The following is a 57671-nucleotide window of genomic DNA, read 5'->3' as shown; positions in this document are numbered from 1 at the left end:
CCATCGAAGGCGCCACGACTGGCAGCCAGCCCCGAGCCCAGCAGGATGGAAGAGCAGGCGAGCGGCAGTGTTCGCAAACGCGCCGCCAGCAACCAAACAGAGAAGGTATTTGTCATTTTGTGATGGCCAAACAATCGGATATTGATCGTGTTAAGGGTTATCGAACCGGATTTGGGTATACTTGGCCCCGGAGAGTGAAGCTCCCGCGGGCGATTTACATGGACGAATGGGCAGATAATATATAGGAAATCATCGCCCTTTGGCATAAACCTACGGCATCCAGCTACCGGATCGCTCGTTACTACCCGGCTCAGACAAGAATCCATGTTGGCTCAGACCCATATCAAGCAACAACTGGACGCCCTGCGTCACAGCAACGTCAGCGGCTTCGTACGGTTGCGAGTGGCGATCGAAATCCGCTCCTTTCTGGGCTGGCTCGCGGCGCAAACCCTCTATCCCCGCATCTACTGGCAGGCCCGTGGAGAAGCTCGTCCCGAGTATGTCGCGCTAGGCGCCATCCATGAACTGACCGAACCGCACGCCATCAAGCAGGTGTGCACTAACACAGCCAACCAGCATCATGACGACAGCCCTCGCTACTATGGCGGACTGGCGTTCGATCCGGCCCAATCCGGCTGGCAAGGATTTGGCCCCTGCCGTTTCGTGCTGCCCCGTATCGAGCTGGTGCGCCGTGGTGAGTGCGTCAGTCTCTGCCTCAACCTATGGCTGGATGAAAACAATCTCGAGGCCGAACTGCAGGCGGCCGAAGCCGCCCTCGATGCCCTGCGCCCGGAAGCCCCGCTGCCCGCCCTGCAAAAGCAGCCCTGGCAGCGACAGGATTGCCCCGGCCCCGCCCAGTGGCAGACGCTGGTGGAGCGCGTCACCGCCCCCGATTTTCAGGCCCACACTCCCAAGGTGGTGCTATCGCGGGAGAGCGTGCTGACCAGTCCGAACCATGATGCGGATATCAATCCCTGGGCCATGCTCGACCAGTGGGCCCGCCACGCCCAGGACTGCTTCCACTTCGGTTTCCAATTCTCTCCAGAGCAAGCCTTTATCGCCTGCTCCCCCGAGCGGCTCTACCGCCGCGAGGAGCGCCACCTTTTTACCGAGGCGCTGGCGGGCACCATTCGCCGCTCCGGCGACGAGGCGACCGATGAAGCGCTGGCCACCGAGCTGCTCACCGACAGCAAAAACCGGCTGGAGAACCGGCTGGTTCACGCCGACATCCTGAGCCGACTGGCGCCGCTGGCCCACGATGCCACCCTGACCGAGCCGCGCATTCTCAAACTGCGGCTGCTGCAACACCTCAAGTGCGATATCGAAGCCGAGCTAAAACCCGGCGTCTGTGACTGGCAACTGCTCGACGCCCTCCACCCGACTCCGGCGGTGGGCGGTGCGCCGCGCGAGGCGGCGCTCGCCTTTATCCGCGAGTTCGAACCCTACGAGCGCGGCTGGTACGCCGGCGCCTGCGGCATGCTGAGCCGGGAGACCTCGGAGTTTTCGGTCGCCATCCGCAGCGCCCGCATCCAGCCCGGCAGCGTCACCCTGTTTGCAGGTGCCGGCATCGTCGCCGGTTCCGAGCCTGCCGCAGAGTGGGCCGAGCTCGACAACAAGATCGCCAATGTGCTCTCCCTGCTGGGATAGTCATTCACCCTTTTCACGCTACGAGAGCCCCTATGCCCACCCGTAAAGAGCCTGCCAGCGAAGAGTTTGCCTGCCCCCCGTTTTCGAGCCAGCACGCCACCTTCAACCACGTCTGGTCCTCCCTCTTGCTGGAGGAGCTCTTTCGCCTCGGGGTGCGCGACATCGCGCTGGCCCCCGGCTCCCGCTCCGCGCCGCTGACCATGGCCGCCGCCGCCCATCAGGGCTTTCGTCGTCACTTGCACTTTGACGAGCGCGGCCTCGGCTTTATGGCGCTCGGGCTGGCCAAGGGGAGCAACCGGCCGGTGGCGGTGATCATGACCTCGGGCACCGCGGTAGCCAACCTCTGGCCCGCCGTGGCAGAGGCCCAGCTCACCGGCGTGCCGCTGATTATTCTCTCCGCCGATCGTCCTCACGAACTGATCGACAACGGCGCCAATCAGGCGATCGACCAGCAGGGGATCTTCGGCCACTACCCCGTCTATCAACAGAACCTGCCGAGCCCCACCCCGACCATTCCGGCGGCGTTTGTGCTGAGCTCGGTGGATCAGGCGCTGGCCAAACAGGCGCTCACCCCCGGGGTGGTGCACTTCAACTGCATGTACCCCGAGCCCCTCTACCCGGGCGAGCACTATCAGGATTTCTCCGACTATCTGGCCCCCCTCGGTGACTGGCTCGGCTCGCACAAGCCCTGGAGCCCGTGGCAGCAAAGCGCGCCGACCTGCCCACCCCAAGCGGAGTGGGAAACCTTTCGGCAACAGCGCGGCATTATTGTCGCCGGCAGGATCACTGACCCCGAACAGGCACAGGTGGTCGCCGAACTGGCAGAGCAACTCGGCTGGCCGCTGCTGGCGGACCTGCAGAGCCAGATCCGCTTCGATAGCCGCAACCTCATCCACATGGATCTGGCGCTCAACGACCCTGAATTCGTCGCTGAGCTGGGCCGCGCCGAGGTGCTGCTGCAATTTGGCGCGCGGCTTGTCTCCAAGCGGCTCGGCCAGTTCATCAAGCACCATTCATGGCAGGATTACTGGCTGGTGGATCCGCAACCGGCGCGGTTAGATCCCGACTACCGGCTGCGCAACCGGCTGCTCTGCAGTGCCAGCGCCTTTGCCGCGGCCCATCCGGTCACCACCGCTCAGTCCCCCTGGCACACATTGGCCGAGCTGCAACACAACGCCAGCCAGCAGATCGCCGCCGCCTGCGAGCACTTCTCCGAGCTTGGGGTCTGCCATCGCCTCAACCGCCTGATCGAAGGGCAACTGTTTGTCGGCAACAGCATGCCAGCCCGACTGATGGATATGCTCGGCGAAACGGGCAAGGGGCCGAGCCGGGTGATGACCAACCGTGGCGCCTCCGGCATCGATGGCCTCATCGCCACCGCCTACGGGTTTGCCCAATCGATAGAGCCGGGCAGTGATGAGCCCACCACCCTGCTGCTTGGGGATCTCAGCGCCCTGCACGATCTCAACAGCCTCGCCCTGCTCAGCAAGGCGAGCCGACCGCTGGTGGTGATCCTGCTCAACAACGATGGCGGCAGCATCTTTCGTATGTTGCCGGTGCCCACCGAAGGGGAGCTGCTGGAGAGCTACTACCGGCTGCCCCACGGCCTCAGCTTTGAACATGCTGCCGCCATGTTTGGCCTCGCCTATCGGGCGCCGACCACCCTGCCCGAGTTCGAACGCGATTACCGCGCCGCCCTCCAACATGGCGTTACCTTGATCGAGATCCGGGTACCGAGCGAGCAGGTAGCCGATGATCTCAAGGCGCTGGGGGCCGCCATCCGTGGCAAATAAAGATGCCAATGTGCCGCTGGTGTTGCTGCACGGCCTGCTGGGGGATAGCGGCGACTGGCAACCGGTGATCGACCGGCTGCCCGCCATCCGCTGCATCGCCCTCGATCTGCCGGGTCACGGCCAGTATCGCGATCTCAACGTCAGCGACTTTGAGCAGAACCACCAGTGGCTGGTAGCCGAGCTGGCAAGCCGCAACATTGAACGCTACCTGCTGGTCGGTTACTCGCTGGGCGGACGACTGGCCCTCTATCACGCCAGCCGCGAGCCCGCCGGGCTGCGGGGGCTGTTGCTGGAGAACTGCCACCCGGGGTTACCGGCCAGTGAACGGGCCGCCCGCATCCAGCACGATGAACAGTGGGCGCGGCGCTTTGAGCGTGAGCCCCTGGCTGACGTGCTGGCAGACTGGTATCGGCAAGGGGTGTTTGCCGATCTTGACGATGCGGCCCGGGCCCGCCAGATCGCCCGCCGCCTTGGCAACGACGGTCAGAGCATCGCCACCATGCTACGCGCCACTTCGCTAGGCAAGCAGCCGGATCTCGCCCCTTGGCTCATGGCGAGCCAGCTGCCGGTTACTTATGTGAGTGGCAAGCGGGATCACAAATTCCATCAGCTGGCTTGCCAGCTGGCGAACCAGGATCGCAGAATCAACCACTTGGTGCTGGATGGTGGCCATAATCTGCACGCCCATCAGCCTGATAACTTTGCCCGACTCCTCGCGGAGTGGGTCAACCAACAAGAAGAGACGAGTCATGATTGAAGCAATGACGGAAGCTGAACTGTATGCACCTGTTGAATGGCAAGATTGCTCCGCCGGTTACGAGGACATCCTCTATCACAAGTCCAACGATGGCATTGCCAAGATCACTATCAACCGTCCCCAGGTGCGCAACGCCTTCCGCCCCCGCACCGTCAAAGAGATGCTGCAGGCGCTGGCCGATGCCCGTTATGACGATCAGATCGGCACCATCATCCTGACCGGTTTTGGCGAGAAAGCCTTCTGCGCCGGTGGCGACCAGAAGATCCGTGGCGACTACGGTGGATACCGCGATGACGAGGGGACTCACCACCTCAACGTGCTCGACTTCCAGCGCGACATCCGCACCTGTCCGAAACCTGTGGTTGCCATGGTGGCCGGTTACGCGGTCGGTGGCGGCCACGTGCTGCACATGATGTGTGACCTGACCATTGCCGCCGACAACGCCCAGTTTGGCCAGACCGGCCCGAAAGTGGGCTCCTTCGACGGCGGTTGGGGGGCTTCCTACATGGCTCGTATCGTCGGCCAGAAGAAAGCCCGCGAGATCTGGTTCCTCTGCCGCATGTACGATGCCCAGCAAGCCCTCGACATGGGGCTGGTCAACACTGTCGTGCCATTGGCCGAACTGGAGCGAGAAACAGTGCGCTGGTGCCGCGAAATGCTGCAAAACAGCCCGATGGCGCTGCGCTGCCTGAAAGCCGCCCTCAACGCTGACTGTGATGGTCAGGCGGGCTTGCAGGAGCTGGCGGGCAATGCCACCATGCTGTTCTACATGACCGAAGAGGGTCAGGAAGGCCGCAACGCCTTCAACGAAAAGCGTCGCCCCGACTTCTCCAAATACAAGCGGAACCCCTGATGACACTAGCCCTGTATCGCTATCAACTGCCTTTTACCCAGCCACTGACCTTTCACGGCAAGGTGGAGGTGGCGCGAGAGGGGCTGTTGGTGCGCATCAACGACGGCTGGGGGGAAATCGCCCCCCTACCCGGCTTCTCGAAAGAGAGCCTGCAACAGGCAGAGGCAGAAGCCCTTGCCACGCTGGCGGCCTTGGCCGCCGGTGACACCCCGAACCCCGTGCTGCCGTCGGTGCAATTTGGCCTCGACTGCGCGCGCCGGACATGGCCCGAACAGAGCAACCCGCTGCCGGAGCCCTATCCCCTCATTCAAGGCTCCCCCCAAGAGCTGCTGCGCAACTGGAAAGAGTGGCTGCACCGCACGCCCGGCAAGGCCAAGCTGAAGGTGGCACGCTACCCGATGCGTGACGAGCTGGCGCTGATCCGCCTGCTGTGCGACCGCCTCCCCTCCCTCAAGCTGGTGCTGGACGCCAACCAGGGCTGGACTCGCGAGGAGGCGTGGACCTTCTGCGGCCACCTCGACCCGAATCGCATCGAGTATCTGGAAGACCCCTGCGCCGACTTTGCCGACATCGCCTTTGTCGCCAACCGCACCGGCATGCCGGTGGCGCTGGACGAACTGCTGGCACAAGGCAAGCCGTGGGAGCCGATCCCGCAACTGCGCGCGCTGGTGCTCAAGCCTACCCTGCTCGGTTCACTCGCCAACTGCGAAGCGCTGATCGCCCGCGCCCGCGAACTGCGGCTCAAGGTGATCATCTCCTCCTGCTTCGAATCGGATCTGGGCCTGAACCAGCTCTTTCATCTGGCGGGCGAATGGGCTCCCGAACAGGCTCCGGGGCTGGATACCCGCCGCTGGATGGCGGGCAATCTGCTGGGGGAAGATGGCAAACCGGATCTGAGTCGACTGGAGCAACTGTATTAACGTGATTGACCCCTCCCGTTCACCCGCACAGACACCTTGCCCGGTACGCCACCGGGCAATCTCAGCCCCGAACCGCATTGCCATCCACACCGCCTCGCCTCTCAGTTACCGCCAGCTCGATGCCCGCCTCAACAGCCTGTGCCAACAGCTGGAACAAGCCGGAGTGCATCGTGGCGATCATCTGGCTGCGGTGGTGCGCGGTGCGCTGGAAGATGTGCTGCTGGCGTGGGCCTGCGTGCGCAGCAGCGTGGTGTTCTGCCCGCTCAACCCCGCCTTTCCTCTCGAAAAGCAGCGCGAGCTGGCGTTACAACTCGATGCCGATGCCTTCTGGTCGGCAGGGGAGATCCCGGCAGGCAACTGGCAGCCCTTGTGCCTCGACTTCGCGCGCGAACTGCCAGCAAGCGAGGAAGCGTGGCCGCTGGAATCGACCCAGCTCAATAACATGATCCTCACCTCCGGTTCCAGCGGCACGCCGAAAGCGGTGGTGCACCGGCTCTGCAACCACCTGGCCTCTGCGCGCGGCTCTGCCACCCTCATCCCCCTCGATGAGGCCTGCGGCTGGCTGCTCTCCCTGCCGCTGTTCCATGTGGGCGGCTACGCCATCCTGTTTCGGGTCTTTCTGGCGGGTGCGACTCTGGTACTGGATCAACGTGAACGCCCCCTCAAGGAGCGGCTGGAGTGCCAACCCATCACTCACTTGTCTCTGGTGCCTACCCAACTCTGGCGCCTGCTGGCAGAGGGCTTTGATCCCACCCGTACCCGCCTGCGCGAGTTGCTGCTCGGCGGTGCCGCCATCCCGCAGCCGCTGGTGAGCCGCCTCTGCGCCATGGGGCTCGAACCCAAGGTGAGTTATGGTCTCTCCGAGATGGGGAGCCAGGTCTGTACCGCTATCCCCGGCGATGCAGGCGTAGTTGGCAAACCGCTACCGGGACGGGAAGTGTGCATCAGGGAGCAGGAGATCTGCGTGCGCGGCGCCACCCTGTTTGCCGGTTACTACCGGGCTAGCGAGCTGGATCTGCCCCTCGATGGCGAAGGCTGGTTTCATACTCGCGACAAGGGGAGGTTCACTGCGGCAGGGGAGCTGCTGGTAGAGGGACGGCTCGATAACCTCTTTATCTCGGGTGGCGAAAACATCCAGCCCGAAACCATAGAGCAGCGACTGGTAGATCATCCCGCTGTCGCCCAGGCGCTGGTGGTGCCGGTACCGAGCGACGAGTGGGGGCAACGCCCCGCCGCCTTTATCGACTGGCACGGCGAGCCGGTTCCCGACTCCGAACTGGCTGCCTGGATCCGCAGCACCCTGCCCGGCTTTATGGTGCCCGACCACTGGCTCCCCTGGCCCGATCTTGGCGGTAATCTCAAGCCACAGCGGAAACAATTTCAGAATATCATTAGGTCGCAATAATTATTCATGCGACAAAAAGTGACGCCACGGGGCCATCCAAATACACATATGGCTCAAAATAAAATGCTGGTGGTATCAAAATCCTCCTCCTCAGTCTGAATAAGTGAGAACGATTACATAAACGGCCTTTTTTTGCACATTTTTTGAACCAAATTAATTGGCTGTAGTACCATACCCTCCACCATGCATTTAGTAGGAAAGCTAACCATATGATAATAAAAGAAATTGACGATTTATCATTATTTGAACAAAGACTGCGTGGTGGTAAAATGCTCTCCTTGGCAGTAAGACGAGTCACACATGAGTAACAGAATTTATAAAATTGCAGAGGATATCTTTTTCTCCGCTGCAATATTCCGAATCTCGAAAGGGGACAAGGACATCAAGCTCAGCAACAAGGAAGCCGAGCTACTCGAAATGCTGTGTGATGAGGCAGGCACTGTCATTCCAAGAAGCAAACTGCAGGATGCCTTGTGGCCAAATCAGGACAATACCGATACCAATTTGAACCGGCAGATACTCTCGTTGAGAAGAAAGCTGGAATCCTTCGGCTTAATGGATGCGATCGATACCATTCCACGGGTTGGCTATATGTTTTGTGCTCCGATTGAGCTCGCTGGGGAAAGTGAAGAGCCAGCACCAGCGGAAGAAATTCAAGCGTCGACGCCTTCCCCTGCACCTCAAGCCAGGCGGCAATATACTCGCCGCAAATATGACCGATATTTCAGCCCAAAGCGTATTTTGCTGTTTGCATTGCTGCTGGTCTCGCTGACTTCACTAGCCCTCGTCATTTATAACTATGCGACAGCAAATACACTACGCACTATCAATTTAGGTCAGATTTCTCTCTATATGACCAGCGAGACGGAAAAAGCTCTGAATGTGAAAATAGATTCACTGACGCCCTTGATAAAACCTGTTTCACGTAAAGCTGATGAGCAGATTTCAATTCTGGTTGGAAAAGAAGCCATCAGCTATTTTTCCATCAACAATAGCAGCAGGAAATTATCCGAAAATATCTTCCTGTTGCGTAGCGGTCACCCGGTGGCCGAAGAAGTTCAATGCGTTATCACAACCATGAACCAGCAGGGAAATAATGTTTCCAACAACTATTACAATAATCAAGAAACCACAGTCAGATATCACAGAGATTGTCAGGCACCAGACAACTGGGTAGAAATGACCAGAAAGAGTAAATATATTGTGACCATGAACAGAGAGATAGTGGTGGCCACTGTGATAGCCACTGACAATCAGGGAAAGACGCTGTTCAATCTGGATTCTGTTGGGGATCTGGAGCGGGATAATGGCGATATTTCGGTCGAGATAAAAAATACCATTGTCAATTTCATTGACCAGCAGGCGCTGACCAATAACGCTATGGTCGCCACTCTGGTCGCGGCGCTAACGCCCCCCAAACAAAAAGCCAAGTTCATTCAATTGCCCGGGGGTATTTACCTTTCCAGTTATCTAGGTGGCGTCATCACCTGGCCCAGCCATGGCAATACAAAAGTCATCCAGCGCAACGACTTCTGAGTTTATTCATAAGCAACGATGAAATTGGCGACAGCAGAATAGTCGCCAGGCTGGATGTTCTTGGCGGTCAATGCCGCCGGATGTCCTTCGACTCTGGCAAAAAATTGCAGCTCATTATCTGCCGCACCACCTAGCAGATAGCCGCGGGAGGCACTACCCAAATTCAGAGGTGATTGAGCCACGTCATACAGGCGGATGCCTGCCCCCTTGGCAATCCCGGCCGTGAATGCCAATCCGCCGCTGAGTTCGGTATCCTGCGAGCCAGTAAAGGTCACCTTGGCCATGCGGAAAATACCCGGCTTGCAATTGGTCAGACGAATGAAAAACGGCACTAGCTGCCCGACTCCGTTGGCATAGAGTTCCTTCACGTCAACTACCCCCATCTCGACCTCCTGATCAAGGGATTCAGGAGAGACCACACATGGCTGATCGATGATCCTGCCATGGAGATGGACCGTATTGCCAAGCAATTCCAGATCATTGCTGGCACGGGGGGCTGCCGTTACCCCCAACAACGGGTACAGCACCAAGCCTATCCACAATGTCCGTAGCATAAAACATCTCCTCATTGGAACTCGGCAACGATGGTGGCTGTCGCATAGAAATCGCCCGCCGGAATATCTGCACCTGTCGGGGTTACCGGTGCAGCGATAAAGCCCCAATCACCGATATTTCCCTGCATGGAAACCGGATAGAAGGTATTCAATTTCAGCTGAGAACCATCCAGCTGTTTGAATTTTATCCCTAAATCGGAAATAACATTTCCACCTTGATAGCCATCCCGAGTTGTCCGCAGATAGTCTTGACTGAAAGAGGTTGGTTTTCCAGAAATACCAAGATTGATCTTCAAAGCATCCCCTTCGAAAACACCACCACGGCATTGAAATGTCAGAGGAACCGTCTTTTCAAAGTTATTTCCATCCAATCCCGACCCCGGCAAATCACCAAACTCTACTTCAATGGTCTGCCCACCATTGATCACGCACTCTTCTGGTACATATAAAATTGCAGATGTAATCGTAATTCTAGACATTGGCAAATTATTAAAGTCTGTCGTTGTAGCCCCTAGACGGCCATACATCTCTACAACTTGACGATCTGATATTTGCACACCATTAATTATTTGTTTTCTCACGCGAAAAGTTACCTTTCCACGGCTACCGCTTTCGAAATTATTTATTCTTGTCTCTTTCCCTTTAGTACAAGAGTAATTTGGGTAATCGTTACTTTCATTCGGGAATGGGGCTGTAACAAATTTTTTCTTCCAACCGGCTATCCAAATTTCGACTTTCATATCCAAAAAGTCATTCAGTTTTACAAAACCATCACCAACTTGAGGCAAGCCATCCGTCATTGTTGCTTTATAGTACACTGGAGATTGTGGAATGCTTCTATCTGGGCAGGTAACGATACCTGAGTATTGCCCTCCCAAATTCCACTCAAATGCCTTGGTAGTAAAACCAGGTCTGTTTTGAATGTCAGCCTTGTCCAACGATATATAGTAATCATGGGTTGGGTTAGGCGTCACATAGCCATTTGCCAATGCCGTTCCTGCAAACAACATAAGACTTGAACAGAAGATAGAACGTAGCATAAGGCTTACTCGCTCTTCACGGCTTTACAGGCATTGCCTGTGCACTGGTATTTGATATCCATATATCCGCCGTAGTCATTGACGTAACTGATCACAAATTCATTACCCAGTGCTTCCGGGATGGTGACTGTCTGCTCTGACTTGGGGGCAACCATAAAGGCGGAGAAACCCTTGATGATGGTCCGCTCCTTGCCCTGTGGATGACCTAGGCCCACGTAGGTGATGTAGTAAGGGGTCGGATTGTTGACCTTGAGGGCTTTGCCCTGCTTGGTGATCAGCACCTGATCCTGCCAGACGGCTCCACGCTCCGGCAGAATAGCCTCGGGGCGGTAGAACAGCTTGATCTTGGACTGCACGGCAATCTGCATCACGTTGCTCTTCTCGCTCTTGGGCGGGATCTCGCGCAGGTTGAAGTAGTAGATGGACTCGCGATCCTTGGGCAAGCTATCGATGGCCGGCACACTGGCGATGCGCACGATGGACTTCTGGTTGGCATCCACCCGCTGTACCGGCGGCAGCACCACGAAGGGAGAAGAGATCTTCTGGCCTTGGGCATCTTCAATCCAGGCCTGCGCCAGGTAGGGCAGCTTCTGGTTCTCGTTCTTGATGTTGAGGCTGATGGACTTTGCGCCGCCCGGATAAACGGCACGAGTACGATCCAGCACAATGGCGGCACTGACGTTGAGTGAGGTCATGCCAAGCGCAGCCAGACAGATATAAGAGAGCAGCTTTTTCATCGGTATCCCATTACTTGCAAGTGAGAGTCTTCATCGACAGATCGGTTACTTGTTGCGGCGCCACTATCTGCACTGGCGGGCCCCGCCCCAGGAGAGTTCAAACGCTTCATTCGGTTTCACCCCGGTCAGATAGACCAGGCCATCTTCATCCACCACCGAGAGCACACGGCCGGAATCCTTGACGACGGTGGCACCAAACGGCGGCACTGAGCCATCGGGTAGTCTGACATTGGCCAGCAGCTTGAACCCTTCGGCAATTTCGAAGGCATTATACCCAATTGCGCCCTCGGTCAGGGTCCCCTGCTTGATGGCATTCATCGCATCGATGTCGTCGCTCAGCTGATCCACATCGACCCGGGTGTCGCTCTTGCGATAGTCGGTCATGTCGCTGATCACCGCGACGCCAAAGCGGTTGGTCACGGCGCGGCCATTGTTGAAAGAGACGCCGGAGGTATTGTCGGTATCCACCATCATACGGGTACCGCCACGACGAGTCGCCTGGTGCAGGGCTGCACCGTGCTGGGTCGCCGTCAGACCGCCACGCAGGCTGGCACCAACCGAGGTGTATTCGCTCTGCACGCTGTAGGCATTGAGACTGACCGCTCCGATGTCGCTGTTGTGGTTGTAGTAACCCCGCGCCACGGCGTGGCCATTGCTCTGCACGCCCGCCCCCAACTGATAGGTATCATCCGGTCGACTATAGTCCTGATAGGTAGCCAAGTGAGTCACCTTGCCGTTGGAGGACTGTACGCTGTATCCCGCGCTCTTTCTGTCCCCTATTGGCACGCTGAGGGTCAACATGACGCTCTTGTCATCTTCGTAGTTCTCGGTCTTGGTCTTGTAGGCCGACACATAGACGGAAACATCCTTGAAGCTGCCGATGTTCACGTTCTTGTTGATAGTGAGGCCGTAGCGATCCTCTGCCTCGTGATCCCAGTAGGTTCTGTGGGTGTAGTCCAGATAAACAGTCAGCGCCTTGGCTGCATCCTCCGCCCAGAAGGTCTTGTTGGCGGTGATGGTGTAGAGCTCCTTGTCACCCCAGGTATTGTAATCATCGCTCGAGGTCGTAGTGTTGTTCTCCAACCGATCCTTGTTATTGAGGAACTGCGACATGGTCATGAAGTCATGTTGGGAGAAGCGATAACCCGCGAAGGTGATCGAGCTGTTGTATTCATCAAACTGCTTGGCGTAGTTCACCCGTACCGACTGGCCAATCTTGGTCGACAGGCCCGGCAACTTGGCGATGGACTGGGTCAGGTCGGCGGAAATAGCGCCGAAGGCATAGAGGTCACGACCGATACCCAATCCCATGGAGTTGTATTCACCCGCAATCAGGCTGCCGCCGTACAGCGACCAGGAGTTCGCCACCCCCCAGGAGAAATCACCGGTCACAAAGGCAGGGCCGTGCACATCGTGCACCGAATCCGTCTGTTCGGAAGGTGCACCAACCGCCAGGTTGTATCGGACATAGCCAGGGCGAGTCAGGTAGGGAACGGTTGCCGTGTCTACCTGGAACGAATTGACACTGCCATCTTGCTCCTCTACCCGCACATCAAGGCGGCCGCGCACCGAGCTGTCCAGCCCCTGGATGCGAAACGGGCCCGCCGGCACGTTGGTTTCATAGATGATCCGGCCGGACTGGGAGATAGTGACCTTGGCGTTGGTCTTGGCAATACCGCTCACTTCCGGCGCATAACCCTGCAGACTAGGCGGCAGCATGCGCTCGTCATTGGCCAGGTTGACGCCGGTATAGCGGAAACCATCGATTAACTGGGAGTTGAGCTGCTGCTCACCTACTGTCAGCTTGGCGGCCATGTTCGGCAGCGGACGATAGGCATAGATACGGTTCAGCTCGGTCGACGTCCGCTCATTATCACCCCAGTAAGAGCTGGCCTGATAGTCACCCCGCAGACGCCAGGCGCCGTAGTTGAACCCCAGCGTACCATAGCTGCTGATGTTGTGATTGGAGTAACCATCGCCTTCGTTGACCTGGGCATTGATGTTGTAATCCAGCATCATCCCCGGGATCCCTTCATCCCATTGCTCGGGCGGAATCCAGTTGGGATCGCTGTACTTCATCCACGCCTGAGGGATGGCAATGCGCAGCAAGCCGTTACCGATATCGTTCGAGATCACTACGCCGTCCAGCGCCAACAGGTTGGCACACTGACCATCGTGCCAAGTATCGATCTTGGCGATGGCCTCGTCGGTCAGCGCCAGCTTGGGGATCACATCTTGCGGCAGGCAGGCTACCCCACCCTTTCCCTTGCCAGTATCGCTCTCGTAGAAAGGGATTTTCTGCAGGGGCAGCTTGTTCTTGTTGACCTCGATCTCGAGGTAGTAGTCGCCGGGCAGGATGTAGCCTTCGTCGGCAAACTGGGAGAGGTCGATCTTGGTCCGCTCATCCAGATCGAGCGCATCAATATTAAACTCCGTTTCTGCCCATGCGTGATTTGCCACCGCCATCAGGCCGGGCACGCATAGCATAAAAGCCATTTTTGAATAATGTTTTTTTCTCACAGAGTCTGATGTTGAAACGCTCATATTTTCACTCTAGGAATTGCATAAAGGTCTCACGTAATGAGGTATCTACACTAAGCAATTGGTTTGCTTACATATAATTGAGTTCTAACAGCGTCGTACTGTCCGGAAAAAACAGCTGACTGCTGATGAGCCCCAAATTGAATTCCAGATCACTGTTGACGATATCCGAGACAATAAAGCGCTCACCGGATACCTTGTGATATTGGCCGTTATTGAGAATGCCCAGCTCATCGCTCATGGCACCACGCACGGACATGGAAATAAAAGGCAGTGATGCCACCGTCGCCCCGTCAACCTGACAACCGCTGATTTTCAACGTACCCGGTTGCTGAGCCTGCAGCGGAATGCTGCGCAGCACCTTCAGCGTACAGCCCGATTCGGCTAGTCCATCCGTGAGTTCGTTGGCGTGGACTGATCCCGCCATCATCACCAGCTGCAGCACCATGGCCGCCATCATTGAAGTTTTCATGATTAGGGTTCGATGTGAGGAAACAGAATGTGTGAAGTTGTGGTGGCTCGCACCACCACAACCCTTGTCACACGTTAAGGCACTCTATTACTCGTAGGAGAGAGTAAAGTTGGTCACTGCAGTGAAAGCACCGGCTTTCAGCGGGTTGGTGTCTTGTTTTGCATAGCCTTTCAGCACGGCGCTGAACGGCAGTTCGTTATCACCATTAACCAGGGTAAAGGCTGAAGTCGGAGTACCCAGCACGATCGGAGCACCACCCGGAGCGGTCATCTTGATACCGGCACCAGCGGCGTCACCACCACCGATCACCAGCAGGCTGGAATCTACCGGGTCTTTGGCACCGCTGAAAGTCACCTTGACAGCATCTTCGGCGTCGGAGATTTCACAGTTCAGCAGCTTGATGCTGAACGGCTTGGAGTTGGACTCACCACCGTTGGCCAGCTCTTTGGTGCTGATCTGGCCCATTTCAACTACCTGGTCAACAGACTCAGGGGCTACAGAGCAAGGAGCGTTGATGATTTCACCGTTAAAAGTGACTTTACCGGAACCGGCACCACCAGCAGCAAAAGCGGAGCCGCACAGCAGCATGGAACCAACACCCATAGCAACCAGAATCTTATTAGCTTTCATTCGTTTATACCTACATTAACGTGTGTTGTACTGCATCACTCCAATCATGCTGGAGTCACGATATTAAGTGATGCCGCGATATACTGCACAGCAACTGTTGGCGCTCGTCTCTCATTAAGCCGATGAGAAGTCATGCCAATAATAAACTGTGCCTCTTCAGGTTTATTTAAATAAGCAAAAGCAGCACACCGCATCAGGGGTAGTTCCCGCTACACCTCAACTGCACAACTACATACGTCCTTGTCATACGTCCTTGTAGTCTGTGCAGAAAGCCGCATTCCGCTTTTGCTTGACGAATAAACTAACGACTCGTTTGATGCACATCAAATACATTTTGATTTATATAAATTTTTTTATAAACACTTAAAAAACATTAACTTACAAAACACCAACAACACTTTCAGATATCATCAAACAAATAAACATCATATAAAATACATCTATTTCAATATGGTCAGGCTGTGAATTTAAAATTATCATCAGCAACATAACAAAAACACAACAAAGATAACCTCTGCAGTTTCAATAATAGTTATCAACCACTTCATAAACCGCCCCCTAAAGAGGCAATCAGGCAATCAGGCAATCAGGCAATCAGGCAATCAGGCAATCAGGCAATCAGGCAATCAGGCAATCAGGCAATCAGGCAATCAGGCAATCAGGCAATCAGGCAATCAGGCAATCAAATTATTGGCAGTCCACACATAAATATACATCTACTACATTACATATTAATCATAGATATGACGCGCTAATATAGAGGCTTGCCCGCAATATTCACAGGCAAGGTTTGAGATAAAAAAATAAATATACGTTATTAATTATGCAGACTAACTGTGAGCCATCTCTCATGATTTTTAAGCCGATTGATTTCTCAAAGTGGAGTGTTATCATCTAGACATAGAGTAAAGGGCAAACCGATCGAAAGGTCGGGACGCAAAGCCACCGGTCTAAGGGTTTTGATACCTAAGACAGCGGAGCTGCCATCTGAGAAGAGTGATGTTATTGTCGATTTATGGCATTACTCTTTGATTGCGTTGCCCTTTTCGTACAACACCTGTGACGAAAAGGACATTGATATGAAAGCTCAACACACCGCCTCCCGTTTAGTTCGCAAGACAGTTTTCTCTGTATGCACCTCCTTGCTGCTTGGTACCGCCTTGTTGCCATCCACCGCTTCTGCGGCTGATGGCTCAGTGACGTTTACTGGCACTATCTATGAATCTCCATGTGATTTTTCTGACAGCAGCGTGACCTGCTATTCAGGCATGAACAAGCAAACCATGCCTTTGGCTCACTTGCAGCAAGCCGGTCAAATCAGCTCAATTAGCAGCACTATCAGCTACAAAGTGACCAATGCCAGCAACATGGCGATCGTGACTGTCAGCTATCTCTGATGACTCATCTGTAGTGACGGTGAAATTGGCGCGAAACAGATGAGCAGGTGGTGTTGAAAGCAACTCTTATCAGGTCGCCTGTGCTACCCATACAGGCGGCCAATATCTTTTCATCCCGCCTCCTCACGAACAAATAGCTGGCTTTGCTGATTGAGTCACCAGTCATCATCCGCCCAGATAATGTGCCTTAAGCCATAGGGACATCTCGCTTTTCCTGGTCATTTGCTGCATGTCTCGTGTTAATTAAATGAGATCTGACAAGCACTTTACACAACTAACAACTTCTTCAATAAAGTCGCATGTGAGCCCTCACTACGGCAGCAGGAGTTCAAAAACAGCAAGCATATAAATCAACGCCATATCATTGATTTATATGTCATTTAAAAAATCATTGATATTCTTTTGAGTCTCTGTAAATTGCCTTGCGATTACTCGCAAGACAATACACAAACAAGAACAAAGGGATAAAAATGAACCGTTCAGGTACCGGGTGGCTGCTGCTGGCAGGCCACCTGCTTTTGGCTACACCCTCGGCGCAAGCCAACTACTCCCCCAATGACTGGCGACAGTATCAGCTGACTGGCGAATCGAGCCGGCAACTGGCCGCTCGCATCACCGAGATCACCTACGAGCTCAAGGCGCGCAGCAGCAATGCACCCTATCAGCAGCTCAGGGTCTACCGCCGCTTCGACTGGCAGAGCAGCGATCTCGCCGCACTGGCCGAGCAACAGTGTGGCGAGCCGCAGCTCAAGGTAGATGCGGGCTGGCAGATCCGCTTCGTACGCTGTGAAGATCGGATTCCGGCGGGCAAGCTGATTCCCGCCAGCAGTTATGACTTTGGTTATGGCCTCAAGCAGGGTCGCTGGGAGCAACTGGCGGGCACGCCGACCGCCCAGCGGCAGGATCGTCTGCCACTGCCACAAGCCATCATCCTGGGCCAGAGCGAAAGGGAGCTGGATCGCTGCGAACTCAACGCACAAGGCCGCTGCGCAGAGCCGGAGTGGCACTATCAGCCGCAGGATTGGCAGCAGTTGCAGGTACTTGAAGAGACCCCGAGTGAACGGGATGGCCGGTTGGAGCAGATCTTCTTCCGTCTGCAACCGGTGGCAGGCAGTCAGGCTGCCGCTCAGGTCAGCGAGATCCATGTCTGGCGCCGCTATCAGTGGCAGCTGGATCAGCTCACGCCTCAGCAGGAGTGTGATGAGCCGCAGGAACGCAAGGAGGGGAGCAACACCATCCGCTATCGCATCTGCCGTCAGGTGATCCCCGCTGGCAGCGAGGTTCAGGTAACGCTGCAAGATAGCGGCTACCAATACCCGGTCGCTGGCGGCGAGTGGCAACCCCTGCCGGAGAGCAAAGCGTGGCAGGAGAGCCGGGTGCTCAATCGCCCCATCGTGCTGGCCAGCAAGGAGGAGCTGCTGGAGTGTCGCCGCGCCAACGGTCGTCTCTGCTCCGAGCCAGAGCAACCCGATGTGGCTCTGCTCGACAGCGATGCAGCCAAACTGGTGGCCGACGTGAGCGGCCAGAACAGCCCTGCCTGGCAGGCGGATTACGGCCACGATGACGCCAAGCTGATGGCGGTGGTGCGCGGCATGCGTGCCCTGCTGGCGGCCAACCAGCCGACCCATCCGGCAATGGACAAGCTGCTCTACTATGTGCGCGCCCACAACTACCACGGCGGCGTTGGCAAGGAGAGTGATCAGGCCGCCCGGGCACTGGCCGGGGTGATGATTGATCTGCTCAACCACCCCTTGCTGCTGGGTGCCGAACCACAGGATCAGGCTGGCACAGTGCTGGAAGCCTGGAGCGTAGCGGCGCAGGGACAGCTTGGCCAAGCCGCCTTCCGCCAGAGTGCCGCCCCCATGCTGGCCCAGCTCAACCAGGCGCTCGGCTATGCGGTGCAACATGCGGCACAGATCAATGGCCACAAACCCTGGGCCGATGGCCTGTTCGAGCTGCTCAATCTGGTCGATCAGAGCGCCTCTTACGGTCAGCAGGCAGACTTCAGCGCAGCTGTGCTGCAGCAGGAGGCGGCATTGCGCCAGAGCCTGCTGCAACTGGGCCTGAGCGAGCTAGCCCTCTGGAAACAGCGCGATGGCTCACGGGATCTGTTTATCTTCAACAACATCCTCGATGCCCATAGCCGTCTCTACCAGATGATGCGCTACCTCCATCACACCCGCCCGGATAAGGCGATCGCCTATCGCCAACAGCTGGATCGCGATGTCATCGCCATCATGCGCCAGCAGGGGCTGATCCCGGGTGGCCAGCATCCGGCTGCCATGCTGGAAGAGGTCTCCCTGACCCTCTCCAGCTACTACCTCACCTACACGGATCGCACCAGCGAAGCCTGTGTCAGCGGCGAGTTTGCCGGGCTTTGTACCCCGATCCGCATGGAAGATATTCTGCCGTTCGAGCACACCTGCTCGCCCACCCTGCGTCTGCGCGCCCAGGATCTGACCTTGGCTCAGGCCGAAGGGATCTGCCGCGAGCTGGGTGATGAAGAGCAGCGCTTCCACCAGCAGATGGAGACTGGCTGGCAACCGGTGGCCGATGATCACAACGAGGCGCTGGAGCTGGTGATCTTCAACTCCTCCGCCGACTGGGGCCGCTACGGCAGCGCGCTGTTTGGCGTCTCCACCGACAATGGCGGCATCTATATCGAGGGGGATCCGGCTCGCCCCGGCAATCAGGCCCGCTTCTTCGCCTATGAGGCAGAGTGGAAACGCCCCGCCTTCCAGGTGTGGAACCTGCGCCACGAGTACGTTCACTATCTGGATGGCCGCTTCAACCAGTACGGCAGCTTCGGCCACTATCCGCTCAACCGCACTACCTGGTGGGCAGAGGGGATTGCAGAGTACATCGCCCACGGCCAGTGCTTTGCCCGGGGTCTGGATAACGTGGCAAACCGCCCCGCCAACCAGCGTCCGACACTGGCGGCTATCCTCCACCTTGACTACGACCAGGGTGGCGAGATGGTCTACTCCTGGTCCTATACCGTGCACCGCTTCCTCAACGATACCGGTCGCGGCGCCAGCTGGCTGGCGTTGGCACAGGCGCTGCGCAATCCGGATCGACAGCAGGCGATGAGCGACTTCGAAGGGGAGCTGGACCGGCTGATCGCCAACGACAGCGACGCCTATCAGGCGTGGCTCGCCCGGGATCTGCTGCCCTGGTGGCAAGCAAACAAGGAGTCAGACGCCTGCAAGGGCAATGACTCCGCCCACTGATAAACCTTCACCGACCAGAGGGGCTGCCACCGCAGCCCCTCTCTTTATCCTCCCGCTCTCCCGGCCTCTGCTGCGACAACCTCTGCCCGAATGAGGTGCCCGCCCGTTATCAAGCCTGACGCCAGCGGCCGAGTTGTAATAGAATGCCGATAGCCACTCCCAACTTCAGACCCTGACCGCACCGCGCATGAAGAAGTTTGCCAAGATCCTCCTCGCCTGCCTCGTTTTGCTGCTGGCCCTGATTGCCATGCTGCTGGGCTACAGCGAGTGGATCGTCTCGGATGCCCGTCACTACACCTACGATCAGGTAGACAAGGTGCCCTACAACCGGGTTGCGGTGGTGCTGGGTACCTCCAAATATCTCTCCGGTGGCGGCCCCAACCACTACTTCAAATACCGTATCAAGGCGGCGGCCGAGCTCTACAACAATGCCAAGGTGGACTTCATCATCGTCTCCGGTGACAACGCCACCGTGCAGTACAACGAGCCACGCCAGATGCGCCGCGCCCTGATCAAGGCGGGCATCCCCGCCTCCGCCATCTATATGGATTTCGCCGGATTCCGCACCCTCGACTCAGTGGTTCGCGCCAAGGAGGTGTTCGGCCAGGAGCGCTTTACCGTGGTCTCCCAGGGCTTTCATAACGAGCGGGCCATTTTCATCGCCCGCCATTTCGGTATCGATGCGGTCGGCTTCAATGCCGAGGATCCCAGCGCCTATCAGGGGATCCGCACCCGGGTGCGGGAAGTCTTTGCCCGCCTGATGGGGCTGCTCGACCTCTATGTTCTGGACAAGGGGCCAAGTTCCTCGGGGCACCGGTCCCCATCGGCCTGCCTGTGCCTTGCCAGTCACTGAGCACCATCGGCAGCCTGCAACCCTGCCTAAAACAACCCAAATCGGCGGTGGATGAGGCCAAGCCAGCGGCAGTTTCTGCCGCGGTTGCCACCGAGTCGGCTACTCCATCTACCTCGGCCGCGACTGAACAAGTCACTCCTGCTTTATCCGCTGCGGCAACCACTGAGCCTGTCACTCCCGCCCAACCCGCGATGGAAACCTCCGCCAAGACGCCCAGCACGGCCTTGCCCACATTGCCGGTTGCCCCTTCAGCCGCCAGCGCCAGCACAGCCGCACCATAAACAGATGACCCGCCAACTGGCGGGTCTTGTTATTGCAGCTCGGGTTGTGGCGGTGAGCCTGTACACCCATTCCCAGCGACCAGGTCAGCCTCTCGCCGCTTGATAGCGGCGCGCCACTTCGGGCCAATCCACCACCTGATAGAAGGCTGCGATATAGTCAGGACGCTTGTTCTGGTACTTGAGATAGTAGGCGTGCTCCCACACATCCAGCCCCAGGATCGGGGTATGGCCATGCATCAGGGGGCTATCCTGATTGGCACTGCTCTCCACCTGCAATCTGCCCGCCTTGTCCACCACCAACCAGGCCCAGCCGCTACCAAAACGGCTCAGGGCAGCCTGAGTGAAGGCCTGCTTGAAGGCATCGAATCCCCCCAATTCCCGCTCGATGGCCAGAGCCAGTTCACCGCCCGGCGCACCGCCCCCCTGCGGGCTCATCACCAGCCAGAACAGGGAGTGGTTGGCATGGCCGCCGCCATGGTTGCGGACCGCCCCCTGCAAGGTGGCAGGCAGAGTATCGAAGCGGCGCAGCAGAGCCTCTACCGGCATTGCGGCCAGCTCTGGCGCCCCTTCCAGCGCGGCGTTGAGGTTGTTGATATAGGTCTGGTGATGACGGCTGTGGTGGATCTCCATGGTCAGTGCATCGATATGGGGTTCCAGTGCGTCGTAGGCATAGTTCAGGGCTGGCAGGGTATGGCTCATGATGACCTCTGTTCGGATTAATGGAGCCGGGATGAGGGCTCGCTCTGACACAGGCAGTGACCGAGCGAACGCATGATCCCGGCGTGACTGCCGTGGCGCTGTACGAACGTCAGCAACTCGGCACGGGTTGTGCGGGTATGGCGCAACGCGGCCTCTCGCAGGCGAGAGGAGCAAGCGGGGGAGTGACAGGTCGCCAGCAGGCAGTCGTGCACATAGCAGAGCAGGTCGGCGGCGCGATCGGGCAGGGTCATGGCCACCAGCAGATCCGCCAGATTGTGGTGAGCCACGACCAGCGCCGCCACCGCCTCATCGGCGTCATGCCACTGCACCAATTGCTGACGAGCCAGCCAGAGCGCCTGCTGATAATGGGCCAACGCCTGATGATACTCGCCGCAATCAAACAGCCGGTTGCCCTCTCTGGTCTGCTGTTTCCAGTGACTCATGCTGCTGCCACCTTCGGTCGACTCGACCCACCCCTTCACCCAGGTTGCTGTCATATGCTTCACACCAACAAATGATAATAATTATCATTACATGAATCATATCCAGGAGACAAGGGGCGTCGGGATCGCAGTAAACAGCCAAAACAGCGCGGCCACTCCTTGGCAAGGAGTGGCCGCTTGAGGCAACCGGCCAGTGGATTCGACCGGCCAATGGCAAGTTAATGGCAGGTCAGATGTTGTTGGCTGGCGAAGGCGGGGCAATTCCCAGCAGCATATGGTCCATCATCCCCACCATGCGCCCAATCTCGGGCTTGGTGATGGTATCGTTGGCCCCCAGTTGCAGCGCTTTCTGACGGTTGTCATCGCTCATCAGGGAGGAGAACATCACGATGGGCATCTCCTTGTAGGAGGGGGTATCCCGCAGCCGCTTGAGCAGGTGCATGCCATCCATGCGCGGCATCTCCACATCAGTGATCACCGCGTTGACGAAGCCGGTCACCGGCATTCTCTCCTCCTGTGCCAGACGATCGAAATCCGTCATCATCTCCAACCCCTCGCCGCCGTCCTTGGCCGTGATCACGTTGTAGCCAGCGGTGCGCAGGGTGGTCTCGATCATCTTGCGGATAAAGGCCGAGTCGTCCACCACCAGAATGGTTTTGCCCTGGCGCAGCGCCATCATGCGATCGTCGATGAGCACCTTGCGGTCCTGGGTGACGTCGTACTTCTCCATGCTGAGCTCGGGGTTGATATCGGCGATGATCTTCTCGAAGTCGAGGATCATGATGAGGTTGCCATCGCGCCTGACCACGGCCACCACGCAGTCGTTCTCCCCCGCCTCCAGAAACTGGCTGGGTGACTCCACATCCTCCCAGGAGACCCGGTGGATCCTGCTGACGCTATCGATCAGAAAACCGTTGGCCATCTTGTTGAAGTCGGTGACGATCACCACCTTGTGGCTGGGGTCAGGGTTGGTCTTGATGCCGAGCCAGCCCGCCAGATCCACCAGCGGGATGAGGCGATCCCGCAGGGAGAAGACCCCCACCATATGGCGCTGGGCATTGGGGTAATCTGTGGTCTCCGGCACCCGGATCACCTCGCGCACCTTGGCGACGTTGATCCCGTAATAAGCGGTTTTTTCACGACCGTCCGGTAGCTGCTTCTTGAGGTGAAACTCGATGATCTCAAGCTCGTTGGTGCCACTTTCGGTCAGGATAGATTTACGCTCTTCCCCATCTTTGGACATCATGGTGACTCTCATTCTGGTTGCGCGGGCAGCAGACCGCTGCGGTTTTCCCTCAGTATAGGAATGGATTTCACCCAACGGCTCGGATCTCGGCAAGATTGCACCGTTAACCGCTTGATCCCGCAGGCTGGCGGGATCGTATCTGCCAATCAGGACAACATTGGCGGATGGTGAAATCCATCATGTACTCACAAGGAGCCTGAGATGAGTGAAGGCATAGTCGTGATTGGCGCTTCTGGCGGTATCGGGGCGGCTCTGGTGACACACTGGTTGGCGGCGGGTGTCGGGCCAGTGATTGCCATCAGCCGTCAGCCCGCACCAGCAGAAGCCTCTTCGCCAGCCCTGCACTGGCTATGTTGTGATTACAGCGATGAGCAGATGGCAACTGCGGTAGCCCGCATCGCGGAGTTGGCACCGAGACCCCATCGGGTGGTGATCTGCAACGGCATACTGCATCAGGGGGAGCTCCAGCCGGAGAAGCGGCTCGAAGCAATCAATCTCGATGCCATGACCCGCTTCTACCAGACCAATGCCTTGCTGCCGCTGCGCTGGATCAGCCAGTTGTTACCGCTGTTTGGCCGCGAGCCTTGCACTCTGGCCGTTCTCAGCGCCCGGGTCGGCAGCATTGGCGACAACCGAGCAGGCGGCTGGTATGGCTATCGCGCATCCAAGGCAGCCCTCAACATGCTGCTCAAGTGTGCCGCCATCGAGCTGGCCCGGCGGGCCCCCGGCGTCAAATTGCTGGCCTTCCATCCCGGCACAGTGGATACCCAACTCTCCCGCCCGTTTCACGCCAATGTACCGGCGGGAAATGTGCAGAGTCCCGAGCTGGTAGCCGACCATCTGATTAACCTGATGAACCGGCTGCAACCGGATGGCGAGCTGAGCTTTCTCGACTGGCAGGGCAAACCTATCGAGTGGTAGGGGAACTCAAGAGACGCGCCAGCAGCGCCCGCAACCTCTTGATCACGGCGGGCTTGCCAGCCAGTTGCAACCTCGCAGCCAGTCTTCCCCAGTCGGCATATTGCCAGATGGCTGCGATCAGCAGATAACGCTCTTCAGGGGTCAGTGAACCCAGCACAGCCAGATTGCGCGCCAGCCACAGCTGCAAGCTGGATTGGCTCAGTTCGAACGGCTTGTGATGCAGGGCAAAGCACTCAACCTCATCGCGCTCGAACTCGCCAAGCTCCGCTGCAGTGACGGTACTGCCTTGCAGGCATTGCCATACCAACTCGGGATCCAATCCTTTCAATTCACCCGCCAGCAAGATCGGCAGCTGGCGAATGAAACGCTGCTGCCATTGATTCAACTCGATCTCATGCTCGGGTTTCAGCGCTTTGAGCAGCAGGGCTGCGTGGCAGCCGCTGGCGGCATCCCGTTGCAGGCCGATGCGCAGCACCGTCAGTCCCGCCTTGCGCCAGAAGGGGAGCAGGTCGGCGCTGGCCGAAAAGGCCGAGCCGAGGTAGTCGATGCCAATCTGACGATAGTGCTCCTCAAGCTTGCCAAGCAGCAGCGAACCCAGTCCGTGCCGGTGCAGCTCGGGGTGGATGGCGATACGCATCACCCGGGCGTAGCTGCGCCCCCCCGCCGTTTTAAAACCGGCGTGGGCCAGCAGCGACTGGGGTAGCAGATGGCCGCGCGGACGGCGGCGACCGGCCCAGATCGCCTCGGCCAGCTCGGGCTCTATCTCCCCTTCCCGCGCCACCAGCGCCACTCCCAGCAGGCTCGCATCCTGCTCCAGCAGATGGATGTCGAGAGCCGGGCTCTCCAGCAGGGACCTGAGATCGCTCGGCGTGGTCTGGTAGTGAGCCAGCACCAGCAAGCCGAACAGCTGGTTGAGCAACGTCTCGTCGCTCGCCAGCACCTCCTGACTGACCAGACGCCAGCTCGGGCTGATCGGCGGCAAGGGCGTTGCCACTTCGGCATCAAGTCCCAGCAGGCGGAATATCAGCGGCTCCAGCGGATCGCGCTCACTCCAGCGAATGGGTTCAGAGAGGCGGATCTCCTGCCACTCCGGGGTCAGGCTATCGAGCACACGCTTGAAGCGCAGGTGAAAACCGCGCCCCGTCCCCTCGTAACCGTGCTCGGTGGTGGCAAACACGATGCGGCTGTAGCGGGCCAACATGGCTTCGAGCAGCGGGGTCGGAATGGCGGCCGCTTCATCCACCAGCAGCAGATCGGGATTCATCGCCTCGTGCACCAGCCGATCCGGCGAGCAGTAGCTCAGTCCGGTCAGCTGTTCAGGCGTGGTATCGAGCCCGCGAGCAGCGTGGGCAAACAGGGTCGCCACTGTTGCCTGCGATGGGGCCGTCACCACTATGTTCAGCGCGGGCTGCTGACGCAGCAGTTCGGCGGCGGCCAGCCCCAGCAGCGCACTCTTGCCACGGCCGCGGTCGGCGCTCAGCACCAGCGGCCGGCGGCGATGACCGTGCAATACCTTGTGGATGACGGGTAGTGCCCGTGTCTGATCGCAGCTCAGCCTGCGTTCGGGCCCAAGCGGTTGCCACAGTTGCGGGCAAACCGGCGGCTCCAGAGAGAGGGCTGGATCACCTTCCAGCAACCGCACCAGCCGGGCGATAAAGCCGTGACCGGCCCGACCCGCCTCTTCCGGCTGGGCCACCAGCCGGATCCGGTCAGGATCCGGCCATGCAGGCCACTCTACTCTTGGCGGCGTCAGCAGCAACAGCAAGCCACCGGCGCATAGAGTGCCTGCCAGCGCCCCGAAGGCATCGGGGTGAAAGCCGCTGAATGCATTGAATACCAGCGTGTCGCACTCCTGACCGAGCCGCTGCAGCGCCTTGGCAGCGGGTTGAGGGGCATAGCACTCGGGCCCGGCACCCAGCCAGAAGACGGTCTCGCCGAGCAGGGATTGGGCGCGGGCAATGCACTCGGCCTCCTCCCCCTCCAGCCAGATCAGTCGTCGCTCACCGGCGCGGGCCAGCGCCTCGCGCAGCAGGGTGACCTCTTGCTGTGTCATGAAGCTTGGCTGTCAGCCGGTTTGCGGGGCTCGAACATGCGATCTCCCATCTGATCGATAAAGGTGTGAGCCTTCTGCACCATGAAACGCTCGGCATCGGCCGGATTGGCAAACAGATCGGAGCGGATGAAACGGTGGGTTTGCAGCACGCCGTCCAACTCTTTGGTGATGCGCCCTGCCAGTCGGTACTGGCCACCTTCGGCCATGGGTTCCGGATAGATGAGATAGCCGGCATATTCGGTGGGAGTGACTTCCGGCGCCTTGGTCGGCTCGCCCCCGAACAGGGCGCTGAACAGTTTCTTGAGCATGGTGATCTCCTCTGGTTGCCAGCATTGTCCCCAAGGGGTTGCACAGTGGCAAGCAGGGGATGTTATTACCAATGGTTATTTGCACTACAAACCATTCTCATTTAGATTTCACTTCATTCCACAAGAGGTGACCATCATGTACGTCTGTTTGTGCCGCGGCATCACAGATACCCAGATCCGCAAAGCGGTGCAGTCAGGTAAAAGCGAATTCCGCCAGCTCAAGCAGTCGCTCGAGGTGGGCGCCCAATGTGGAAAATGCGTGCGCATGACCATGGAGATCATTGCCGCCGAGCTCGACAAGATGGAGCAGGATCAACCCGTGCTCTACTACGAAGTGGCCTGATCCGGACACCTCTTTTCTGATGCGACCCGCCAACAGGGTCACCCCTTTTCTCAGGCGAGCTGGCTCGCCAGACCTCTTGTTGTCACTTTTCTGGACTAAGCTCTAACGATCGAAGCCTCAGGCACGAACCAAGGAGCACTGTCGATGAAAGGAGATCCCAAGATCATTGCCCACCTCAACAAGGTGCTGGCCAATGAGCTGATAGCCATCAACCAATACTTCCTGCACGCCCGCATCTACGATGACTGGGGCCTCAAGGCGCTCGGGCACAAGGAGTATCACGAGTCTATCGATGAGATGAAACACGCCGACGAGCTGGTCAAGCGCGTGCTGTTTCTCGAAGGGCTGCCCAATTTGCAGGATCTGGGCAAGCTGCGCATCGGCGAGACCGTCGAAGAGATGTTGCGCTGCGACCTCTCGCTGGAGATGGATGCCATCCCCGACCTCAAGGTAGCCATCGCCTACGCCGAGTCGGTGCAGGACTACATCAGCCGCGACCTGTTCCAGGAGATCCTGGAGGATGAGGAGGAGCATGTGGACTGGCTGGAGACCCAGCTCGATCTTATCGATCGCATCGGGCTGGAGAACTACCAGCAGTCGCAACTGCACCATGGTTCATCCTGAATAGTTATGGCATGAAAAAACGGTTAAAAAACCCGCTCAGGCGGGTTTTTTAATGTCTGGCTGCATAGCTTTTCACGCCACTTATCAGCATGAAAAACAAGCGTATTTTTGCTATTCAGATCGCAAAAACAGACGCTTGGGAGTTGCACTATTGGGGCCCCTCACAGGGACATACAATAACAACATGTGAAAGGACTACATCATGCACTTCCTACCCAACAAGCTCGCGCTAGCCTGCGCCATTGCACTGTCTCTTACCGCCTGCAATGACAACAGCTCGAACGCACCTGCAGATCCCGCAGCCACCAAAGCATCCCTGATGCAGACCATGGATGAAGCCCTGCGCGAGAGCCAGTCGCTCGACCCCTACGGTTTTGCCATCGGTGCCACCAGCATCGCCAAGCGCAAAGCACTCGACAGTTCACTGATCCAACGACTGAATGCTCTGGATCCTACGGTGCTAAGTGAGCGGGATCGGCTGTTCTACGACATGATCCGCTGGGACTTGCAGATCAATCTTGAAGGATACGATTTACCCCAATCCCAGATCCCGATCCATCACTTCCGCAACCGCGTGGTGGATCTGGCAGATGACGTCGGCGCAGCCCCAGCCAGCGGCAAAGCGGCTCGCACCGTCAGCGGTGACTTCGACTATTTCGAGCACAGCTCGACCGACAGGGTCACGCCGGGTGATGGCGCATGGCGACGGGATCTCGACCGCACAGACACAGCTCCGGCACTTGCAATGGCAACTCGAGCAAAGACAACAATGACCCAGCTGGCCTGGTATCAGGAACACCTCACCTGGCTCAAGGCCTATGATGTCTATCTTGCCGAGGTGAAACACCAGTTCGAGCTGGCCAGTGTTCAGGGCAACACCTTGCCTGATGAGCTGGTAGACCGGCTGCTGGCCCAGCTCAACAGCAAGCTGGATGGGGAGGCGATCGCCGGCTCCTACCTCGGCTGGCAGCAGTTGCCGGGAGATGCCGATGCCACACTGCGAGCAGACTACAAAGCCGTGTTGGACAGCATCAACACCCGCTATCTGGCGCTGCGCGACTATCTGGATTACCAGCATGGCGGCGCCTATGCAGTGCGCTTGGGTAGTGGCGAGTGTGACGACGGTTTCTGTGGCATGACCAACGGGCGAGACTGGTATCGCTGGCTGCTGAAGAAGCACACCACCACCAACATGACACCGGAGCAGGTACATGAGCTGGGATTGAGCGAGGTAGAGCGGATCTTCGCTGCCATGGTCAAGGTATGCCATTCCGTCGGCAAATGTGACAGCGATGATGTGAGCCAAAGCAAGCAGAGCGGCCAGATCTACGCCTTCTTCCGCTATCTGAACGAGCCGGCCTTCTTCTATCAGAACCCGCTAGAGGTCTGGTCCGCCAGCCTCAACCCGGACAATGCAGCCGGGGCGACGTTGAGCGGGCCACAGCAGCAGGCGCTGGCCGAACACGAGCGGGCACTGCAGGAGTACAACGTCTTCAAGAGCAAAGCAGCACTGGTGCTGCCGGACTTTTTCGATGCCGAACGTACCATTCCCAAACTGGATTACGAGGTGGTGCCCGTCTCCTATGAAGATGCGCCATACGGCGGAGTAGCCTGGTATCAGGACGGCAACCCGCAGACCGGCCGCAAGGGGCAGTTCTTCCTCAACACATACTACCCCTATGGTCTGCAGAGCTGGAACATCAGCACCCTGCTGGCCCACGAGGCGGCGCCGGGTCACCACTTCCAGATCACCATCGCCCAGGAGCTGGCCGCCAAGGATCCCGACTTCCCGCAGTACGTGGCTAACGCCTCCTACACCTCCTATGCGGAGGGCTGGGCGCTCTACACCGAGTACCTGGCGGATCACGACATGGGGCTATATCAGGGACGGGGACTCTATGATCCGGCGGTGGGAGACGTGAAGGTCGAGGGATCATCCGCCTTCAACAACCAGTTGCAATACTTTGGCCGCCTCAACGAGGAGATGCTCAGGGCGATGCGGCTGGTAGTGGATACCGGTATCCACTGGTATGGCTGGAGCCACGATCAGGCTGTCAACTACATGAAGGAGAACTCGGCGCTGGGGGCGGGGGACATCAGCTCCGAGGTGCCGCGCTACATGGCCTACACCGGTCAGGCAACCTCCTACAAGGCGGGTCAGCTGGCGCTGATCCGGATGCGGGAGTCGGCCGAGCAGGCACTGGGCGGAGGCTTTGACCTCAAGGCATTCCACCACCATGTGCTGGAATACGGCATGTTGCCCATCTCGGTGCTGGAGCAGAAGAACAAGCAGTGGATTGAACAGTCGAAGTGATCACAGTTACGGCGCCCGGCAAGGTAACGGGCGCCGCTTTCGATTAGGATACGGCTCTCTTCCAATAACAATGCTACGGACGATTTCCATGGAACAGATTGCACGCGAGATGGCACCCCACAAACGGGTGGCACTGGTGGCTCACGACAACATGAAGACCCCTCTGCTGAACTGGGTGATGCGCCGCAAGGAGGAGCTCAAGCTCCACCATCTCTATGCGACCGGCACCACCGGCACCATGCTCGGCAAGCAGGCGCAACTGCCCATCACCTGCCTCTTCTCCGGCCCCATGGGGGGTGACCAGCAGCTCGGCGCCCTGATCGCCGAAGGGAAGATCGACGTACTGATCTTCTTCTGGGATCCCCTCAATGCGGTGCCCCACGATCCGGATGTGAAGGCGCTGCTGCGACTGGCCGCAGTGTGGAACATCCCGGTTGCCACCAACGAAGCGACCGCCGACTTCATCATGGACAGCCCCCATATGCGGCAAACGTTCAGCGTGCAGATCCCGGACTACGCCGGCTACCTCAAGGCGCGCACCGAGTAACAGATCAGCCAGATATAACAAGGGCCGCAGCAAGCGGCCCTTGTTATTGCTGGGGATGACCCCTGGTCAGCACGAATTGACCGGAAGATCGGCCAGCGGGATTTGCCAGCACTGATGAAACAAGCCGCTGGTGTGGTCGCGCGATTATTTCACCAGCGCAACAAAAAAATTTTATAGCCAGCTTTTATTGCAACAATCTTGTTTGGCGCAGACGCCTGCCACTCTGGCGGTCAGATGAGGGAGTGCCCCGATCCTCCCTTTGGCAATTCACAATGCCTGGGCGAGGATCCGCGCCACCTGATCCGGGTCGATATCCTGCTGCTCACCGAGCGCGGTGCGCCCCACCCGCTTGAGGTTGGAGCAGACCGCCGGAATGCAGCTTTCGCTGAGGCCATAGTCGGCAAGCCGGGTCCCCAGTCCCATCTTCTGGAAGAACTGCTCGGTGCGGATGATCGCCTCTTCGATGCGCAGGGCCTTGTCCTCGCGGGTCGAATGCCACACCCGCTCGGCAAACTGGGCCAGCTTGTCCTGCTTCTGGCTCGCCCGCTCACGCAGCAGTGAGGGGAGCACCACCGCCAGACTCTGGCCATGATCCAGCCCGTAGAGCGCCGTCAGCTGATGGCCGATAGCGTGAGAGGCCCAATCCTGCGGCACTCCGCAACCGATAAGCCCGTTGAGCGCCAGACTGGCCGCCCACATCAGATTGGCCCGCACCTGATAGTTGGTCGGCTCCGCCAGCGCCTTGGGGCCGTTCTCCACCAGCACCTGCAGCAAACCTTCCGCCAGCCGATCCTGTACCTCGCCGCCGACCGGAAAGGTTAGGTACTGCTCGGCAATATGGACGAAGGCATCCACCACTCCGTTACCGGTCTGGCGCGGCGGCAGACTGTAGGTGGTCGCCGGATCGAGCACCGCAAATTGCGGCTGCACCAGCGGGCTTCTGAAGGAGACCTTCACATCCCCCCGGCTCACCACCGAGGTGGGATTGCTCTCGGAGCCGGTGGCTGGCAGGGTCAGCACACAGCCCATCGGCAGCGCCTTGTGCACACTCGCCTGTTTACCGCAGATATCCCAGGGATCATCCCCCTCATAGCAGGCGGCCGCCGCAACAAACTTGGTGCCATCGACTACCGAGCCACCGCCGACCGCCAGCAGGAAGTCGATGCGCTCGCGCTTCACCAGCGCCACCGCCTCCATCAACAGCTCGAATCTGGGGTTGGCGCCGATGCCGGAAAACTCCTGCCACGTCACCCCTTCCAGCGCCCGGGTCAGCTGCTCATAGACGCCGTTTTGCTTGATGCTGCCACCGCCGTAGAGCACCAGCAGCCGGCTGCCGGGCGGGATCAGGTCGGGCAGGCTGGCGATCTGCCCCTCACCGAAACAGATGCGGGTCGGATTGGCATATTGGAAGTTGTACACGGCGGACTCCTCGACTGGCTCAATGCGCGGACATTGTGCGCCTGTGGGGAGGTGAGGTCAAAAGAGGTGGCAGAAGCTTGCCCATCGGCGGTCGACACTGGCCCATCGGTGCCGACCGGGTAGATCTCAGAACAGCGGCAGGATCATGCAGTTTTGGCCTCATCTTTGGATGAGCTCTTCTTACCGGTCAGGCGATCCATCGCCTCCTTGAGCATCGCCTCTCGCTGTTCGTTGAGCGGCTTGCTCTGCTCCGCCCGCTCTTCCGGCGTCAGCTTCTTGTTATCGGCGATGGTCTTGAGCTTCTCTTCGATCTCGTTGAACTTCTTGCGATCGAAACCAAGCGCCTTGTCCACCAGCTGCTGCACCACGCCCCCCTTGTCGGAGCTCATATCCAGCGCCGGCGGCAGCTTGTTGTTCTTGGCCAGATGTTCGTAGGTCAGCACCTGCTGGGCTTGGCCGGTCATGCGCTGGGTGGAGAGGCTGACCATCTCCTCCCAGCCACCACCCTGACCGCCGCTACTGGCACTGTTGAGGGTAGCGAGGGCGCGGTTGTTGGATGCGCTCTGGGCAAGCTGCTGGCTGTAGGGTTTGATATCCATGGGGGGCTCCAATTCAGTGCGCATCTGCGGCAATGGGCACAGGCTGATCCGATCACATGGGGCGTCAGGCCCCACCATTATCAATTAAACCAGCAAGTTACAGGCCAACTTGTCAGATAGTGCGAGATCCAGAGATATGGCGGATCTCACCACGCATCCCACGCAAGCAGGCGTCAGAATCATGACTCATCTGCTGCCAGCTCACGCTGTTTTGGCACATTTTGCCGTCCACGCGCCACGATGCCAGAGAAAAGTCAGGAACAGTCGTTCGATCACAAAATAAACAACCACTCGGGAATACAATTTTGGCGCACATCACAACCAGCCAGCCGTGTCATGGATGATCTGTTCGAAAAACTAATAACAGGCAGACCAATCTGTCGTGCTCACTCCGCTGCCAGTTCGGAGTTGCAGCCTCCCCACACCTCATCCCCTCGTCTGACTCTCACTCACCTCAACCTTTCGGGCATAACTATGAAAAAACACACCTTGAGTCTTCTCTCCGCCACCCTGCTCACCCTGCTTGGCACCAGTGCCGACGCCTGTACCGGTCTTATCGTCGGCAAGGGGGCCAGTGCCGATGGCAGCGTGATGATCGCCAGAAACGAGGATTTTGGCGTCAACAACTGGAACAAGTACCTCGCCTTCCGGCCCGCGCAGCAGAACGAGGGCAAACTCTGGATACTGGGCAACGGGCTGGAAGTGCCGATGCCCAAAGCATTTTTCGCCTACTCCGCCATCCACGACTGGGATGCCACCACCAGCGACCCGGCAGGCAAATATTATGAAGAGCGCGGCATCAACGAGTTCAACGTCGCCATCTCGGCCACCACCAGTGCCGAGGTCAACGACAAGGCCCAGAAAGCCGATCCGCTGATCGAGAAGGGAGTGATTGAAGCCATCATCCCGACCCTGATCCTGCCGCAGGCCAAGACGGCCAAAGAGGGGGTCGAGCTGCTCGGCCGCTATGTGGAGCAATATGGCGCCGGTGAGGGCAACAGCCTCTATCTGGCAGATGTGAACGAAGCCTGGCTGATGGAGATCGGCTCCGGCCACCACTGGATCGCGGTGCGGGTGCCGGACGACAGCTACGCCATGGTGGCCAACGGCCTGCGCATCCACGGCGTCAATCTCGACAGCGCCGATGTGCTGCACTCGCCCAAGCTGCTGGAGTTCGTGCGCGAGCACAAACTGCTGGATAACGCCGACCCGAAAGATTTCAACTTCGCCAAGGCATTCGGAGTGATTGCCGACCCCTACAACGTGGATCGGGAGTGGCTCGGCCAGAACATGCTGACGGCCTCCCACAAACAGGCGACCCGGCAGGCGCAATATCCACTGTTTATGAAGCCGGATGCCCCCATCGCCGTGCCGGACGTGGCCAGGGTGCTGAGCGCCACCTATGACGGTACGCCGCTCGCGGGCAAGGCGGAGCGGCCGATCCGCGTCGATCGCCAGCTGGAATCCCACGTCATCCAGCTGCGCAAGGAGATGCCCAAAGAGCTGCAGGGGCTCATCTGGCAGAGTTACGGCGTGCTGGCCGAATCTGTGATGGTGCCACTCTACAACACCCTGGAAAACTATCCCCAGCCCTATCGCACCGGCAGCGACAGCTACTCCGACGATTCCGCCTACTGGCAGTTCCGCAGCCTGACCGCGCTGGCCAGCACCGATCCGGACAAGTACCTGCCGCTGCTGCGCGGCGTCTGGAGCAAGGAGAGCAGCAAGCTTTACAAGGAGGTGGCATTGCTCGACAAGAGCCTCAAGCAGGCCTACGCCAGCGACAAGGCTACCGCCATCGGGCTGGCTGCCGACTACTCCTATGGCCAGTTGGAGCAGACCTATCAGATGGCCAAAGATCTGCGCTACAAGCTGATGACGGATCTCACCAAGCGCAGCGAGAAGAAGTATTCGCCGGAGGAGTTCAAGAAGATCATGAGCCTGTGACCGGCTCGCCAACGCAAAGAGGCTCCCACAGGAGCCTCTTTGTTTCAACCAATGCAGCGATCAGCGACGGCTGATATTGAGCGGGCCGAAGGTCTGGGCCACCGGCATGATCTCGATGCTGTTGATGTTGACGTGGGCCGGTTGCTGGCTAACCCAGAGCACGGTATTGGCGATATCTTCCGGCTGGATCGCCTCCACCCCCTGATAGACGGAGGCCGCCTTGGCATCGTCACCGTGGAAGCGCACGTTGGAAAACTCGGTGCCGCCGCACAGGCCCGGCTCCACGTTGGTGACGCGAATGGCGGTGCCCGCCAGATCGGCGCGCAGGTTGAGGCTGAACTGCTTCACAAACGCCTTGGTGGCGCCGTAGACGTTGCCGCCCGGATAGGGGTAGGTACCCGCGATGGAGCCGATGTTGATGACATGGCCGCGATTGCGCGCCACCATGCCCGGCAGCAGCAAGCGGGTGAGCAGGGTCAGGCCGCTGATGTTGGTGGCAATCATCTGCTCCCAATCTTCCAGATCCGCCTTGTGGGCCGGCTCCAGCCCCAGCGCCAGACCGGCGTTGTTGACCAGCAGATCCACCTCGCTCCAGGCGGCTGGCAGAGCAGCGATGGCAGCGCGGGTGGCCGCCTTGTCCTGCACGTCGAACGCCAGCGGCAGGAACTGCTCGCCCAGCTCGTCAGCCAGCGCAGCCAGCCGCTCGGCACGGCGACCGGTACCGATCACCTTGTAGCCCGCCTGCACCAGCTGGCGGCTGATGGACTCACCAAAACCGGACGAGGCGCCCGTTACCATTGCAATCATCTGAACCTCCATTATCTCAACCGATATTGTTATTTATGTTGTTGAAACCAATCTGATTTATTCATCGCTCAATTCACGTCCGGTCGCCTTGCGCCAGACAAATACCACCAGATGGAGCAGCAACAAGCCCGAGCCTCCCAGCGCAAACAACAGGCCGGTGAGGGCGTTGACCGAAGTATCGGCGCCGCACCACCACCAGACCAGCCAGCCACTCAGACCGATGACAAAGGTCTGGATGGCACAGACCGGGCAGCGCCCCAGCTTGGCCCTGATGGCGGTGGCGAGACAGTTGTCGCAGCTCATCCTGCTCCTCGATGTTGCTTGTTCAATACGGTCAGTTGGCCTGTGCAGAGGGCTTGCGCGCCTGAGAGCGAGCCACTCTGCGCCGCTCACGCTCATCGTCGCTCACCAGCGGCAGCACCAGTCGGTGGGCGTGCTGGTCGCGGCCATAGTAGTCCGCCAGCCGCTGCTGGGGACGAAATCCCAATCCCTGATAGAGCGCCAGCGCCTCTTCGTTGGCATCCCCCACTTCGAGGCGAATCGCCCCCCAGCCAGCGGCCTTGCCCTCGCGGATCACCTGCTCCAGCAGACGGCGGGCCCAGCCCAGACGACGCACCGTCCAGCGGATGGCAAGCGCCTGAATGACCAGCCGATCCCAGCCTCTGTGCTCAAGCAGGCAGAGATAGCCCATCAGCTGATGTTTCTCGTCCAGCAGCAACAGGGTGCGCCCCTTGGCGTGGGCCAGCAGATAGTGCCAGCGGCTGCGGCCAAAGGCGACTTCGGGAGGAAAACAGTAGCGTTCCAGATTAACGATGGCGCCCAGATCATCGGTTCGGGCCGCACGTACGGTCAACACGGGGAGTCCTTGTTCGGTTATTTATCCTCAGCACCAAAAATGCGACTTGTATCACAAGTTACCAAGGCGTCATATTAGGCACTGTAACCTCTTGTTTCCCCTCGCGCCATTGTCGTGCTTGTCGGTGCATCGAAGCCCACTGGGGATCCTGCCTGTTCAGGCAGTCTGATCTGTGGAGCCGAAAATATGAGTACCTATGTCATCGTCGAAGAGCTGGGCGACTGGCCTTGCCATGCCGATTATCTGCTGACCGCCCGCACCTATCTGCAACATGGCGTGCCGACCACCGGCGGCCGACCCCGCATCATCAACCTCTGCCGCAATCTGGAACACCTTAGCGCAGGCTACTACTGCTCGCTGCTGGCCCAGGCACGCGGCCACCACTGTCTGCCGGGTCTGCAGGCCATCAGCAGACTGCAACCCCAGCAGCCACCGGCCAAGCTGTGGCGCAAGGCACAAGGGTGGCTGGCCCAGCAGAGCGAGGACAGGATCCGGGTGCGCGCCATCTTCGGCCAGTGTGAACAGAGCGAGCTGGCGGGGCTGGCCCGCTACTACTATGGCCTGAGCCAGCTGCCGCTGCAGGAGCTGACCCTCAAGCGCGGCCGCCACGGCTGGTCGGTACGCCAGCAGCAGAGCCTGTCGCCGCTGGAGCTGAGCCCAAGCGAGAAAGAGTTGATGCTGCACCACGCTCAGGCACTGGTGGGGACCGGTGACGAGGAGCAGGCGGCGCCGCTCTATCAGCTCGCCATTCTGGTGGATCCCGATGACGGCCGCGCCAGCAGTGACGGGCTGGCGCTGGAGCGCTTTATCCGTGCTGCTGCCGCTCAAGGTATCCGTGCCGAGATCCTGCCACCGTCGGCCATCGAACGGCTACCGGAGTTCGACACCCTCTGGCTGCGGGCCGAAACCGCAGTCGGCCACTACACCTTCGAATTTGCCCATCGCGCCGAACAGCTCAAGATGCCGGTGATCGACAGCTCCCGCGCCATCTTGGCCTGCAGCAACAAGCTCTACCTCTACGAGCTGATGGTGCGCAGCGGCGTGCCCATGCCGCCCACCATGGTGGTGACCCGCCGCGGCCGCCACCATGTGGATGAGCTGGTGCAGCGGCTCGGCCTGCCGCTGATGGTGAAGGTGCCCGACGGGGCGCAGGGACGGGATCTGGCCATGGCCAGCGACGAGCAACAGCTGGCCCGCCTGCTGGACGAGGGGCTGGGCCGCTCCGCCCTGCTGCTGGTGCAGAGCCGGATCCCCGCCGAGTTTGACTGGCGCATCGGCTTTCTCGACGGCTCGCCGCTGTTCGCCTGTCGCCGCTACCGGCCCGAACCCGGCAACCGCATCCGCCGCCGCAAGCACCCCCTCGACATGAGCCGCATCGAGGCGCTGCCGCTTAACGAGGTGCCGGAGCGGGTACTGCAGACCGCTCGCCGCGCCGTCCATCAGCTCGGCAATGGCCTCTACGGGCTCGATTTGCGCCAGCAAGGGCGTGACTGCGTGCTGCTGGAGATCGTCGACAACCCCTGGATCCGCGGTGATATCGAAGACAAGGAGGCGCAGGATCTCTATGAGCGACTGGCCCGTGCCTTCCGCCAGCGGCTGGAAAACCGGGGCCAGACCACCGTATAACCACCATGACTTTGTCGCCCACAATGACAGAGAGGGCCCCGTAATGGGGCCCTCTCTCATATCAAAGCGTGCTGTGGCTGACTTATTGCAGACGCAGGAAACGCCCGCTCAAGGGCGGTATCTCCACCGTCACGCTGCTGCCGCCGATAGCCAGACTCTCGCCGCTCTGCAGATCCACCAGCGCACTGCCGCTGCGCAGTTTGCCCGCTGGCAGGCTGTAGCTGAGCGCCGTGGTGGAGAGGTTGAGCAGGTAGACTATCTGCTCCCCCGCCGTCTGCTTGATGTCACCATAGAGGCTGCCATCGGCCACCAGTTTGACTCGCTCTCCCTGATAGAGGGCGGGGTGGGCGGCGCGCATCGCCAGCAGCTGGGCCAGCCACTCTTTCAGCTCGGCTTGTTCGCTACCCGGCACAAAGCCGGTGACAGCGGGTACCTTGCCGTCGCTGCGGGCCACATGATCGTCGCACAAGCCCTGCGCCGCACAGTCACCACCAACCTTGGCAGCAAAGCCCGGCACCTCATCGCCAAACTCCTCGCCATAGTAGAAGGTGATGGGGCCGGAGCGAGCCGCCATAAAGCTGAAGGCCGCCTTGTGGCGCTGCCAGTACTCGGTCGACTTGAAGTTGCCACGCTCCAGCAGATCACCGAAACGCACCAGATCATGGTTGCCCAGCATCAGGTTCGGCATGGCGTGATTCGGGTAGTTCTCCACCTTGTTCCAGCTGGCGTCAAGCACGCTGGCCCCCTGCCCGCCCTTGCCGGACTCCTCGACCGCCAGCGCCTGCACGATGCCGTAGCGCAACGGGAAGTCAAAGGCCGAGGAGAGCGCCGGATTGTCGCTGCTGCCGTAAGCCTGGGCGCGAATATCGTCAGCCCCCTTCCACACCTCGCCCACCATGTAGCCAAGGGTGCCCCACTGCTGCCCTGCCGCCTTGCGCGTTGCGCTGGCCTGCTCCACCTCGCTGCGAATTGCGCGCCAATCATCCAGCCCAAGCTGATAGGCCTGATCGAGGCGCCAGCCGTCGATACCGTACTGCTCGACCCAGTAGCGGGCCACCTCCTTGAAGTAGGCGAGGCTCTCCGGCTTGCTGTAATCCACCAGCTGGCCGGGATAACCCGCACCGCCGCTGGTGAGGGCTGGCAGACGCCCCTCTGGCGAGGGTTTGCTCACCCCCACCTTGTTGACGTGGCCAAATACCCCGTCGAGGAAGACGTAGAGGCCGCGCTGATGCGCCCCGTCCACCAGTTTCTTGAGCTGGACGTTGCTGCCGAAGTTGGGGTCCACGGTGAAAAAGTCGCAGGCGAAGTAGCCGGTGGCATCGAGCTTGTTATCGCCGCCTTGCCCCGCGCAGGAGTCGAACACCGGGGTGAGCCAGATGGCGTTGACGTTGAGACTCTTGATGTGATCGAGGCTGTCGATGATCCCCTGCAGATCGCCGTTGTGCTGGGAGGGGCCATAGCCAACGCCGTAGTTGGCACTGCCGTCACCATCGGCAAACGACTCCACCATCACCTGATAGATCCGCAGGTTGCAGGCGGGTTGATCGTCGCCATAGCAGGCACGACTGGCCGTGGCGACCGGAGGATGGGTGACAGGCGGATTGACGACGGGGGGAGCGCTCTCCCCGCCTGAACTACCGCTGCCGCCGCAAGCCGCAAGTAACAGGGCGGCCCCGAGCAGGCCGCCATAGCGTAACGTTCCCTGTTTCATTGTTATGTTCCCGCTGTGAGAGCTGGCGTCTGATACGCCTGTTTTTCACCATGATAGCGATGCTCACACAGCGGTGTCTGTGACTGAAAACGTTATCTGACTCAACTGGTTAGAGCACACCGGCCGAGGCAAAGCGGTAGTTGACAGAGAGCCAGTAGGAACGACCCGGTTCGGGGATGCGGCCGCTCTGCTCGTAGCCCAGCCCGGCCTGACTGGCGTGCACCGACTTGGAGAGGTGCTCGTAGTAGAAGGTGTCGAACAGGTTGTCTACCCCGGCCGAGAGCTGCCACCCCTTGGCAAACTGCCAGGCGCCGCTCAGGTTCATGGTGAAGAAGCCCGGAGTCTCCCCCTGATCCTGACCCGCAACGGTGCCGGACCAGAGATCTACCCGATCCTGCGCCGCCACCGCACGCCCCAGCAGGGTAAAGCTCAGCGCTTCGTCCGGCTGCCAGCCCAGCGCCAACTTGCCATCGAGCGGTGGCATCTGGGCCAGCGGTTTGTTGTCGCTCTGGTTTTCGCCATAGACCACCGCCAGACCACCATCGAGACGCCACTGCTCGGCAAACTGCCAGCGCCCTTCCAACTCGCCACCCCGGGTCTGGGCATCGATATTGCGCACCTTGTTCGACTTGCTGTTGTAGAGCAGGTAGTCCTTGATGTCGGCGCTAAAGAGGGAGAGGGTCAGGTCCAGCTCGCGGCTGCGCAACGCCAGCCCCGCATCCCATTGGCGACTGCGCTCCGGGTTGAGGGTAAAGGGGGTAACGTCTTTGTTACGCTCCCAGTAATCCGGCGCCCGCTCCGCCTGCCCCCAGGCCAGATAGCTGGACCAGCGGGGCGACCACTGGTACTCGTAGCGGCCAAACCCGCTGTTCAGACTCAGTGTATCGCTGTAGAGGGTCTGATCCCCCGCGCCGTAACGGGTAGTCTCAACCCTATCCTGACGGTAACCCCCTTTGTAACTGTGAGCCCCCTGCTGACGACCCAGTTCGGCGAAGCCGCCCTGCTGCTCGAAACGCAGGGTGCGCTGGCGATCCTTGGTGGCATAGTCGACCCCACTCCGACTGCGGTGCTGATCCCGGTTGCTGTCGAGCCCGGCGGTCAGCAGCCAGTCTGCTGGCAAGGCGATGTCGTTGGCCCAGCGACCGCCGGTGTTGCGGCGATCCGGGTTGGAGAGCATCTTCATGCCGCTGTTTGGCCGCAGGCTGAAGTTGTCCATGATGTGGTCTATGTAGTTGTCCCACAGGGTCAGCTCGCTGCGCTGCCAGTGAGTGGTGACCTGCTCCTGCTTGAGCTTCAGCCCGAAGGATTCGCGATCAAACATGGGGCCATCCATGGTGCGGTCCGCATAGGCGGCGCGGGCGTTGCTGCGCTCGGCGGTCAGTTCCAGCCAGGTGTGCTCCCCCGGCGTCCAGCCCAGCTGGGCGGTGCCGTTCTCGCGGCGATAGAAAGATCGCACCTTGTTACCGTGACCATCGCGGTAATCGTCGCTATCGGAATGGGTGAACTGACCGCGCAGATAGCCGTCGGTCGAGCCCGCCGTCATATCCACCATCTGATCATCACGGCCAAAGCTGCCATAGAGGGCCGAGGCATCGGCCTTGAGGCCCGGTGCGGTGAACTCGGGTCTGTCCCGCTCGAACAGCACGGTTCCCGCCAGGGTGGCACCCTGCTCGAGGGATTGCGGCCCCTTCAGCACCCGGATCCGGTCAAAGGATTGGGGGAACACATAGGCGGTGGGCGGGTCCATCCGGCCGCCACAGCCACCGGCCAGCATGCCGCCATCCATCTGCACGTTGAGACGGGACATCCCCATCCCCCGCAGCACAGGGTCGCCACCGAGCCCCCCTTTGCGCACCATGCTCATGCCGGTGACATTCTTCAGATAACCGGCGCCGTCGGCAGCGGGCATGGGGGAACCGGGCTTCTTGGAATCCAGTGTCACTTCAAGTGTGCTGACCGAGCGGGTTGCCACCACCACCATGGGATCCAGCTGTTGCACTGGTTCCTGACCGGCGGCGCCGTGACAGGCGAGCCCACCAACCAGCAGGGCAAGGGGTGTGTGCATATGACAAGCCATACATTTTCCTTATGTATTTGTTTGTTTTGTTATTTTCATTCAACCAACCAAACCTTTCAGCAAGGGAAAGGTTTGCCATCTGGCCGCAAAAAAGGCCTGCGGCGCGAAAGCGGCAAGCCTCTGTCAGATGAAGCGAAGGCAAGTTGGCAAAATGTTGCGCAGGTTTTACCCAAGTTGGCTCAGAAAGGCAAACGGGCAAACATTCCAGTAACAGGAATCTGGCGTTGGCTCACAAAAAATGGGGATTAGCTGAAGGCTTCCCGCTCATCAATGGGAGAGATGAGGTGATAGACCTCATGGGCTGACAAGGTACATCCGACGGGCCACTCCAGCTGGTGGTGACGGTTGATGAAGACCCGGGCGCAGTGACGCTCGCTCTCCAGCTTTGCAAACAGCGGCTGGGTTCGCCAGGGGGTCAGATCCAGCACACCCGTGGTGCCATCCGATAACACCAGAAACAGGCGCCATCCCCGCACATACTCGACATCGATAAAGACCGGCATCCCTTCGGCTCCGATTGAGATAATTCGCGGCAATTATAAACACCAGCTCTCCATCCATACACGCGGCGGCTCACATTTTATCCAGCAGGTTATGCTGTGCTCATTAAGCGCGCGACATCACATTTTTAGATGACAAATGTGTTAATTCCGGCTTTTAACAAAATTGAATGCAACCTTAACCAGTTCGATCTGTCATAACCTCACAACAAGTAAAAAACGTCTGTGGACAGGCGCTTACAGTCTCATTCAGGAACAAAAATGACAGATCTAAAACAGCGACTCGGCCCGTTTTGGCCCTTCGCCATCTTCTGCGCGCTCGCGCTTTTCTCTCTCTCTTTCAGCCGAATCGCCCTCGGCCTCTGGCAACTGGAACGGGTGGATGCCGTGGCCGGTTGGCAGGAGATGCTGCTGCAAGGGATCCGGGTCGACTTTGCGACCCTCTGCTGGGTCTGGGGTGTCCCCGCCATGCTCACTCTGCTGCTGGCAGGCCCCCATGCCATCGGCCGGGGCTGGCTGCAACTGATGCGAGTGTGGCTGACCGTCGGACTCTGGCTGATGCTGTTCCTCGAGATCTCCACCCCCTCGTTTGTCACCGAGTATGGCGTGCGCCCCAACCGCCTCTATGTGGAGTACCTCATCTATCCGAAAGAGGTGTTCGCCATGCTGTGGGCGGGCCGCAAAGCCGAGCTGCTGCTGGCGGTACTCTTCAGTGGCGCCGTGCTAACCGGTGGCTGGTGGCTGAGCGGCCGTCTGGTGCATGGCCTCAGCTTCCCCCACTGGTATCTGCGTCCTGCCTTCGCCCTGCTCATTCTGGCCATAGGTTTTCTCGGTGCCCGCTCCAGTCTCGGCCACCGCGCCCTGAACCCGGCCATGGTCGCCTTTGCCGAAGATCCGCTGGTCAACTCGCTCACCGTCAACTCCGCCTACTCCCTCTTCTTTGCCATCAAGCAGATGGGCGCCGAGGAGGATGCCGGCCAGTTTTACGGCGAGATGACGGAGCAGAAGGTGCTCGAGGTCATGCGCAAGGAGAGTGGCCGTCCGGCCAGTGATTTCAACTCCGAGCTGCTGCCCAGCCAGACCTTCAATGAGGCGAGTTTCCAGGGTAAACCGAAGAATCTGGTGATCCTGCTGCAGGAGAGCCTGGGCGCCCAGTTTGTCGGCTCCCTCGGCGGTCTGCCACTCACCCCCAACATCGATGCCCTGTCGCAGCAGGGCTGGGCCTTCAAGCAGCTCTACGCCACCGGCACCCGCTCGGTGCGTGGTATCGAGGCAGTACTGACTGGCTTCACGCCGACCCCAGCACAGGCGGTGGTCAAACTCGGCAAGAGCCAGACCAACTTCTTCACCATCGCTGATCTGCTTAAGCAGCGGGGTTACGACACCAGCTTTATTTATGGCGGCGAGAGTCACTTCGACAACATGCGCAGTTTCTTCCTCGGCAACGGCTTCACCACCATCGTCGAGCAGAAGGATTTCGACAATCCGGTGTTCAAGGGCTCCTGGGGAGCTTCCGACGAGGATCTGATGGCCAAGGCCGACGAGACCTTCAAAGCGCTGCACAAGGAGGGTAAACCCTTCTTCAGTCTGGTGTTCAGCTCCAGCAACCACGATCCGTTCGAATTCCCGGACAACCGCATCGAACTCTTCGAGCAACCCAAACAGACCCGCAACAACGCGGCCAAGTATGCGGATTACGCCATCGGCGAATTCTTCAAGAAGGCTAAACAGTCCGAATACTGGAAAGACACCCTGTTTCTGGTCATCGCCGATCACGACAGCCGGGTCGGTGGCGCCAGTCTGGTGCCCATTCCCCGCTTCCATATTCCGGGGGTTATCGTGGGCGACGGTATTGCGCCGAGAAAGGATCCGCGCATCGTCAGCCAGATCGACATGGCGCCGACTCTGCTCTCCCTGATGGGGATCAGTGCCGACTACCCCATGCTCGGCAAGGATCTCACCCGCATGCCTGCCGACTGGCCGGGTCGGGCCATCATGCAGTACGACAAGAACTTCGCCCTGATGCGCGGCAAGGATGTGGTGATCCTGCAACCGGAACGGGCGGCAGAGGGCTATGTCTACGACAATGCCAACGAGAAGCTGACCCTGGCGGCGCAGCCGGACGCCTTGAAGGAGGATGCCCTCGGTCTTGCCCTGTGGGGCAGCATGGCCTATCAGAAGAGTCTCTATCAGACGGCCAAGGATGAACGCACCGCCGCCAATTGAGCCACCCGTGCAAATTCAGCCGATAGCAGAATGGAAAAAACCGCCAGCTGGCGGTTTTTTCCATCTATTCATACTGTCGGCCCACTGGCCGTTATGGCTGGGGAAAGCAGGGCAGGGAGCGGCTGAACTTGTGCTCGAATACCAGAGAGGTTTCGAGGTGCACCACCTCTTCGCGGGAGGTGAAGTGATCGAAGACGAAGTTGCGCAGGTGCTCGGTGTCGGAGACACAGAGGTGCACCAGAAAATCATCCTTGCCCCCCATGTGGAACAGACTGATCACTTCGGGCAGCGCCAGAATGGCATCGCGGAAGGCATCGATGATCTGGCGGCTGTGACGTGCCAGCTGCAGGGAGACCATGGCCTGAATGTGGCCACCGAGGGCCTGATAATCCACTTCGCAGTGCGCTCCCTTGAGCACGCCATCCTGCTGCAACTTGCGCACCCGCTCCAGACAGGTGGAGGGGGCAACGCCCACCAGCGCGGCCAGATCCTTGTTGGTCATGCCCGCATCCCGAAACAGATGGGCCAGGATATCCAAATCCAGTTGATCCAGGTTTCTCATCTTAACTCCTTGAACCGCTCAATTTTTTAGACTCTGCCCGTAAACCGGGGCAAACACAACGGCCATTGACATCCCCCCTGCCCCGCCTATCCTTGGCGCCATTCACCGGCCGCAGCCCTGCGGCCACCACGCGAGGATCCGCCATGCACCCGTATCACCCTTTCTGGAGCCTTGAGGTTCCCCGTGTCGATGGTCAGCTGCTGCTGACCCCCTGCCCCGGCACCCAGCAGGTGCCGCTGACCCTGGCGCTCGATCAACTGCGGTTGGCCGGTGCCCACGGGGTGGTGACCCTGATGACAAGCGCCGAGTTGATCCGACTCGAACTGGCGCAGCTCGGCCAGCAGGTCGAGCACGAAGGGATGCGCTGGTTCCATTTACCCATCGAGGATGATCTGGCCCCCGACACCGACTTCGAGGCGGCCTGGCAACAGGCGCTGCCACAGCTGCGCGAGCTGCTGGGGGATGGCAAACATCTGGTCATCCACTGCAAAGGGGGCAGCGGTCGTACCGGTCTGGTCGCCGCCGCACTGCTGATGACCCTCGGCCAGCCACAGCAAGAGGCGATGGCCGCCATCAAGTCCCACAGACCCAAGGCGTTTACCCTGGCCTGCCACCGCCAATGGCTCGACCAGCTGGCCAAGAGGCTGGCGTAGGGCGACTGACTATTTGCCTCCCTGGTCGTAGGTAAAGACCTTGCCGATATCCTCCACCCGATAGCTGGTGAGCTGATAGACGTAGTAGTTGAGCCAGTTGGCAAACAGCAGATGACCGTGGCTGCGCCAGCTAGCGCGCGGGGTCTTGCCCGGATCATTATTCGGGTAGTAGTTGACCGGAATGGCCGGGTCGAGCCCTGCCGCCAGATCCCGCTGATACTCCCCGTCCAGCGTCAGGGCATCGTACTCCGGGTGCCCAGTGACAAACACCTGACGACAATCCTTGGTCGCCGCCAGATAGACCCCCGCCTCTTCTGACTCGGCAAAAATCTGCAAGTCGGTCTGGGCACGGATCAGATCGCCATCAAACGCCGCGTAACGGGAGTGCGGGGCGACGAACTCGTCATCGAAACCGCGCAGCAGCGGCTCGTGCTCATCGAGGCGATGGTGGCGGTAAACCCCGGAGAGCTTCTCGCCGTGGGTCTGCTTCTCCATGCCATACAAGGCTTTCAGCGCCGCCTGCACCGCCCAGCAGAGGAACAGGGTCGAGGTGACATGCTGATGGGACCACTCGATGATCTCGACGATGCGCGGCCAGTAGACCACCTCCTCGAACTCCACCAGCCCGAGCGGCGCCCCTGTGATGATCATGCCGTCGTAGTTGTTGCCACGCACCTGTTCGAAGTCGTGGTAGAAGTTCTCCAGATGGGCCTGCGGCGTGTTCTTTGACTCCCTGTCATCAATACGCAGCAGATCCACATCCACCTGCAGCGGCGAGTTAGAGAGCATCCGCATCAGCTGGATCTCGGTCTCAATCTTCTTTGGCATCAGGTTGAGGATGAGCACCCGCAGCGGGCGGATGTTCTGGGTGACGGCCCGGGATTCCGTCATCACGAAGATGTTCTCCTGCCCCAGCACTTCGGCGGCGGGTAACTGATCCGGGATCTTGATCGGCATGCTTACTCCCTGTACTGCATCGGTAAATATGTCTGGACATCCAGAAGCCTATAATAAAGCACCTGCCCTGTCATCAGATACCTTTTGTATTCACCCCCGCCTTTGACTAGCATACGGCTCAGTGTGTCTCCTGCTTCCAAGATAATGACCGGTATCAAGATTTCCGTAGATCGACTGCAAGTCGGCAACTATGTATCCCTGCCACTGGGGTGGCGCGAACACCCGTTCCTGTTTTCCAGCTTCAAGATCAAAAGTGAAGAAGAGATCGAGCTGATCCGCCGTCTCGGCCTGAAACTGGTCACCATCATTCCCGACAAGAGCGACGTTCCGCCCAAGCCCCTCAATCAGGTACAGCCTCAGCAACAAGAGAGCGCAGACGCCGCCCAGCGCCAGGCCCAGATGCAGCAGGAGAAGGATCGCCGCATCGAGCAGTTGCAACTCTATCGCCGCAACCTGCAGCAATGCGAGAAGCAGTTCCAGCAGTCGCTGGCGCAGGTGCGCAGCGTGATGAGCAAGATCCAGTCCCGCCCCCTCAATGCCATCGGCGAGGCGCAGGAGCTGGTCAACGCCATGACAGAACAGCTGCTCTCGGTGGACGAGATGGTGCTCCATCTGGTCTCCGACAGCGAGGATGGCAACAACCTCTACTTTCACTCCCTCAACGTCAGCGTGCTCAGCATGCTGCTGGCCAAGGAGTGCTGCATGACGGCCGACGAGATCCGTCAGGTTGGCATGGGGGCGCTGTTCCACGACATCGGTAAATTGAAGATCCCGAGCCAGATCCTGCGCAAGACCGAGCCGCTGACCAAGCCGGAACAGAACCTGATGGCCCAGCACCCGCGCTACGGGCTTGATCTGCTCAATCTGGCCAAGGATTTCCCGGCCGAGGCGAAGGGGATCGTGCTCCATCACCATGAATATCTCGATGGCAGCGGGCCGGAAGGGCTCAAGGGTGGCCAGCTCGATCCGCTGACCCAGATGGTGTCGCTGATCAACGAGTACGATAACCTCTGCCACATGCAGGCCAAGGTGCCCTACTCGGCCCTGAGCGGCCTCTACAAGCAGCGCAAGGCGCAGTTCAATCCGGAGTACCTCAGCATGCTGATCCGGTTGATGGGGATCTATCCCCCCGGTAGCGTGGTGCAACTCTCCAATGGTCAGGTGGGGCTGGTGATGTCGGTCAACGCTTCCCGCCTGCTCTACCCCTCGGTGCTGGTCTACGATCCGCGCATTCCCCGTCAGGAAGCGGCCATCATCGACCTGCAGCAAGCCGAACTGTCGATCGCCAAGGTGATCCACCCCAAGCGGTTGCCGCCGGCGGTGTTCGAGTACCTCAACCCGCGTACCCGGATCAGCTACTACTTCGAGCACAACAAAGCCTGATTGTGTTGGTCCGAGGCCAACCGTTGCCACCCGTTTAATCCAAGGAGCCTGCCATGCGTATCGAGATCATCAGTACCGGAGACGAAATAGTGACGGGTCTGGTGGTGGATACCAACGCGGCCTGGCTCAGCGCTCTGCTGCTGGAGCAGGGCTGGCAGGTGCGCCGTCGCCTGACGGTAGGGGACAACCTCGCCGACCTGAAAACGGTGCTGCAAGAGAGTGCCAGCCGCGCCGAGGTGGTGCTGGTGTGCGGCGGGCTCGGCCCCACCGCCGACGATCTCACCGCCCAGGCAGCGGCCGAGACCTTCGCTCAGCCACTCACCCTGTTTCCCAACTGGCTCGCCACCATCGAAGCGCGCTATGCCAGCCGTGGCAGGCCCATGCCCGCCAGCAACGCCAAGCAGGCCTGGCTGCCGCAGGGGTGCGAGATCCTCGACAACCCGGTCGGCACCGCCTGCGGCTTTGTGGTCACTCACCCAACCAGCCTGGGCCTAAGCCGGCTCTTCTTCACCCCGGGCGTGCCGTTCGAGTTCAAACAGATGGTGCGCGAGCAAATTCTGCCGCGCCTCAAACAGCTGGCCGGGGCACAGATCGATACCGAGCTGCGTCGCTTTTACACCTTCGGTGTCTCGGAGTCGGCGCTCAGCGATATGCTGGATGCCGAACCCTGGCCCATGGGTATTGAGCTGGGTTACCGCTCCTCCATGCCCCTTATCGAGCTGAAACTGATCGGCCACAGCGCCAGTGCCGCTGACATGGAGAGTGCAGAGCGCCGACTGCTGGATACGATCCAGCCCTGGCTGGTTGGCAGCGGAGATACGGAACCGGCGCAGCAGATCCTGGCGCTGCTGCAAGGCAAACCGCTGGCTCTGCTGGAGGGTGAGAGTGGCGGCGCCCTGCTGGCGCTTTGTCACGGCCATCCCCGGCTGGAGGCCAACTTCAGCACGCAACTGGCCGATGAGCTGGCACAACTGCCGACGACCGATGCGGGCCTGCAACTGACCATTGGGCGAGAGGGCGCAGAGGGGGTGCCACTGCTACTCAGCGCCGATGGAAAACACGTCGGTCAGACGGTCAAGGTCAGCCACCCCGACCCGGAGAGTCGCCGCAAGATCCTCGCCTTTGCCGCCCTCGACATGCTGCGCCGCCATATGCTGGGTGAACCGGTGCTCGGCGATTACCTCACCCTGGCCAGAACAGCCCAGCGCAGCTGATAAGAACCGCCATTCCCCTGCCAGCGACCCTATGTCGCTGGCGCTGCGATCCGTCTTTTCACTCCGTTTCCAAACAGCGCCCACATTTATCTGGCCGCCATCACCGATTTGACTTCAATTCATTGACCATTCAGAGGAAATATCTGAATACTGCCCACTCTCAGGGTTGGTGACTCGCTTTATTAATCATTGAGAGATTAAATGACAGTAGAGGAGCGAGCCGATCGTTCCGTTATCATCCAGCAAGGAGATGCGGTGTTAAGCAAAGAGTGGTTGCTGCTATCAAGCGATATGGAACTGGTCTGCCTGCGGATTGCCGCCGGTCTCACCAAACCTGTCACGGAACAGGATGTGCAGGCTCTGCTGCTCGCTTCCAACTGTCGCCGCTATCAGCCGCTGCCCGAGGGGATCAAACAGGCTATCAGCCTGCTTAATACCCTGCTCACCAACCCTGCCGCCCCCGTCCCTGCCAATCCCATCCCCATCGGCAAGCGTCAGGATGCCCGACTCGCCGTAATAGTGGAAAAGGATCGCATGAGCGCCATCGCCCAGATCACTGCCGACTGGGGGGGCAAGTATGTGACACTGGAACAGTTGAAAGAGGCGATCGCCATCAGCGAAATCAAACAGGGGGTCAGTGAGCAACTGCTCACCGCTGCCATCCAGTCAGCCAAGGAGGCCGCCCCCGGCAGTCAGCTCAAGCTGGTGATTGCCAACGGCCAGCCAGCCGTCAATGGTCAGGACACTCGCTATGAGCGGCTGGTGGAGACCCCGGCCGAACGGATCCTCAAACCGCAGGAGTTGGGGCATGGCAAGGTCGACCTGCGGGATCTCGGCTCCATCGTCACCGTCAAGGCCGGCGCTCCGCTGATGCGCCGTCATCCAGCCACCGTCGGGGTGCCCGGTTTTACCGTGACCGGTCAGGACCTGCCCGCCAAGGATGGCAAAGACAGCCCGATGAGTGCTGGCGAGGGCACCTTTATCTCCCCCGACGATCCCGACCTGCTGATTGCCGGTCGGGCTGGCCTGCCCTGTCAGGAGAAAGCGGGCATGAAGGTGGACGAGGTGCTCAGCGTCAAACAGGTGGATGCCCGCCACGGTCACATTGATTTTGAAGGGGGCTTAATCGTCAGCGGCGACGTCAACCCGGGCATGAAGATCCGGGTCAGCGGTGACATCGTGATTGGCGGCTTTATCGAAGGGGGCTGGATCGAGGCGGGGGGCAGCATCACGGTACGCCACGGCATCATTGGCCGCCGCAACGAGCAGGGAGAGTACCTTTGCCAGCTCAATGCACAAGGGGAAATCCACGCCAGCTACGCCCAGTATGCCCAGCTGGAAGCGGGGGGGGATATCCAGATCCAGAGCCAGCTCAGCCACTGCTACTCCCGCAGCGGACAAGATATCAAGGTAGGCGATAGCAACATGCGCAAAGGCACTCTGCTGGGGGGCACCAGCATTGCCAATCGCCTGATCATGGCCCCCAGCCTGGGGGCCGAGGCCGCCAACCATACCCGGCTGCAGATCCTTGGCGGCTACTTCACCCACAAGGAGCAGGAACACCAGCTCAAGCTGCGCCAGCAGGCGTGTCAGGCCCAGCTGGAGAAAATCAAGGAGCTGGTCATGAAGTTGCTGCAACTGCCCGGCGACAAGCGCAATCCGGATACCCTGCGCAAGCTCAAACCGATCCGGGACCATCAGCTGGCCGAACTGGCCCAGCTCGATGAGCAGCTCACCGCCAACCAGGAGGAGCTGCGAAACTTGATGGCTCAGATGGAGGTCATTGCCACCCAGCACCTCTACTCCGGCATCGAGGTCGAGATGGCCAGCTTCAAACGCAAGGTTACCATCACCCGAGGCCCTACCCGCCTGACTATCCATGATGAAACCCTGGAGATGACCCCTTACGAGGGGCACAAATAGCTCAACCGGCACGGCCCCATCGCTGAACCGGCCGTGATCCCGCCGCCGATTTTCGCTACACTCGCCACTTCCTTGGCCCCACCGGGCGGGCCACCCAGACTCAGGTAGTGAGAGATGTACAAGCTGATCGCATTGGATATGGATGGCACCCTGCTCAACCCGCAGGGCCAGATTACTCCCCGCACCCACGCCGCCATCAGCGCCGCGCGCGCCAAAGGGGTAACCGTTGTGCTGGCCTCCGGCCGCCCGCTGGAAGGGATGAGCCGCTATCTGGAAGAGCTCGGCCTCACCACAGAGCATGACTACGTCATCTGCTACAACGGCGCTCTGGTGCAACAGGTGGCTGATCAGCGCATCATCCGCAGCCAGCTGCTGACCGGCAGTGACGCCAGCGCCGTCGCCAAACTGGCTGATGATCTGGAAGTGAACGTCCATGGTTTCTCGGTCACCCGTGGCCTGATCAGTCCCCGTGTCAGCACCTACACCGAGCACGAATCCCGCCTGATCGGCATGCCGATCAATCTGATCGACTTCGCCACCCTGCCTGCCGACGAGCAGATCATGAAGGTGATGATGATCGACGAGCCGCCCCAGCTCTCCCGCGCCATCGAGCGACTGCCTGCAGAGCTCTATGAGCGCTATACCGTGGTACAGAGCGCCCCCTTCTTCCTCGAGTTCATGAACAAGCAGAGCAACAAGGGAACAGGCGTGGCAGCGCTGGCCGAGCACCTTGGCCTGACCGCCGATCAGGTGATCTGCGTCGGGGATGCGGGCAACGATCGCCACATGATCGAATACGCAGGCCTCGGGGTTGCGATGGGCAATGCCACCGACGAGATCAAGGCTCTCGCCCAGCACACCACTGCCCGCAACGATGAAGATGGCGTTGCTCAGGTGATCGAGCAGTTCGTACTGAACGCCTGATCGCAATCGAGCGCTGCTGCGTCCGATGAGGAAATAAAAACGGGGAGGCTGTCAGCCTCCCCGTTTTTTCTGGGCAGTTATCTGCGTGATGAGCGGTAATTCGCTCGCATCACTGGTTCGCCAGACACTGAGTATGGGAGCCCGGTTGCAGGTAAGGCGTCAGCAGAGGAGCCATCCCCTTGAGCACCTGCACCGGCAGCGCCGAGGTGAACCTGAACTTGTCAGACTGGCTACCCGGTACATAGGCGGTCAGGGTACCGAAGTGATCCTCACCCAGATAGAAGACGAAGGTTGCGGTGCGGTTGCGCGCCAGCGAGCTGGTCACGTTGCCATAACGACCCACGGTTTCAATCCGGTTATCCCCGGTCCCGGTCTTGCCCCCCATCTGCAACACAGTGCCATCAGGCAGGGTAAAGGCACCGGCGATACGTCTTGCCGTCCCCCCTTCAACGACCTTGGAGAGCGCACTGCGCAGGGCGGCCGCCACCTCTGCCGGCATCACCCGGGTACCCTCGGTGTGCTGCGGCTCAAACTCGGTCTCGAAGGGGGTCCCCTTGGCGAACGAGAGGTGCTCGATACGCAGGGTTGGCGAGCGGACACCGCCATTCTGGATAATCCCCATCAGCTCGGCCAGTGCAGCCGGACGATCGCCGGAGCTACCCAACGCGGTCGCCAGCGAAGGCACCAGATGGTCGAACGGGTAACCGAGCTTGGCCCAGCGCTGATGGATATCGAGGAAGGCTTCCACCTCCAGCATGGTGCGGATCCGGCTGTCACGGGCACTGCGATGACGGGTCTTGAACAGCCAACTGTAGACCTCCTGCCGCTCGTCACGACTGGCCGCCACCGCGTCGGCAAAGGTGGCCTTGTCGAACTCCTTGAGATAGGCCAGCAACCACAGCTCCAGCGGGTGAACCCGGGCGATGTAGCCCTGATCCGGCAGTGAATACTTGCCCGGGCCATAGCTGACGTAGAGCTGATTAACCCGCTTGGCGCTCAGCTTCTCTCTCGGCAACCGCTCCGCCAGGAAGGCAGCAAATGCGGCTTCGCTGGCTTCCGGCATCAGGTAGCGGTGAACCGCCGCCAGACGTACCGCACTCGGCTTGAGACCGTCGAGGAAGGTATCGAGTTGCTCCTCGGGAGTCTTGCCGCGATATTTGCGCCAGAAGCGCAGCAGATAGGTCTGCCCCTCTTTGTCGGCAAATTTGGCCAGATACTCCTGACGACGGGGATCCTTGTCATCCTTGAGCAACTGGGCACGGTTGCCCTCCTTGTAGAGGCTGTAGCGCACGATATCGCGCATCAGCCGCACAAAGGGCAAGTTAATCGACTCACGCAGAGAGTCACGCAACGTCGGAATACGATTGTTATCCTCGCGGCGGAAGTTGTTGAAGGTGTGCATGCCGCCACCGGTAAAGAACCCTTCATTGGGGCTGGCGGAGTATTTGCGATCCAGCGCCGCTTCCAACATCACAGGGAGGCTCTTGTCCTGAGCCGTCATCAGATAGGAGATGGCCCAGCGGCTGAGGTTGTCCTGAGAGACGGCAGCCAGCTTGCGCAGATTCTCGACCGGCATCCCGGCATAGTTGTCGTGCAGCTCGGCCACGATCTCCAGATAGGTGGTCAGTACCCGCAACTTGGCGGTTGAGCCCAACTCCAGCTTGGAACCTTCATTGATATCGAACGGCTGATCGGTGTTGTCGGTCTGTACCCGCACCTTGAACCCTTCCGGCGACTTCTCGAACAGGGTGAAGCTGTAGCGCACATCGCCGGTCTTCTCTGGTGAGAGCAGGCGCTCACCAAACAGTCCCACCTGAGCGGCAAACGTCGGGTCGGCCAGCTGTTGCAGATACCGGGAGATTTCGTTCTGCAGCGGCATGTTGAGGCTGGTATCGGCGGTCAGATCCATCCGGTCGAGGTCATAGAGCTGCACCCCGAGCTGACGACTCAGGCGAGTACGGGCAACCTGCAACCCCTTGTTATTGTTCACCCGGGTGATAGCAGGGGACTGCAGGAAGTCACGGAACGTAATCCTGGCCTTGAGCGCCGCCTCCATCAGAGGTGGCGTGATCATCCCCTCCTGCACAAACAGGCGCAGGTAGCTGTCGGTCAGGGTAGCCAGCGCCTCTCGCCCCTGAGCCAGATAGTAAGAGGGACGGCGGTGCGCAATCATCAGCGAGACCACCTGACGCAGGGCAAGCCCCTGCTCGGCCAGCGGTGCGTTCTGGTTGCGGGCGGGGTCCAGCAGACGGTTCACGTCATCGACATTGGCACCAAACCAGACCCAGAGACCATCTCCCAGACCATGCACTTCACCATATCCCGGCGCAGCCGAGAGCGGTACCGAGTTGAGGTAGGCCCAGGCGACCAGTTTACGCGCTTCGAGGGTTTCCGGCCCGAGACGATAGGCCCGCACGCTGGCAGAGGCCATCTGACGGATCTTCTCGGTCGGCGACAGGGTCAGGCCATCCGGCGAGTGGCGATACTTCTCCACCTGGGTCGCCAGGGTACTGCCACCGGCAGATTGATCCTGCATATCGAGCGCCTTGCCCACCTGAGAGAGCGCTGCCTTGGCAAAACGGGGCCAGTCGACCGCCGGGTTGGCCAACGGCTCTTCGTTGCTCAGCAAGTCGCGGTTCTCGATAAACAGCAGCGACTGGATGACAAGAGGCGGAATGGAGTCAAAATCCGGATAGTGATGGGTCGGATACTTGAATTGATAGAAGGGCTCGGCGCGGCAATCGTGCAGCGTCAGTCCGGCCTGCACCTTCTCGGTATAGGGCACGAAGAAGCCACGACTGGCGTAGTCATAGAGCGCGTCGGAGAAATACACCTGCTTGCTGACTTCATAGCCCCGCTGCAGCAAACGCTCCTGCATCATCGGCAGTTGCACATAGCCGAGCCGCTTGTCGAACGGGCCATCCTCAGGGAAAGCGATCTGTTTGCTCTGGCCAGGCTCGACCTGATAGGTGAGCTTGGCAGCATAGCGGGAAATCTCCTGAGATTGCAGCTTCGAGGTTTTCATCTCATAGCCAACCAGAGCGATCACCGCCCCCAGGCACAATAAAAAGAGAAAACAGAACAGCCAACGCCACCAGGGACGACGCTTGCGCTTTGGGTTCCCGTCCGAGGTCTGGACAGATGAATCTTGAGATGCCACTTGTGTCAAATCCGTCCGTTCTGATGCGCCCATATCAGCCCCACCATGGTTGCGCAATTTATTGTGTTTCACTCAAGCTTAGTCTTTTCAAGTCAATGGCTTGAAACTATTGACCGCTTTGTGGTGATGGTAACAGGGCAATTCTAAAAAGGGGAGCCGATTGTTGCAGGAGTGGCAGAGATCCGAGCTGATAACAAAACACCGGCCAGTGGCCGGTGTCTCTTAAGCGAAGCGCAACGCTTATTTGTGAGAGCTCATGCCCTTCAGCTTGGTGCTCAGATCTTTGCGCTCTTTGGATAGCTCGGCGTTCTTGATGATGTGGTCATCCACGCGCTCTTCATAGTCGGCACGCATGTTGGCGATGATCGCCTGTACATCATCAATGCTCATGCCCGGCTTGATGTAGTCGCTCAGGTTGTCGAGCAGCAGCACGCGCTTCTGGTTGTCACGGATCTTCTTCTCGTTATCCGCAATTTCACGCTTGAGTTTGTTCTGGCGACGGGACATACGCACATATTCCAGTACATCGCTGAAGGTGGACTTGTTTACTTGTTCCATATCGATACCACTGACTTAAGGTTGATAAAAACTGGCCAAGTTACACCTGGAACCCGGCAAGCTAGGCGCGGGACAGGCAAACTCAAGATGCCCTTACTCTACCGAGTTATAAGCGAGATACAACCCTAATCGCGCACCATGAACAGAGTTTGGCCAAAAGTAAACCAGTTAAAATGGCAAGTAATCCATCAGATAAGGGCTTGATATAGATAGAAAATGGTGGAGGTGACAGGGTTTTAGTTCTCTTCCTGCAGATAAATGCTAACACTGGCGGTTTAACATGCTAAAAATACAAAAGCCCGGTGGTCAGACTGGGCTTTGTGTTGATTCTGGTGTGCAAATCTGTGGGTCTTATGGACAAAATCGCCCATAGCAAAAAGGCCTTCCCAATTGGGAAGGCCTTAAAATTAGTGGCGGAGCGGACGGGACTCGAACCCGCGACCCCCGGCGTGACAGGCCGGTATTCTAACCGACTGAACTACCGCTCCGCATTCGGTTAGCTTGCGCTAAATTGTTTGCCGCATTTTCTGAGGTGTCATCCTCGCAGCCGGCTATGTGTTTTCACATCACCGTTTAATTGGGTGCCTGGCAGTGTCCTACTCTCGCATGGCGAATGCCACACTACCATCGGCGCTACCGCGTTTCACTTCTGAGTTCGGCATGGGATCAGGTGGTTCCACGGCGCTATGGCCGCCAGGCAAAAATCTTCAATCTGAGAAAGCTGACGTAAGTAGTTCGCTTGGTATCTGTTACAAGCCTTAGAACACTTCTTGGGTGTTGTATGGTTAAGCCTCACGGGTAATTAGTATGGGTTAGCTCAACACGTCGCCGCGCTTACACACCCCACCTATCAACGTTGTGGTCTCCAACGGCCCTTTAGGACCCTCAAGGGGTCAGGGATGACTCATCTCAGGGCTCGCTTCCCGCTTAGATGCTTTCAGCGGTTATCGATTCCGAACTTAGCTACCGGGCAGTGCCACTGGCGTGACAACCCGAACACCAGAGGTTCGTTCACTCCGGTCCTCTCGTACTAGGAGCAACTCCCTTCAATCATCCAACGCCCACGGCAGATAGGGACCGAACTGTCTCACGACGTTCTGAACCCAGCTCGCGTACCACTTTAAATGGCGAACAGCCATACCCTTGGGACCGACTTCAGCCCCAGGATGTGATGAGCCGACATCGAGGTGCCAAACACCGCCGTCGATATGAACTCTTGGGCGGTATCAGCCTGTTATCCCCGGAGTACCTTTTATCCGTTGAGCGATGGCCCTTCCATTCAGAACCACCGGATCACTATGACCTACTTTCGTACCTGCTCGACCTGTCCGTCTCGCAGTTAAGCTGGCTTATGCCATTGCACTAACCTCCTGATGTCCGACCAGGATTAGCCAACCTTCGTGCTCCTCCGTTACTCTTTGGGAGGAGACCGCCCCAGTCAAACTACCCACCAGGCACTGTCCGCGAGCCCGATTCAGGGCCCTGCGTTAGAACATCAAACATACAAGGGTGGTATTTCAAGGACGGCTCCAGCGCAACTGGCGTCACGCCTTCAAAGCCTCCCACCTATCCTACACATGTAGGTTCAATGTTCAGTGCCAAGCTGTAGTAAAGGTTCACGGGGTCTTTCCGTCTAGCCGCGGGTACACCGCATCTTCACGGCGAATTCGATTTCACTGAGTCTCGGGTGGAGACAGCATGGCCATGGTTACACCATTCGTGCAGGTCGGAACTTACCCGACAAGGAATTTCGCTACCTTAGGACCGTTATAGTTACGGCCGCCGTTTACCGGGGCTTCGATCAAGAGCTTCGCTTGCGCTAACCCCATCAATTAACCTTCCGGCACCGGGCAGGTGTCACACCCTATACGTCCACTTTCGTGTTTGCAGAGTGCTGTGTTTTTGATAAACAGTCCCAGCCATCTGGTCACTGCGACTCCCAACTGCTCCATCCGCAAGGGACTTCACTGTCAGGAGCGAACCTTCTCCCGAAGTTACGGTTCTATTTTGCCTAGTTCCTTCACCCGAGTTCTCTCAAGCGCCTTGGTATTCTCTACCCGACCACCTGTGTCGGTTTGGGGTACGATGACTTGTAATCTGAAGCTTAGAGGCTTTTCCTGGAAGCAGGGCATCAATGGCTTCCACACCGTAGTGTGTTCGTCTCGTGTCTCAGTGTTGTGTCTCCGGATTTGCCTGGAAACACCACCTACGCACTTTCACCAGGACAACCGTCGCCTGGCCCACCTAGCCTTCTCCGTCCCCCCATCGCAATTACAAGTCGTGCAGGAATATTAACCTGCTTCCCATCGACTACGCCTTTCGGCCTCGCCTTAGGGGTCGACTCACCCTGCCCCGATTAACGTTGGACAGGAACCCTTGGTCTTCCGGCGAGGAGGCTTTTCACCCCCTTTATCGTTACTTACGT

General features: G+C 59.1%; 46 protein-coding genes, 1 tRNA gene, 2 rRNA genes, 2 pseudogenes and 1 riboswitch (2 of these 52 cut by a window edge). Of the genes and pseudogenes, 24 read left to right on the top strand and 27 right to left on the bottom strand.

The window, feature by feature from the left end; all coding sequences use genetic code 11:
- Positions 1 to 116, bottom strand: partial view of a 1,4-dihydroxy-2-naphthoate polyprenyltransferase gene (locus tag ACTG27_RS19755; RefSeq protein WP_420939461.1) — the start only. 790 nt of this gene lie to the left of the window's left edge; only the first 116 of its 906 coding nucleotides appear in the window; it begins with the start codon at positions 114 to 116; its stop codon lies beyond the left edge, outside the window.
- A gap of 208 nt (positions 117 to 324) precedes the next feature.
- Here ACTG27_RS19755 and ACTG27_RS19750 point away from each other — a divergent pair, with 208 nt between their 5' ends.
- The 7 genes from ACTG27_RS19750 (at position 325) to ACTG27_RS19720 (ending at position 8911) form a co-directional block, all read left to right on the top strand.
- Complete coding sequence (locus ACTG27_RS19750) at positions 325 to 1647, top strand: isochorismate synthase (RefSeq protein ID WP_439980237.1); 1323 nt, start codon at positions 325 to 327, stop codon at positions 1645 to 1647.
- A gap of 32 nt (positions 1648 to 1679) precedes the next feature.
- Positions 1680 to 3440: a 2-succinyl-5-enolpyruvyl-6-hydroxy-3-cyclohexene-1-carboxylic-acid synthase gene (menD, locus tag ACTG27_RS19745; RefSeq protein WP_439980236.1), complete on the top strand. Its 1761-nt coding sequence runs from the start codon at positions 1680 to 1682 to the stop codon at positions 3438 to 3440.
- Positions 3400 to 4197 (top strand): 2-succinyl-6-hydroxy-2,4-cyclohexadiene-1-carboxylate synthase, encoded by a 798-nt coding sequence (gene menH / locus ACTG27_RS19740; protein WP_439980235.1) that lies wholly within the window; start codon positions 3400 to 3402, stop codon positions 4195 to 4197. Before menD ends, menH begins: the two co-directional genes overlap by 41 nt.
- Positions 4190 to 5050 (top strand): 1,4-dihydroxy-2-naphthoyl-CoA synthase, encoded by an 861-nt coding sequence (gene menB / locus ACTG27_RS19735; protein ID WP_005354934.1) that lies wholly within the window; start codon positions 4190 to 4192, stop codon positions 5048 to 5050. Before menH ends, menB begins: the two co-directional genes overlap by 8 nt.
- Positions 5050 to 5970 (top strand): o-succinylbenzoate synthase, encoded by a 921-nt coding sequence (menC, locus tag ACTG27_RS19730; protein WP_439980234.1) that lies wholly within the window; start codon positions 5050 to 5052, stop codon positions 5968 to 5970. Before menB ends, menC begins: the two co-directional genes overlap by 1 nt.
- 1 nt (position 5971) lies before the next feature.
- Positions 5972 to 7375 carry an AMP-binding protein gene (locus ACTG27_RS19725; protein WP_439980233.1) on the top strand — a complete coding sequence of 468 codons (1404 nt, stop codon included), beginning with the start codon at positions 5972 to 5974 and terminating at the stop codon, positions 7373 to 7375.
- A 300-nt stretch (positions 7376 to 7675) separates the two neighbouring features.
- A complete protein-coding gene (locus tag ACTG27_RS19720) occupies positions 7676 to 8911 on the top strand; it encodes a winged helix-turn-helix domain-containing protein (RefSeq protein WP_236320714.1) in 1236 nt (411 codons plus the stop codon).
- A gap of 2 nt (positions 8912 to 8913) precedes the next feature.
- Here the strand turns inward: ACTG27_RS19720 and ACTG27_RS19715 are convergent, their stop codons facing one another.
- From ACTG27_RS19715 to ACTG27_RS19690, 6 genes and pseudogenes are all read right to left on the bottom strand, one after another.
- Entirely contained in the window at positions 8914 to 9465 is a 552-nt protein-coding gene (locus tag ACTG27_RS19715; protein ID WP_420939456.1) for a fimbrial protein, read from the bottom strand.
- Positions 9466 to 9476: 11 nt separating this feature from the next.
- Complete coding sequence (locus tag ACTG27_RS19710; RefSeq protein ID WP_124928459.1) at positions 9477 to 10505, bottom strand: fimbrial protein; 1029 nt, start codon at positions 10503 to 10505, stop codon at positions 9477 to 9479.
- 5 nt (positions 10506 to 10510) lie between these two features.
- Positions 10511 to 11242, bottom strand: a complete 732-nt coding sequence (locus ACTG27_RS19705; protein ID WP_043826021.1) for a fimbrial biogenesis chaperone — start codon at positions 11240 to 11242, stop codon at positions 10511 to 10513.
- Positions 11243 to 11252: 10 nt separating this feature from the next.
- Positions 11253 to 13786, bottom strand: a pseudogene (locus ACTG27_RS19700) (fimbria/pilus outer membrane usher protein).
- A 67-nt stretch (positions 13787 to 13853) separates the two neighbouring features.
- On the bottom strand, positions 13854 to 14243 hold the full coding sequence (locus ACTG27_RS19695) for a hypothetical protein (protein WP_019445468.1): 390 nt from the start codon (positions 14241 to 14243) through the stop codon (positions 13854 to 13856).
- Between the two features lie 99 nt (positions 14244 to 14342).
- Entirely contained in the window at positions 14343 to 14885 is a 543-nt protein-coding gene (locus ACTG27_RS19690) for a fimbrial protein (RefSeq protein ID WP_026034942.1), read from the bottom strand.
- A 901-nt stretch (positions 14886 to 15786) separates the two neighbouring features.
- A riboswitch (cyclic di-GMP riboswitch) is annotated at positions 15787 to 15873 on the top strand.
- Positions 15874 to 15964: 91 nt separating this feature from the next.
- Between ACTG27_RS19690 and ACTG27_RS19685 the strand changes: the two genes are divergently transcribed.
- From ACTG27_RS19685 to ACTG27_RS19675, 3 genes and pseudogenes are all read left to right on the top strand, one after another.
- Positions 15965 to 16282, top strand: a complete 318-nt coding sequence (locus ACTG27_RS19685) for a hypothetical protein (protein WP_005354947.1) — start codon at positions 15965 to 15967, stop codon at positions 16280 to 16282.
- A gap of 470 nt (positions 16283 to 16752) precedes the next feature.
- Entirely contained in the window at positions 16753 to 19512 is a 2760-nt protein-coding gene (locus ACTG27_RS19680) for a collagenase (protein ID WP_439980232.1), read from the top strand.
- A gap of 187 nt (positions 19513 to 19699) precedes the next feature.
- Positions 19700 to 20646: pseudogene (locus tag ACTG27_RS19675) on the top strand (ElyC/SanA/YdcF family protein).
- An 84-nt stretch (positions 20647 to 20730) separates the two neighbouring features.
- On the opposite strand, the gene ACTG27_RS19670 reads toward ACTG27_RS19675, so the two are convergent.
- From ACTG27_RS19670 to ACTG27_RS19660, 3 genes are all read right to left on the bottom strand, one after another.
- On the bottom strand, positions 20731 to 21345 hold the full coding sequence (locus tag ACTG27_RS19670; RefSeq protein ID WP_123172298.1) for a superoxide dismutase: 615 nt from the start codon (positions 21343 to 21345) through the stop codon (positions 20731 to 20733).
- Positions 21346 to 21362: 17 nt separating this feature from the next.
- Positions 21363 to 21842 (bottom strand): hypothetical protein, encoded by a 480-nt coding sequence (locus ACTG27_RS19665; protein WP_005354955.1) that lies wholly within the window; start codon positions 21840 to 21842, stop codon positions 21363 to 21365.
- 175 nt (positions 21843 to 22017) lie between these two features.
- Complete coding sequence (locus ACTG27_RS19660) at positions 22018 to 23034, bottom strand: chemotaxis protein (protein WP_005335957.1); 1017 nt, start codon at positions 23032 to 23034, stop codon at positions 22018 to 22020.
- Positions 23035 to 23235: 201 nt separating this feature from the next.
- Between ACTG27_RS19660 and ACTG27_RS19655 the strand changes: the two genes are divergently transcribed.
- A complete protein-coding gene (locus ACTG27_RS19655; protein ID WP_439980231.1) occupies positions 23236 to 23955 on the top strand; it encodes an SDR family NAD(P)-dependent oxidoreductase in 720 nt (239 codons plus the stop codon).
- Here ACTG27_RS19655 and ACTG27_RS19650 read toward each other — a convergent pair.
- Positions 23942 to 26008: a tRNA(Met) cytidine acetyltransferase TmcA gene (locus ACTG27_RS19650; protein WP_439980230.1), complete on the bottom strand. Its 2067-nt coding sequence runs from the start codon at positions 26006 to 26008 to the stop codon at positions 23942 to 23944. The two genes, ACTG27_RS19655 and ACTG27_RS19650, sit on opposite strands and share 14 nt — an antisense overlap.
- On the bottom strand, positions 26005 to 26316 hold the full coding sequence (locus tag ACTG27_RS19645; RefSeq protein WP_005354958.1) for an HlyU family transcriptional regulator: 312 nt from the start codon (positions 26314 to 26316) through the stop codon (positions 26005 to 26007). The genes ACTG27_RS19650 and ACTG27_RS19645 overlap by 4 nt, the downstream gene beginning before the upstream one ends.
- Before the next feature lie 136 nt (positions 26317 to 26452).
- Here ACTG27_RS19645 and ACTG27_RS19640 point away from each other — a divergent pair, with 136 nt between their 5' ends.
- From ACTG27_RS19640 to ACTG27_RS19625, 4 genes are all read left to right on the top strand, one after another.
- Positions 26453 to 26659, top strand: coding sequence for a bacterioferritin-associated ferredoxin (locus tag ACTG27_RS19640; protein WP_047436593.1), 207 nt, complete (start codon positions 26453 to 26455; stop codon positions 26657 to 26659).
- Positions 26660 to 26803: 144 nt separating this feature from the next.
- A complete protein-coding gene (gene bfr, locus ACTG27_RS19635; protein ID WP_005335967.1) occupies positions 26804 to 27283 on the top strand; it encodes a bacterioferritin in 480 nt (159 codons plus the stop codon).
- 202 nt (positions 27284 to 27485) lie between these two features.
- Positions 27486 to 29597 carry a DUF885 domain-containing protein gene (locus tag ACTG27_RS19630; RefSeq protein WP_439980229.1) on the top strand — a complete coding sequence of 704 codons (2112 nt, stop codon included), beginning with the start codon at positions 27486 to 27488 and terminating at the stop codon, positions 29595 to 29597.
- An 88-nt stretch (positions 29598 to 29685) separates the two neighbouring features.
- Complete coding sequence (locus ACTG27_RS19625; protein ID WP_103251444.1) at positions 29686 to 30144, top strand: methylglyoxal synthase; 459 nt, start codon at positions 29686 to 29688, stop codon at positions 30142 to 30144.
- A gap of 267 nt (positions 30145 to 30411) precedes the next feature.
- Here ACTG27_RS19625 and ACTG27_RS19620 read toward each other — a convergent pair whose 3' ends face one another.
- Positions 30412 to 31563: an iron-containing alcohol dehydrogenase gene (locus ACTG27_RS19620; protein ID WP_439980228.1), complete on the bottom strand. Its 1152-nt coding sequence runs from the start codon at positions 31561 to 31563 to the stop codon at positions 30412 to 30414.
- Between the two features lie 143 nt (positions 31564 to 31706).
- Positions 31707 to 32162 (bottom strand): hypothetical protein, encoded by a 456-nt coding sequence (locus ACTG27_RS19615; RefSeq protein ID WP_019446593.1) that lies wholly within the window; start codon positions 32160 to 32162, stop codon positions 31707 to 31709.
- Between the two features lie 474 nt (positions 32163 to 32636).
- On the opposite strand from ACTG27_RS19615, the gene ACTG27_RS19610 reads away from it, so the two are divergent.
- Positions 32637 to 34109 carry a C69 family dipeptidase gene (locus ACTG27_RS19610; protein WP_439980227.1) on the top strand — a complete coding sequence of 491 codons (1473 nt, stop codon included), beginning with the start codon at positions 32637 to 32639 and terminating at the stop codon, positions 34107 to 34109.
- Between the two features lie 60 nt (positions 34110 to 34169).
- Here the strand turns inward: ACTG27_RS19610 and ACTG27_RS19605 are convergent, their stop codons facing one another.
- From ACTG27_RS19605 to ACTG27_RS19595, 3 genes are read right to left on the bottom strand one after another with little or no spacing between them, the layout of a single operon-like run.
- Complete coding sequence (locus tag ACTG27_RS19605) at positions 34170 to 34916, bottom strand: SDR family oxidoreductase (protein WP_005341514.1); 747 nt, start codon at positions 34914 to 34916, stop codon at positions 34170 to 34172.
- Between the two features lie 57 nt (positions 34917 to 34973).
- Positions 34974 to 35219, bottom strand: a complete 246-nt coding sequence (locus ACTG27_RS19600) for a DUF3624 family protein (protein WP_040067114.1) — start codon at positions 35217 to 35219, stop codon at positions 34974 to 34976.
- Between the two features lie 31 nt (positions 35220 to 35250).
- Positions 35251 to 35772 (bottom strand): N-acetyltransferase family protein, encoded by a 522-nt coding sequence (locus ACTG27_RS19595; protein ID WP_439980226.1) that lies wholly within the window; start codon positions 35770 to 35772, stop codon positions 35251 to 35253.
- A gap of 186 nt (positions 35773 to 35958) precedes the next feature.
- Here ACTG27_RS19595 and ACTG27_RS19590 point away from each other — a divergent pair, with 186 nt between their 5' ends.
- The gene (locus tag ACTG27_RS19590; protein WP_064341595.1) at positions 35959 to 37398 is read left to right on the top strand and encodes a RimK family protein; all 1440 of its coding nucleotides are present in this window, start codon (positions 35959 to 35961) and stop codon (positions 37396 to 37398) included.
- A gap of 82 nt (positions 37399 to 37480) precedes the next feature.
- Here ACTG27_RS19590 and ACTG27_RS19585 read toward each other — a convergent pair whose 3' ends face one another.
- Together ACTG27_RS19585 and ACTG27_RS19580 are read right to left on the bottom strand one after the other, a co-directional pair.
- The gene (locus ACTG27_RS19585) at positions 37481 to 39109 is read right to left on the bottom strand and encodes an alpha-amylase family glycosyl hydrolase (RefSeq protein WP_439980225.1); all 1629 of its coding nucleotides are present in this window, start codon (positions 39107 to 39109) and stop codon (positions 37481 to 37483) included.
- 109 nt (positions 39110 to 39218) lie between these two features.
- Positions 39219 to 41186: a TonB-dependent copper receptor gene (locus tag ACTG27_RS19580; RefSeq protein WP_439980224.1), complete on the bottom strand. Its 1968-nt coding sequence runs from the start codon at positions 41184 to 41186 to the stop codon at positions 39219 to 39221.
- On the opposite strand from ACTG27_RS19580, the gene ACTG27_RS19575 reads away from it, so the two are divergent.
- Positions 41175 to 41435: a hypothetical protein gene (locus ACTG27_RS19575; RefSeq protein WP_139714664.1), complete on the top strand. Its 261-nt coding sequence runs from the start codon at positions 41175 to 41177 to the stop codon at positions 41433 to 41435. The genes ACTG27_RS19580 and ACTG27_RS19575 overlap by 12 nt on opposite strands.
- On the opposite strand, the gene ACTG27_RS19570 is transcribed toward ACTG27_RS19575, so the two are convergent.
- A complete protein-coding gene (locus tag ACTG27_RS19570) occupies positions 41432 to 41689 on the bottom strand; it encodes a DUF2442 domain-containing protein (RefSeq protein ID WP_005335997.1) in 258 nt (85 codons plus the stop codon). The genes ACTG27_RS19575 and ACTG27_RS19570 overlap by 4 nt on opposite strands.
- A 258-nt stretch (positions 41690 to 41947) precedes the next feature.
- On the opposite strand from ACTG27_RS19570, the gene ACTG27_RS19565 reads away from it, so the two are divergent.
- The gene (locus ACTG27_RS19565; protein WP_439980223.1) at positions 41948 to 43912 is read left to right on the top strand and encodes an LTA synthase family protein; all 1965 of its coding nucleotides are present in this window, start codon (positions 41948 to 41950) and stop codon (positions 43910 to 43912) included.
- A 91-nt stretch (positions 43913 to 44003) separates the two neighbouring features.
- On the opposite strand, the gene ACTG27_RS19560 is transcribed toward ACTG27_RS19565, so the two are convergent.
- Complete coding sequence (locus ACTG27_RS19560) at positions 44004 to 44474, bottom strand: Lrp/AsnC family transcriptional regulator (RefSeq protein ID WP_005336001.1); 471 nt, start codon at positions 44472 to 44474, stop codon at positions 44004 to 44006.
- Between the two features lie 143 nt (positions 44475 to 44617).
- On the opposite strand from ACTG27_RS19560, the gene ACTG27_RS19555 reads away from it, so the two are divergent.
- The gene (locus ACTG27_RS19555; protein WP_439980221.1) at positions 44618 to 45127 is read left to right on the top strand and encodes a cyclin-dependent kinase inhibitor 3 family protein; all 510 of its coding nucleotides are present in this window, start codon (positions 44618 to 44620) and stop codon (positions 45125 to 45127) included.
- Positions 45128 to 45136: 9 nt separating this feature from the next.
- On the opposite strand, the gene metA is transcribed toward ACTG27_RS19555, so the two are convergent.
- Positions 45137 to 46084 (bottom strand): homoserine O-acetyltransferase MetA, encoded by a 948-nt coding sequence (gene metA / locus ACTG27_RS19550; RefSeq protein ID WP_019446225.1) that lies wholly within the window; start codon positions 46082 to 46084, stop codon positions 45137 to 45139.
- A gap of 144 nt (positions 46085 to 46228) precedes the next feature.
- Here metA and ACTG27_RS19545 point away from each other — a divergent pair, with 144 nt between their 5' ends.
- The 4 genes from ACTG27_RS19545 to yidA all read left to right on the top strand — a co-directional run bounded on the left by ACTG27_RS19545 (position 46229) and on the right by yidA (position 51528).
- Entirely contained in the window at positions 46229 to 47467 is a 1239-nt protein-coding gene (locus tag ACTG27_RS19545; RefSeq protein WP_005336014.1) for an HD-GYP domain-containing protein, read from the top strand.
- A gap of 53 nt (positions 47468 to 47520) precedes the next feature.
- Positions 47521 to 48681 carry a competence/damage-inducible protein A gene (locus ACTG27_RS19540; RefSeq protein ID WP_439980220.1) on the top strand — a complete coding sequence of 387 codons (1161 nt, stop codon included), beginning with the start codon at positions 47521 to 47523 and terminating at the stop codon, positions 48679 to 48681.
- 255 nt (positions 48682 to 48936) lie between these two features.
- On the top strand, positions 48937 to 50604 hold the full coding sequence (locus ACTG27_RS19535; RefSeq protein WP_186301876.1) for a DUF342 domain-containing protein: 1668 nt from the start codon (positions 48937 to 48939) through the stop codon (positions 50602 to 50604).
- 114 nt (positions 50605 to 50718) lie between these two features.
- Positions 50719 to 51528: a sugar-phosphatase gene (gene yidA, locus ACTG27_RS19530; protein ID WP_103251456.1), complete on the top strand. Its 810-nt coding sequence runs from the start codon at positions 50719 to 50721 to the stop codon at positions 51526 to 51528.
- Between the two features lie 109 nt (positions 51529 to 51637).
- Here the strand turns inward: yidA and ACTG27_RS19525 are convergent, their stop codons facing one another.
- The 5 genes from ACTG27_RS19525 to ACTG27_RS19505 all read right to left on the bottom strand — a co-directional run.
- On the bottom strand, positions 51638 to 54721 hold the full coding sequence (locus ACTG27_RS19525) for a transglycosylase domain-containing protein (RefSeq protein ID WP_439980218.1): 3084 nt from the start codon (positions 54719 to 54721) through the stop codon (positions 51638 to 51640).
- Positions 54722 to 54928: 207 nt separating this feature from the next.
- Positions 54929 to 55246 (bottom strand): PTS system regulator TmaR, encoded by a 318-nt coding sequence (gene tmaR, locus ACTG27_RS19520; protein WP_127006015.1) that lies wholly within the window; start codon positions 55244 to 55246, stop codon positions 54929 to 54931.
- Between the two features lie 411 nt (positions 55247 to 55657).
- Positions 55658 to 55734, bottom strand: a tRNA-Asp gene (locus ACTG27_RS19515).
- 95 nt (positions 55735 to 55829) lie between these two features.
- Positions 55830 to 55944 (bottom strand): 5S ribosomal RNA (gene rrf / locus ACTG27_RS19510).
- A gap of 83 nt (positions 55945 to 56027) precedes the next feature.
- Positions 56028 to 57671 (bottom strand): 23S ribosomal RNA (locus ACTG27_RS19505); it runs 1246 nt beyond the window's last position.

This window comes from Aeromonas sp. 97A, from assembly GCF_051919185.1.
Lineage (GTDB): Bacteria > Pseudomonadota > Gammaproteobacteria > Enterobacterales > Aeromonadaceae > Aeromonas > Aeromonas veronii.
Note: the sequence above shows the minus strand (reverse complement) of the source record. Positions and strands in the feature narration are given on the sequence as shown.

Coding starts and splice junctions, on each gene's coding strand:
- ACTG27_RS19750 (WP_439980237.1), top strand. CDS start 325: ATGTTGGCTCAGACCCATATCAAGCAACAACTGGACGCCCTGCGTCAC.
- menD (WP_439980236.1), top strand. CDS start 1,680: ATGCCCACCCGTAAAGAGCCTGCCAGCGAAGAGTTTGCCTGCCCCCCG.
- menH (WP_439980235.1), top strand. CDS start 3,400: ATGATCTCAAGGCGCTGGGGGCCGCCATCCGTGGCAAATAAAGATGCC.
- menB (WP_005354934.1), top strand. CDS start 4,190: ATGATTGAAGCAATGACGGAAGCTGAACTGTATGCACCTGTTGAATGG.
- menC (WP_439980234.1), top strand. CDS start 5,050: ATGACACTAGCCCTGTATCGCTATCAACTGCCTTTTACCCAGCCACTG.
- ACTG27_RS19720 (WP_236320714.1), top strand. CDS start 7,676: ATGAGTAACAGAATTTATAAAATTGCAGAGGATATCTTTTTCTCCGCT.
- ACTG27_RS19715 (WP_420939456.1), bottom strand. CDS start 9,465: ATGCTACGGACATTGTGGATAGGCTTGGTGCTGTACCCGTTGTTGGGG.
- ACTG27_RS19710 (WP_124928459.1), bottom strand. CDS start 10,505: ATGCTACGTTCTATCTTCTGTTCAAGTCTTATGTTGTTTGCAGGAACG.
- ACTG27_RS19705 (WP_043826021.1), bottom strand. CDS start 11,242: ATGAAAAAGCTGCTCTCTTATATCTGTCTGGCTGCGCTTGGCATGACC.
- ACTG27_RS19695 (WP_019445468.1), bottom strand. CDS start 14,243: ATGATGGCGGCCATGGTGCTGCAGCTGGTGATGATGGCGGGATCAGTC.
- ACTG27_RS19690 (WP_026034942.1), bottom strand. CDS start 14,885: ATGAAAGCTAATAAGATTCTGGTTGCTATGGGTGTTGGTTCCATGCTG.
- ACTG27_RS19685 (WP_005354947.1), top strand. CDS start 15,965: ATGAAAGCTCAACACACCGCCTCCCGTTTAGTTCGCAAGACAGTTTTC.
- ACTG27_RS19680 (WP_439980232.1), top strand. CDS start 16,753: ATGAACCGTTCAGGTACCGGGTGGCTGCTGCTGGCAGGCCACCTGCTT.
- ACTG27_RS19670 (WP_123172298.1), bottom strand. CDS start 21,345: ATGAGCCATACCCTGCCAGCCCTGAACTATGCCTACGACGCACTGGAA.
- ACTG27_RS19665 (WP_005354955.1), bottom strand. CDS start 21,842: ATGACAGCAACCTGGGTGAAGGGGTGGGTCGAGTCGACCGAAGGTGGC.
- ACTG27_RS19660 (WP_005335957.1), bottom strand. CDS start 23,034: ATGATGTCCAAAGATGGGGAAGAGCGTAAATCTATCCTGACCGAAAGT.
- ACTG27_RS19655 (WP_439980231.1), top strand. CDS start 23,236: ATGAGTGAAGGCATAGTCGTGATTGGCGCTTCTGGCGGTATCGGGGCG.
- ACTG27_RS19650 (WP_439980230.1), bottom strand. CDS start 26,008: ATGACACAGCAAGAGGTCACCCTGCTGCGCGAGGCGCTGGCCCGCGCC.
- ACTG27_RS19645 (WP_005354958.1), bottom strand. CDS start 26,316: ATGCTCAAGAAACTGTTCAGCGCCCTGTTCGGGGGCGAGCCGACCAAG.
- ACTG27_RS19640 (WP_047436593.1), top strand. CDS start 26,453: ATGTACGTCTGTTTGTGCCGCGGCATCACAGATACCCAGATCCGCAAA.
- bfr (WP_005335967.1), top strand. CDS start 26,804: ATGAAAGGAGATCCCAAGATCATTGCCCACCTCAACAAGGTGCTGGCC.
- ACTG27_RS19630 (WP_439980229.1), top strand. CDS start 27,486: ATGCACTTCCTACCCAACAAGCTCGCGCTAGCCTGCGCCATTGCACTG.
- ACTG27_RS19625 (WP_103251444.1), top strand. CDS start 29,686: ATGGAACAGATTGCACGCGAGATGGCACCCCACAAACGGGTGGCACTG.
- ACTG27_RS19615 (WP_019446593.1), bottom strand. CDS start 32,162: ATGGATATCAAACCCTACAGCCAGCAGCTTGCCCAGAGCGCATCCAAC.
- ACTG27_RS19610 (WP_439980227.1), top strand. CDS start 32,637: ATGAAAAAACACACCTTGAGTCTTCTCTCCGCCACCCTGCTCACCCTG.
- ACTG27_RS19605 (WP_005341514.1), bottom strand. CDS start 34,916: ATGATTGCAATGGTAACGGGCGCCTCGTCCGGTTTTGGTGAGTCCATC.
- ACTG27_RS19600 (WP_040067114.1), bottom strand. CDS start 35,219: ATGAGCTGCGACAACTGTCTCGCCACCGCCATCAGGGCCAAGCTGGGG.
- ACTG27_RS19590 (WP_064341595.1), top strand. CDS start 35,959: ATGAGTACCTATGTCATCGTCGAAGAGCTGGGCGACTGGCCTTGCCAT.
- ACTG27_RS19585 (WP_439980225.1), bottom strand. CDS start 39,109: ATGAAACAGGGAACGTTACGCTATGGCGGCCTGCTCGGGGCCGCCCTG.
- ACTG27_RS19575 (WP_139714664.1), top strand. CDS start 41,175: ATGACAAGCCATACATTTTCCTTATGTATTTGTTTGTTTTGTTATTTT.
- ACTG27_RS19580 (WP_439980224.1), bottom strand. CDS start 41,186: ATGGCTTGTCATATGCACACACCCCTTGCCCTGCTGGTTGGTGGGCTC.
- ACTG27_RS19570 (WP_005335997.1), bottom strand. CDS start 41,689: ATGCCGGTCTTTATCGATGTCGAGTATGTGCGGGGATGGCGCCTGTTT.
- ACTG27_RS19565 (WP_439980223.1), top strand. CDS start 41,948: ATGACAGATCTAAAACAGCGACTCGGCCCGTTTTGGCCCTTCGCCATC.
- ACTG27_RS19560 (WP_005336001.1), bottom strand. CDS start 44,474: ATGAGAAACCTGGATCAACTGGATTTGGATATCCTGGCCCATCTGTTT.
- ACTG27_RS19555 (WP_439980221.1), top strand. CDS start 44,618: ATGCACCCGTATCACCCTTTCTGGAGCCTTGAGGTTCCCCGTGTCGAT.
- metA (WP_019446225.1), bottom strand. CDS start 46,084: ATGCCGATCAAGATCCCGGATCAGTTACCCGCCGCCGAAGTGCTGGGG.
- ACTG27_RS19545 (WP_005336014.1), top strand. CDS start 46,229: ATGACCGGTATCAAGATTTCCGTAGATCGACTGCAAGTCGGCAACTAT.
- ACTG27_RS19540 (WP_439980220.1), top strand. CDS start 47,521: ATGCGTATCGAGATCATCAGTACCGGAGACGAAATAGTGACGGGTCTG.
- yidA (WP_103251456.1), top strand. CDS start 50,719: ATGTACAAGCTGATCGCATTGGATATGGATGGCACCCTGCTCAACCCG.
- ACTG27_RS19525 (WP_439980218.1), bottom strand. CDS start 54,721: ATGGGCGCATCAGAACGGACGGATTTGACACAAGTGGCATCTCAAGAT.
- tmaR (WP_127006015.1), bottom strand. CDS start 55,246: ATGGAACAAGTAAACAAGTCCACCTTCAGCGATGTACTGGAATATGTG.